The organism is Streptomyces coacervatus, assembly GCF_029223485.1.
In the GTDB taxonomy this organism is placed as follows: domain Bacteria; phylum Actinomycetota; class Actinomycetes; order Streptomycetales; family Streptomycetaceae; genus Streptomyces; species Streptomyces coacervatus.
This window is the reverse complement of sequence record NZ_JARHTP010000019.1, coordinates 56,538-112,462: the sequence shown is the minus strand read 5'-3', so window position 1 is coordinate 112,462 and position 55,925 is coordinate 56,538. Positions and strand designations below refer to the sequence as shown.

General features: G+C 70.5%; 55 protein-coding genes and 1 riboswitch (2 of these 56 cut by a window edge). Of the genes, 27 read left to right on the top strand and 28 right to left on the bottom strand.

Features of this window, described 5'->3' with window-relative positions:
* Positions 1-284 carry the final stretch of a sigma-70 family RNA polymerase sigma factor gene (locus tag P2Q00_RS37815; protein WP_275778719.1) on the top strand. 589 nt of this gene lie to the left of the window's left edge, so 284 of the gene's 873 nt are visible here — the last part of the coding sequence; its start codon lies beyond the left edge, outside the window; its stop codon occupies positions 282-284.
* Between the two features lie 11 nt (positions 285-295).
* Here P2Q00_RS37815 and P2Q00_RS37810 read toward each other — a convergent pair whose 3' ends face one another.
* Both P2Q00_RS37810 and P2Q00_RS37805 read right to left on the bottom strand, forming a co-directional pair.
* On the bottom strand, positions 296-769 hold the full coding sequence (locus P2Q00_RS37810; protein ID WP_275778717.1) for a GNAT family N-acetyltransferase: 474 nt from the start codon (positions 767-769) through the stop codon (positions 296-298).
* Between the two features lie 67 nt (positions 770-836).
* Complete coding sequence (locus P2Q00_RS37805; protein WP_275778715.1) at positions 837-1,421, bottom strand: flavin reductase family protein; 585 nt, start codon at positions 1,419-1,421, stop codon at positions 837-839.
* Positions 1,422-1,760: 339 nt separating this feature from the next.
* Here P2Q00_RS37805 and cdgB point away from each other — a divergent pair, with 339 nt between their 5' ends.
* Together cdgB and P2Q00_RS37795 are read left to right on the top strand one after the other, a co-directional pair.
* Entirely contained in the window at positions 1,761-3,419 is a 1,659-nt protein-coding gene (gene cdgB, locus P2Q00_RS37800; RefSeq protein ID WP_275778714.1) for a diguanylate cyclase CdgB, read from the top strand.
* A 133-nt stretch (positions 3,420-3,552) separates the two neighbouring features.
* Positions 3,553-4,485, top strand: coding sequence for a carbohydrate-binding protein (locus P2Q00_RS37795; protein WP_275778712.1), 933 nt, complete (start codon positions 3,553-3,555; stop codon positions 4,483-4,485).
* Between the two features lie 15 nt (positions 4,486-4,500).
* On the opposite strand, the gene P2Q00_RS37790 is transcribed toward P2Q00_RS37795, so the two are convergent.
* The 3 genes from P2Q00_RS37790 to P2Q00_RS37780 form a co-directional block, all read right to left on the bottom strand.
* Complete coding sequence (locus P2Q00_RS37790; protein WP_275778710.1) at positions 4,501-5,430, bottom strand: 1-phosphofructokinase family hexose kinase; 930 nt, start codon at positions 5,428-5,430, stop codon at positions 4,501-4,503.
* A 102-nt stretch (positions 5,431-5,532) separates the two neighbouring features.
* Positions 5,533-6,720 carry an N-acetylglucosamine-6-phosphate deacetylase gene (gene nagA / locus P2Q00_RS37785; protein ID WP_275778709.1) on the bottom strand — a complete coding sequence of 396 codons (1,188 nt, stop codon included), beginning with the start codon at positions 6,718-6,720 and terminating at the stop codon, positions 5,533-5,535.
* Positions 6,720-7,661: an ROK family protein gene (locus P2Q00_RS37780; protein WP_275778708.1), complete on the bottom strand. Its 942-nt coding sequence runs from the start codon at positions 7,659-7,661 to the stop codon at positions 6,720-6,722. Before P2Q00_RS37780 ends, nagA begins: the two co-directional genes overlap by 1 nt.
* A gap of 110 nt (positions 7,662-7,771) precedes the next feature.
* On the opposite strand from P2Q00_RS37780, the gene P2Q00_RS37775 reads away from it, so the two are divergent.
* From P2Q00_RS37775 to otsB, 3 genes are read left to right on the top strand one after another with little or no spacing between them, the layout of a single operon-like run.
* Entirely contained in the window at positions 7,772-9,037 is a 1,266-nt protein-coding gene (locus P2Q00_RS37775; RefSeq protein WP_486389046.1) for an extracellular solute-binding protein, read from the top strand.
* Positions 9,038-9,080: 43 nt separating this feature from the next.
* The gene (locus tag P2Q00_RS37770; RefSeq protein ID WP_275778706.1) at positions 9,081-9,314 is read left to right on the top strand and encodes a DUF3263 domain-containing protein; all 234 of its coding nucleotides are present in this window, start codon (positions 9,081-9,083) and stop codon (positions 9,312-9,314) included.
* Between the two features lie 59 nt (positions 9,315-9,373).
* A complete protein-coding gene (gene otsB / locus P2Q00_RS37765; RefSeq protein WP_275778704.1) occupies positions 9,374-10,255 on the top strand; it encodes a trehalose-phosphatase in 882 nt (293 codons plus the stop codon).
* Between the two features lie 95 nt (positions 10,256-10,350).
* Here otsB and P2Q00_RS37760 read toward each other — a convergent pair whose 3' ends face one another.
* The gene (locus tag P2Q00_RS37760; protein ID WP_275778702.1) at positions 10,351-11,835 is read right to left on the bottom strand and encodes an alpha,alpha-trehalose-phosphate synthase (UDP-forming); all 1,485 of its coding nucleotides are present in this window, start codon (positions 11,833-11,835) and stop codon (positions 10,351-10,353) included.
* An 87-nt stretch (positions 11,836-11,922) separates the two neighbouring features.
* Positions 11,923-12,867 carry a glucosyl-3-phosphoglycerate synthase gene (locus P2Q00_RS37755; RefSeq protein WP_275778701.1) on the bottom strand — a complete coding sequence of 315 codons (945 nt, stop codon included), beginning with the start codon at positions 12,865-12,867 and terminating at the stop codon, positions 11,923-11,925.
* A gap of 141 nt (positions 12,868-13,008) precedes the next feature.
* Positions 13,009-13,164, top strand: a riboswitch (SAM riboswitch).
* Between the two features lie 18 nt (positions 13,165-13,182).
* On the opposite strand from P2Q00_RS37755, the gene thrC reads away from it, so the two are divergent.
* The 8 genes from thrC to P2Q00_RS37715 all read left to right on the top strand — a co-directional run bounded on the left by thrC (position 13,183) and on the right by P2Q00_RS37715 (position 21,945).
* Complete coding sequence (thrC, locus tag P2Q00_RS37750; protein ID WP_275778699.1) at positions 13,183-14,493, top strand: threonine synthase; 1,311 nt, start codon at positions 13,183-13,185, stop codon at positions 14,491-14,493.
* 83 nt (positions 14,494-14,576) lie between these two features.
* Positions 14,577-14,852 (top strand): ubiquitin-like small modifier protein 1, encoded by a 276-nt coding sequence (locus P2Q00_RS37745; protein WP_275778697.1) that lies wholly within the window; start codon positions 14,577-14,579, stop codon positions 14,850-14,852.
* 452 nt (positions 14,853-15,304) lie between these two features.
* Positions 15,305-15,511: a cold-shock protein gene (locus P2Q00_RS37740; RefSeq protein WP_019057200.1), complete on the top strand. Its 207-nt coding sequence runs from the start codon at positions 15,305-15,307 to the stop codon at positions 15,509-15,511.
* A 317-nt stretch (positions 15,512-15,828) separates the two neighbouring features.
* Entirely contained in the window at positions 15,829-17,451 is a 1,623-nt protein-coding gene (gene groL / locus P2Q00_RS37735) for a chaperonin GroEL (protein ID WP_275778693.1), read from the top strand.
* A gap of 220 nt (positions 17,452-17,671) precedes the next feature.
* On the top strand, positions 17,672-18,796 hold the full coding sequence (locus P2Q00_RS37730; protein WP_275778692.1) for an NADH:flavin oxidoreductase: 1,125 nt from the start codon (positions 17,672-17,674) through the stop codon (positions 18,794-18,796).
* A gap of 119 nt (positions 18,797-18,915) precedes the next feature.
* Positions 18,916-19,518 (top strand): GNAT family N-acetyltransferase, encoded by a 603-nt coding sequence (locus tag P2Q00_RS37725; RefSeq protein ID WP_275778690.1) that lies wholly within the window; start codon positions 18,916-18,918, stop codon positions 19,516-19,518.
* Position 19,519: 1 nt separating this feature from the next.
* Entirely contained in the window at positions 19,520-20,398 is an 879-nt protein-coding gene (locus P2Q00_RS37720; RefSeq protein ID WP_275778687.1) for a metallophosphoesterase, read from the top strand.
* A 2-nt stretch (positions 20,399-20,400) separates the two neighbouring features.
* Complete coding sequence (locus P2Q00_RS37715) at positions 20,401-21,945, top strand: carboxylesterase/lipase family protein (RefSeq protein WP_275778685.1); 1,545 nt, start codon at positions 20,401-20,403, stop codon at positions 21,943-21,945.
* Between the two features lie 4 nt (positions 21,946-21,949).
* On the opposite strand, the gene P2Q00_RS37710 is transcribed toward P2Q00_RS37715, so the two are convergent.
* The 5 genes from P2Q00_RS37710 to P2Q00_RS37690 form a co-directional block, all read right to left on the bottom strand.
* Positions 21,950-22,519 (bottom strand): hypothetical protein, encoded by a 570-nt coding sequence (locus P2Q00_RS37710; RefSeq protein WP_275778684.1) that lies wholly within the window; start codon positions 22,517-22,519, stop codon positions 21,950-21,952.
* 5 nt (positions 22,520-22,524) lie between these two features.
* The gene (locus P2Q00_RS37705) at positions 22,525-23,196 is read right to left on the bottom strand and encodes a Uma2 family endonuclease (RefSeq protein ID WP_275778683.1); all 672 of its coding nucleotides are present in this window, start codon (positions 23,194-23,196) and stop codon (positions 22,525-22,527) included.
* A gap of 59 nt (positions 23,197-23,255) precedes the next feature.
* The gene (locus P2Q00_RS37700) at positions 23,256-24,140 is read right to left on the bottom strand and encodes a hypothetical protein (protein ID WP_275778681.1); all 885 of its coding nucleotides are present in this window, start codon (positions 24,138-24,140) and stop codon (positions 23,256-23,258) included.
* Between the two features lie 223 nt (positions 24,141-24,363).
* Positions 24,364-24,570, bottom strand: coding sequence for a DUF397 domain-containing protein (locus P2Q00_RS37695; RefSeq protein ID WP_275778680.1), 207 nt, complete (start codon positions 24,568-24,570; stop codon positions 24,364-24,366).
* A complete protein-coding gene (locus P2Q00_RS37690; RefSeq protein ID WP_275778679.1) occupies positions 24,554-25,393 on the bottom strand; it encodes a helix-turn-helix domain-containing protein in 840 nt (279 codons plus the stop codon). The genes P2Q00_RS37695 and P2Q00_RS37690 overlap by 17 nt, the downstream gene beginning before the upstream one ends.
* Positions 25,394-25,512: 119 nt before the next feature.
* On the opposite strand from P2Q00_RS37690, the gene P2Q00_RS37685 reads away from it, so the two are divergent.
* Positions 25,513-25,902, top strand: coding sequence for a hypothetical protein (locus P2Q00_RS37685; RefSeq protein WP_425579674.1), 390 nt, complete (start codon positions 25,513-25,515; stop codon positions 25,900-25,902).
* Positions 25,903-25,907: 5 nt separating this feature from the next.
* On the opposite strand, the gene P2Q00_RS37680 is transcribed toward P2Q00_RS37685, so the two are convergent.
* The 3 genes from P2Q00_RS37680 to P2Q00_RS37670 form a co-directional block, all read right to left on the bottom strand.
* Entirely contained in the window at positions 25,908-26,324 is a 417-nt protein-coding gene (locus P2Q00_RS37680) for a DUF3592 domain-containing protein (RefSeq protein WP_275778675.1), read from the bottom strand.
* A gap of 83 nt (positions 26,325-26,407) precedes the next feature.
* On the bottom strand, positions 26,408-27,343 hold the full coding sequence (gene murQ, locus P2Q00_RS37675; RefSeq protein ID WP_275778673.1) for an N-acetylmuramic acid 6-phosphate etherase: 936 nt from the start codon (positions 27,341-27,343) through the stop codon (positions 26,408-26,410).
* A gap of 129 nt (positions 27,344-27,472) precedes the next feature.
* The gene (locus tag P2Q00_RS37670) at positions 27,473-28,408 is read right to left on the bottom strand and encodes a MurR/RpiR family transcriptional regulator (protein WP_275778671.1); all 936 of its coding nucleotides are present in this window, start codon (positions 28,406-28,408) and stop codon (positions 27,473-27,475) included.
* Between the two features lie 56 nt (positions 28,409-28,464).
* On the opposite strand from P2Q00_RS37670, the gene P2Q00_RS37665 reads away from it, so the two are divergent.
* Both P2Q00_RS37665 and P2Q00_RS37660 read left to right on the top strand, forming a co-directional pair.
* Positions 28,465-28,875, top strand: a complete 411-nt coding sequence (locus P2Q00_RS37665; RefSeq protein WP_275778669.1) for a DUF8819 family protein — start codon at positions 28,465-28,467, stop codon at positions 28,873-28,875.
* Positions 28,872-29,150, top strand: a complete 279-nt coding sequence (locus P2Q00_RS37660; protein WP_275778668.1) for a DUF4031 domain-containing protein — start codon at positions 28,872-28,874, stop codon at positions 29,148-29,150. The genes P2Q00_RS37665 and P2Q00_RS37660 overlap by 4 nt, the downstream gene beginning before the upstream one ends.
* Here the strand turns inward: P2Q00_RS37660 and P2Q00_RS37655 are convergent.
* Positions 29,147-30,250 (bottom strand): GNAT family N-acetyltransferase, encoded by a 1,104-nt coding sequence (locus P2Q00_RS37655; RefSeq protein ID WP_275778667.1) that lies wholly within the window; start codon positions 30,248-30,250, stop codon positions 29,147-29,149. The two genes, P2Q00_RS37660 and P2Q00_RS37655, sit on opposite strands and share 4 nt — an antisense overlap.
* Before the next feature lie 10 nt (positions 30,251-30,260).
* Complete coding sequence (locus tag P2Q00_RS37650) at positions 30,261-30,935, bottom strand: HD domain-containing protein (protein WP_275778666.1); 675 nt, start codon at positions 30,933-30,935, stop codon at positions 30,261-30,263.
* Positions 30,936-30,982: 47 nt separating this feature from the next.
* On the opposite strand from P2Q00_RS37650, the gene P2Q00_RS37645 reads away from it, so the two are divergent.
* The gene (locus P2Q00_RS37645) at positions 30,983-31,651 is read left to right on the top strand and encodes a maleylpyruvate isomerase family mycothiol-dependent enzyme (RefSeq protein ID WP_275778665.1); all 669 of its coding nucleotides are present in this window, start codon (positions 30,983-30,985) and stop codon (positions 31,649-31,651) included.
* A 118-nt stretch (positions 31,652-31,769) separates the two neighbouring features.
* The gene (locus P2Q00_RS37640; RefSeq protein WP_275778664.1) at positions 31,770-32,462 is read left to right on the top strand and encodes a copper homeostasis protein CutC; all 693 of its coding nucleotides are present in this window, start codon (positions 31,770-31,772) and stop codon (positions 32,460-32,462) included.
* 60 nt (positions 32,463-32,522) lie between these two features.
* Here the strand turns inward: P2Q00_RS37640 and P2Q00_RS37635 are convergent, their stop codons facing one another.
* Positions 32,523-34,601 carry a HelD family protein gene (locus P2Q00_RS37635; protein WP_275778663.1) on the bottom strand — a complete coding sequence of 693 codons (2,079 nt, stop codon included), beginning with the start codon at positions 34,599-34,601 and terminating at the stop codon, positions 32,523-32,525.
* A 279-nt stretch (positions 34,602-34,880) separates the two neighbouring features.
* Here P2Q00_RS37635 and P2Q00_RS37630 point away from each other — a divergent pair, with 279 nt between their 5' ends.
* Entirely contained in the window at positions 34,881-35,066 is a 186-nt protein-coding gene (locus P2Q00_RS37630; RefSeq protein ID WP_275778662.1) for a hypothetical protein, read from the top strand.
* A 31-nt stretch (positions 35,067-35,097) separates the two neighbouring features.
* On the opposite strand, the gene P2Q00_RS37625 is transcribed toward P2Q00_RS37630, so the two are convergent.
* Together P2Q00_RS37625 and P2Q00_RS37620 are read right to left on the bottom strand one after the other, a co-directional pair.
* Positions 35,098-36,741 carry a DNA repair helicase XPB gene (locus P2Q00_RS37625; RefSeq protein ID WP_275778661.1) on the bottom strand — a complete coding sequence of 548 codons (1,644 nt, stop codon included), beginning with the start codon at positions 36,739-36,741 and terminating at the stop codon, positions 35,098-35,100.
* Positions 36,742-36,844: 103 nt separating this feature from the next.
* Complete coding sequence (locus tag P2Q00_RS37620) at positions 36,845-39,373, bottom strand: helicase C-terminal domain-containing protein (protein WP_275778660.1); 2,529 nt, start codon at positions 39,371-39,373, stop codon at positions 36,845-36,847.
* Positions 39,374-39,639: 266 nt separating this feature from the next.
* On the opposite strand from P2Q00_RS37620, the gene P2Q00_RS37615 reads away from it, so the two are divergent.
* From P2Q00_RS37615 to P2Q00_RS37605, 3 genes are all read left to right on the top strand, one after another.
* Positions 39,640-41,265 carry a substrate-binding domain-containing protein gene (locus tag P2Q00_RS37615; protein WP_275778658.1) on the top strand — a complete coding sequence of 542 codons (1,626 nt, stop codon included), beginning with the start codon at positions 39,640-39,642 and terminating at the stop codon, positions 41,263-41,265.
* Between the two features lie 101 nt (positions 41,266-41,366).
* Positions 41,367-42,365 (top strand): hypothetical protein, encoded by a 999-nt coding sequence (locus tag P2Q00_RS37610; protein ID WP_275778657.1) that lies wholly within the window; start codon positions 41,367-41,369, stop codon positions 42,363-42,365.
* 80 nt (positions 42,366-42,445) lie between these two features.
* Entirely contained in the window at positions 42,446-43,081 is a 636-nt protein-coding gene (locus tag P2Q00_RS37605; RefSeq protein ID WP_275778655.1) for an HAD family hydrolase, read from the top strand.
* Here the strand turns inward: P2Q00_RS37605 and P2Q00_RS37600 are convergent.
* The gene (locus P2Q00_RS37600; protein WP_275778654.1) at positions 43,060-43,308 is read right to left on the bottom strand and encodes a hypothetical protein; all 249 of its coding nucleotides are present in this window, start codon (positions 43,306-43,308) and stop codon (positions 43,060-43,062) included. The two genes, P2Q00_RS37605 and P2Q00_RS37600, sit on opposite strands and share 22 nt — an antisense overlap.
* 163 nt (positions 43,309-43,471) lie before the next feature.
* Between P2Q00_RS37600 and P2Q00_RS37595 the strand changes: the two genes are divergently transcribed.
* Positions 43,472-43,855 (top strand): cold-shock protein, encoded by a 384-nt coding sequence (locus P2Q00_RS37595; RefSeq protein ID WP_275778652.1) that lies wholly within the window; start codon positions 43,472-43,474, stop codon positions 43,853-43,855.
* Between the two features lie 32 nt (positions 43,856-43,887).
* On the opposite strand, the gene P2Q00_RS37590 is transcribed toward P2Q00_RS37595, so the two are convergent.
* From P2Q00_RS37590 to P2Q00_RS37575, 4 genes are all read right to left on the bottom strand, one after another.
* On the bottom strand, positions 43,888-44,754 hold the full coding sequence (locus tag P2Q00_RS37590; RefSeq protein ID WP_275778650.1) for a 1,4-dihydroxy-6-naphtoate synthase: 867 nt from the start codon (positions 44,752-44,754) through the stop codon (positions 43,888-43,890).
* Positions 44,744-45,412 carry a futalosine hydrolase gene (locus P2Q00_RS37585; RefSeq protein WP_275778648.1) on the bottom strand — a complete coding sequence of 223 codons (669 nt, stop codon included), beginning with the start codon at positions 45,410-45,412 and terminating at the stop codon, positions 44,744-44,746. Before P2Q00_RS37585 ends, P2Q00_RS37590 begins: the two co-directional genes overlap by 11 nt.
* Positions 45,413-45,435: 23 nt before the next feature.
* Positions 45,436-45,924 (bottom strand): DUF2771 domain-containing protein, encoded by a 489-nt coding sequence (locus P2Q00_RS37580; RefSeq protein ID WP_425579671.1) that lies wholly within the window; start codon positions 45,922-45,924, stop codon positions 45,436-45,438.
* A 61-nt stretch (positions 45,925-45,985) separates the two neighbouring features.
* The gene (locus tag P2Q00_RS37575; protein ID WP_275778646.1) at positions 45,986-47,422 is read right to left on the bottom strand and encodes an MFS transporter; all 1,437 of its coding nucleotides are present in this window, start codon (positions 47,420-47,422) and stop codon (positions 45,986-45,988) included.
* A 343-nt stretch (positions 47,423-47,765) separates the two neighbouring features.
* Between P2Q00_RS37575 and P2Q00_RS37570 the strand changes: the two genes are divergently transcribed.
* Positions 47,766-48,692 carry a DUF3027 domain-containing protein gene (locus P2Q00_RS37570; RefSeq protein WP_275778644.1) on the top strand — a complete coding sequence of 309 codons (927 nt, stop codon included), beginning with the start codon at positions 47,766-47,768 and terminating at the stop codon, positions 48,690-48,692.
* 245 nt (positions 48,693-48,937) lie between these two features.
* Positions 48,938-52,057 (top strand): sacsin N-terminal ATP-binding-like domain-containing protein, encoded by a 3,120-nt coding sequence (locus P2Q00_RS37565; protein WP_275778643.1) that lies wholly within the window; start codon positions 48,938-48,940, stop codon positions 52,055-52,057.
* Between the two features lie 70 nt (positions 52,058-52,127).
* Here P2Q00_RS37565 and P2Q00_RS37560 read toward each other — a convergent pair whose 3' ends face one another.
* Together P2Q00_RS37560 and P2Q00_RS37555 are read right to left on the bottom strand one after the other, a co-directional pair.
* Positions 52,128-52,451 carry a hypothetical protein gene (locus P2Q00_RS37560; protein WP_275778641.1) on the bottom strand — a complete coding sequence of 108 codons (324 nt, stop codon included), beginning with the start codon at positions 52,449-52,451 and terminating at the stop codon, positions 52,128-52,130.
* 31 nt (positions 52,452-52,482) lie between these two features.
* A complete protein-coding gene (locus P2Q00_RS37555) occupies positions 52,483-52,713 on the bottom strand; it encodes a DUF7683 domain-containing protein (RefSeq protein WP_275778639.1) in 231 nt (76 codons plus the stop codon).
* A gap of 181 nt (positions 52,714-52,894) precedes the next feature.
* Here P2Q00_RS37555 and P2Q00_RS37550 point away from each other — a divergent pair, with 181 nt between their 5' ends.
* A complete protein-coding gene (locus P2Q00_RS37550; protein ID WP_275778637.1) occupies positions 52,895-53,782 on the top strand; it encodes a hypothetical protein in 888 nt (295 codons plus the stop codon).
* A 19-nt stretch (positions 53,783-53,801) separates the two neighbouring features.
* Here the strand turns inward: P2Q00_RS37550 and P2Q00_RS37545 are convergent, their stop codons facing one another.
* A protein-coding gene (locus P2Q00_RS37545; RefSeq protein WP_275778636.1) for an HAD-IC family P-type ATPase crosses the window boundary here: on the bottom strand, positions 53,802-55,925 show its 3' portion. Its footprint extends 270 nt past the window's final position; only the last 2,124 of its 2,394 coding nucleotides appear in the window; its start codon lies off the right edge, out of view — the gene reads right to left on this strand; its stop codon occupies positions 53,802-53,804.

The window sequence follows — 55,925 nt, the reverse complement described above, 5'->3', positions numbered from 1 at the left end:
TCGACGCCCTGGTCGAGTTGCTGGACCCGGATGTCGTCGCCCGTACCGACGTCGGCGTGACCACGGGGGCGGCGGCGGTCGCCAAGGGCGCGTCGAGCTTCCGGCACTTCGCGGCCGTGTCGCGGCCCGCGCTGGTCGATGGTGCCACGGGGCTCGCGGTGTTCATCGACGGGCGGCTGGACCGGACGCTGGCCTTCACGTTCGTGGGGACCCGGATTGCCGTGATCGACATCGTGCTGGATCCTGCGCGGGTGGCCCGGCAGGACATCAGCCTGGTCGACTGACGAGCTGTCGATCAGGCGAGGTCCAGTACCCCGACCGTCTGGCCGCCGCTCGTCTCCCCGGTCGTACGGAAGCCGAGGCCCAGGTAGAAGCCCTCCGGGCCGTCGGGGCCGGGGTGCCAGGTGACGTACAGCTCCTTGCCGCCCCGGCGGCGGATCTCGGCGGCCACGGACTCGAGCGCGAACCGGCCGTATCCGCGCCCCTGCTCCTCCGCCGCGATGTTCAGACGCCACAGGCCGGAGCGGAAGTCGGTGCCGTCCTGGTTCCAGTCGATGTCGAGGAACGCCATCAGGAAGCCGACGGGCCGCCCCTCGTCGACGATCAGGCGCGGCCACGCGACGCCCTCGGGACGTACGTACGCCTCGGCCAGGGAGTGCGCGACCGGCTCGACCGCGTGTTCCTGGTCGGGGCGGATACGGATGCCGAGGGCGGCTTCGAGATTGCGCGAGGTGATCACTTCGAGGCGGGGCCCGGCGGTCGTCGTCATGTGCGCACCCTAGGAGGCACGTACGCGCGCGTGCACGAGAATTACCTGCTCACCCCGGCTACGGGGATCAGCCCAACTGCCGGTACCGGCCCCGGAAGTAGGTCAGCGGGCCCCCGTCCGCACTGGGCACCCCCGCCGTCAGCACCCGTCCGATCACCAGGGTGTGGTCCCCGGCCACCACCCGCTGCTCCGTGCGGCACTCCAGGGTCGCCAGGGCGCCGCCCACCAAGGGAGCCCCGGTCGCCTCTCCGCGTACGTACGGGATGTCCTCGAACAACAGCCGGTCGCTGATGCGGCCCTTCATGGCGAAGCGCCCGGCGATGTGCCGCTGGCTCTCGGAGAGGACCGAGACCGCCCACAGGGGCTGCTCGTCGAGCAGGTCGTCCATGCGGGAGCCCTCGCGCAGGCTGACCAGGACCAGGGGCGGGTCGAGGGAGACGGACATGAAGGCCGTCGCCGTCATGCCGACGTCCTCGCCGCCCGGCGCCGACGGGTCGTCGGGGTCCAGTGGCGGCTCCTGTGCGGTCACCAGGACCACGCCCGCGGCCAGTCGGGTCATGGCGGCGCGGAACTCGTCGTTGCTCACCCCCTCAGCATGCCCGGAGGCGCGCGGAGCAGTGATCGGGAATGCGGCAGGGGGAGTGTTCAGCACGCCCGAAACGCTAATGTCCGCCCTGCGCCGGCCGCATCGGACTCCGGTCCGAGACCGGGCCTAGGACCACCGACTGAGTCCGCCGACGTAGCCTTGTGCGGCATCTCCACATACCCGCAAGATGCCACAAAGTTTGTGTTCAGCGAACGCACAGGGAAACCGCAGAAACACCACTCAATTGTTCATCTTTCGCTGTGACTTGACTCACAAGGGGCACTAATTGTTGACCCTGTGTACCGAGTGGGCAGCGCGCTGTGATTCAGTGGCTGGGAAGCTGCCAATGACGATACGCCGATGAGAACCCTTGATTCGCTGCGAGGTCTCGGGGGGAGGGCGAGCATGGAGACCGAGTCGGAGCCGTACGTCCGTCTTGCGACTCTGCGGCAACTGCACCAGGTCATGGCTGACATGAACACGGCTCGAAGCCTGGCGGACACGCTGCAGACCGTCGCCGACGGCGTGGTCAACGGCCTCGGGTACGAGCTGGCGTGCGTCAACCTCGTCCGCCCCGACGGCGACCTCGTGGTCGCCGCCTTCGCGGGCAACCCGGCGGCCGAGGCGCTGATCACGGGCCGGGTCGGCTCCCGGGAGTCCTGGGAGCGCCGTCTGAGCATGGGCGAGCACTGGGGCGACCTGGTGTTCATACCGCACACCGAGGGCTGGATCCTCGACGACGACGACGTCCCGCAGTGGTACACCGATGGCCCCGCGCCCCGCTTCGAGGACGAGTGGCACCCCTCCGACCGGCTCTTCGCCCCCATGTACACGCCCGGCGGTCCGAACGGCACCTGCGGTGAGCTGATCGGCGTCCTGTCCGTGGACCGGCCGCGCAACGGCCGGCGGCCGGGCGCCTGGGGTCGCGAGGCGCTCCAGATGTATGCATTCCAGGCCGCCATCGCGATCAGCAACGCGCGTCTACGTGCGAATATGCAGCGGGCACTGGTCAGACTCGAAAGGGAGCAGCAGGCCCTCAGGGCGAGCGAGGAAAGCTTCAGGCAGGCCTTCGAGTACGCCCCGTCCGGCATGGCCATCGCCGAGATGGGCGGCGACCAGCACGGCCGGATACTCAGGACCAACGACGCCCTCTGCCGCCTGCTCGGCCGCCCCGCCTCCGCGATGCGCCGCTACGCCTTCTCCGACCTCGTCCACCCGGAGGACATCGGCACGCTGCTTCGCACGTCCGCCGAGGGCGGGCGGGCGGAACTCCGCCTCGGCCGCCGCGACGGCACGTACGTCTGGGTCTCCCTCCGTAACTCCGTCGTGGCGGACGCCGCCGACGGCCCCCGCTTCCTGCTCACCCACGTCGAGGAGATCGAGGAGCGCAAGCGCCGCGAGCTGCAGCTCGCCCACCGCGCCTCCCACGACTCGCTCACCGGCCTGCCGAACTCCGCCGAGCTGCGCTCCCGCCTCTCCTCCCGCATCTGCCAGCGCCCCAACCACCCCGGCGCCCTCGAATCCCTGGACGCGGCCTACGGCCATCCCGTCTACGACGCGGGCGGTCACGGCTTCGACTTCCGGCCGGGCGGCGACATCGAGGTGTACGACGGCTTCGACCACCATGTGCACACCGCCGCCCCCGAGAGCGAGCACGACGACGGCGCCAAGGGACTCGCGGTCCTCTTCTGCGACCTCGACGGCTTCAAGTCGATCAACGACCGGTTCGGGCACAACGCGGGTGACGCGGTTCTCATCGAGGTCGCCCGGCGGCTGTCGCGGGCCGTGCGCGACGGCGACACGGTCGCGCGGCTCGGCGGCGACGAGTTCGTGATCCTCGCCGACGGGCTCGGCCGGGCCGACGCGGCGGACCTCGCCGTACGCCTGCGCAACGAGATCATTCAGCCGATCCGGGCCGAGGGGCGGGCCGTCCGGGTGGGCGCCAGCTTCGGTATCGGGTGGGCGCACTGCGGCATGACTGCGGACGAAGTGTTGAAGTCTGCCGACGAACGGATGTACGTAGAGAAACGATCTCGTCCCAAACAGCACAGACGCGCGGGTTGATCTCCAGGTCAGTGGCCTGGTCCGCGAGCCGATGCGATCCGAGTCACCCGTTTGGGGCAGCAGGAGCGGGTAGGCTCGCCATTCTGACCCCACGTATCGCGTTCGACCCGCACCGCTGAGGAGTACCACGGAGATGACGTCCGGCAACAACGGCGCCAGCACGCCAGAGGACGACGACCCGTTCGGCTACCTCTACGCCGATGGGCAGGCCAACGGAGCGCAGCCACCGTCCGGTGGCGGCGGCTACGGCTACCCGGGCTCCGTCAACAGAGTGCGCGCGGTCGGCCAGCGACAGTACGGCCAGCCGCCGGCCCAGGCCCAGCAGACGGCCGCCTACGGCCAGGTCCCGCAGCAGCAGGGTGCGTACGGCCAGCCGAACGCCGCCTACCAGGCACCGGAGACGTTCCCGGGCGGCGCTCCGACCACCCAGCAGCCGATGCCCACCGGTGGCGGCCGGGGCCGCGGCCCCAACACCAAGGGCCTGCTGATCGGCGCCGTCGCGGTGGTCGCCGCGGTCGTGATCGGCATCGGCGTGGCGATGATGAACGGCAACTCGGACAACAAGGCGAGCGGCGGTTCCTCCAGCACGCCGTCCACTTCGCAGAGCTCTAAGCCGAGTCAGTCGGCGAGTAGCAGTGCGTCGGCCGAACTGCCGAAGTCCGACGCGAAGGACCTTCAGCCGGGCGGCGGCGCCACAACGGCGTCGGACGTCAAGGGGGCCAAGGCCGCCGGCGGTGTCTACGTATCGGGTTTCAATCAGGTTGGCGCGACAGTCACGTGGACCGTCAACGGCATCGCCAAAGCCGGCAGCTACAGGCTCTACGTGCGCTACGGCATCCCAGGGGTGGATGCCAACGCGACGCTGGTGGTCAATGGCAAGTCCAACACGCAGCCGCTGGGCATGAAGAATTTCGGCAAGCTGCCGGAAGGCCAGTGGGACAACGACTGGCAGAGCACCTGGGCCAACGTCAACCTGGTCAAGGGCACCAATACGATCGTGATCGCTTGCAACGCTGGCAATCAGTGCAACGCTAACCTCGACCAGGTGTGGCTCCAGAACGGCTGAAAAGCCGATGGGCGTTTACGCCGCGGACGCGTCCCCCGTCACCGCCACCCGCCCCACCAGCTCCTCGTACGCCGCGCGGTCGAACTCTCCCGCCACCGGCGCCAACACCGTCGCCGCCGACAACGCCACCGCCCGTGCCAGGCGTTCCGGCCACGGGAGTTGTTCTTCCCACCCCGACAGCAGGCCCGCCACCGCCGAGTCGCCCGCGCCCGTCGGGTTGCCGTGGATGCGGGCCGGTGGGGTGGCTCGCCAGCGGCCCTCGGGGGTGACCGCCAGGAGGCCTTCCGTGCCCAACGAGGCGACGACCGAGCGGGCGCCCCGGCGGCGGGCGTCCTGGGCGCCGCGCAGGGGCTCGTGGGAGCCGGTCAGTTCGGCCAGTTCCTCGGCGTTCGGCTTGACGAGGTCCGGGCGCGCGGCGACGCCGCGGCGCAGGGGTTCGCCGCTGGTGTCGAGGAGTACGGGGACCTCGGCGGCCTTCGCCAGCCGTATCAGGCCGGCGTACGCGCCCACCGGCACACCCGGCGGCAGGCTTCCGCACAGGGCCACCGCGGACGCCTGGGTGAGCAGGTCCTCGTAGGCCTCCTGGAAGGCGGACCACTCGGCGGGCGTGATGGTGGGGCCCGGTTCGTTGAGTTGTGTGGTGTCGCCGGTCTGCTCGTCCACGACGGCGATCGTGCGGCGGGTCGGAGCGGCGACCGGGACCAGGGCGTCCACCACCCCTGGTATGGCTGTGAGTTGACTCTGTACGACCGCTCCGGTCGCGCCGCCAGTGAAGCCGGTGACCGTCACCTCGTGGCCGAGGGTTGCGAGTACGCGGGCTACGTTCACGCCCTTGCCGCCCGGGCGTTCGGTGACCTCGGTGATCCGGTGCGAGGCGTGCGGCTTGAGCGCCGGTATGCGGTACGTGAGGTCGAGAGCGGTGTTCAGTGTGACCGTGAGGATCACCTGGGCCGACCTCCCCCGAAGACGAGTGCTGTACGCGCGCCGAAACGGACGGCGGTCCTCCCAGTCTCGCAGGACAACCGCCGCCCTCAACAGCCGGACACATCACCCCAGTTGGGGATCGACCACCCATTCACCGCGTCGCATCACGCCCTTGAGGGCGAATTGATGGTCAAGAAGCACCAGGTCGGCGTACTTTCCGGGCTCCAGGGAGCCGACCCTGTCGTACATGCCGAGCAGCTTGGCGGGATTGGCCGAGATTGCGGCCACGACGTCCTCCACCGGTAGCCGGTCCACCGTCACCGCCCGCTGGAACGCCCGGTCCAGCGTGAGCGTCGATCCCGCGATGGAGCCGCCCTCCACCAGACGGGCCACGCCCTCGCTGACCTCCACCTCCAGCGGGCCGAGCATGTACCTGCCGTCGCCGAAACCGGCCGCGTCCATCGCGTCCGTGATGAGGGCGACCCGGTCCGCGCGGGCGTGATGGAACGCCAGCTGGAGCGAGGCGGGGTGCAGATGGGTGCCGTCGTTGATGAGCTCGACCGTGATCCGCTCGTCCTCCAGGAGGGCGGCGATCGGACCGGGGGTGCGGTGGCCCAGGGCCGGCATCGCGTTGAAGAGGTGCGTTGCGACCGTGGCGCCCGCGTCGATCGCCTCCACCGTCTGCTCGTACGTCGCGTCGGTGTGGCCGATCGCCGCGATGACGCCTTGCTCGGCGAGCAGACGTACGGAGTCGAGGCCGCCGGGGAGTTCGGTGGCGAGGGTGACCATCTTCGCCCTGCCGCGCGCCGCGTCGATCAGCTTGCGGACCTCCGCCGGGTCCGGGTCGCGCAGGAGTTCCTCGGAGTGGGCTCCCTTGCGGCACGGCGAGATGAACGGGCCCTCGAAGTGGATGCCGGCGATGTCGCCCTGCTCGGCGAGTTCGGACAGCAGGCCTGCCCGTTGGGCCAGGAAGTCCATGTCACCGGTGACCGTGGAGGCGACGAGGGTGGTCGTGCCGTGCAGGCGGTGGGTGTGGATGCCCTTGAGCACGTCCTCGACCGTGCCCGAGGTGAAGGAGGCTCCGCCGCCACCGTGGTTGTGGATGTCTACGAACCCCGGTACCAGCCAGTGCCCGCTGAGGTCGACTACCCGGGCGTTCTCGGGCGCCGCCCCGGCGATCCGCGTGCCGTCGACGATGACGCGGCCGTCGGTCACCGTGCCGGTGGGCAGTACTACTCGTGCGCCGGTCAGCACCTGCGGGAGCGTCGTGGTTGATCGCGCAGTTCCCCGCGCCCCTGGGGGGGTTGCCATCAGGGCGTTACCTCCGTGCTGTCAGTAGTGGCTAGGAGATCCCAGGCCAGTAGCCCGGCACCGAGGCATCCGGCTGTGTCCCCCAGGGCCGCGGGGACGATCTGCGGCAGTTTCTGGAAGGTGACCCGCTTGCGGACGGCCTCCCTCAGCGGTGTGAACAAGGTTTCCCCCGCCTCTGCCAGGCCGCCGCCGATGATCACGATGCGGGGGTCCAGCAGGGTGAGGGCGGTGACCAGACCGTCGGCCAGGGCGTCCACTGCCTCCTGCCAGACCCGGACGGCGTTCGGGTCGCCGGACGTGACCGCCTTCGCGCAGTCGGCGGCATCCGCGTCCGGGTCTCCGCAGGCCGCCGCCCATGCCTCGCTCACCGCCGCCGCGGAGGCGTATCGCTCCAGGCAGCCGGCCTGCCCGCACGGACAGGGGGCGCCCCCCGGTCGTACGACGATGTGGCCGATCTCGCCCGCGAAGCCGTGCGCGCCCGCCTCCACCCGGCCCGCGATGCCGATCGCGCCCGCGATGCCGGTGCCGAGGGGGATGAAGAGGAAGCGGTCGGTGCCCTGTCCGGCGCCGATCCGGCCCTCCGCGAGGCCGCCCGTGCGGACGTCGTGGCCGAGGGCGACCGGGATGCCCAGTCGTTCGGCGAGCAGGTCGCGCAGGGGGACGTCGCGCCAGCCGAGGTTGGCCGCGTAGGAGGCGATGCCCTGGTCGGCGTCGACGATGCCGGGGACGGCGACGCCGGCGGCGGACGCGGGCTCGTCGAGGTGCTCGGCGCCGTAGGCGCTGAGTTCGGCGGCGAAGCCGAGGATGCCCTCGACGACCGCGTCCGGCCCGCGCTCGCGGCCGGTCGCCCGGCGGGCCTGGTGCAGCAGCTCGCCGTCGGGGCCGATGAGGGCGGCCTTCATCCCGGTGCCGCCCACGTCCAGGGCGATGACATGTCTCACGGGGGACAGTGTGACCCCAGGACCCGCAAGAGGTCTAGTCCACTTACGTGGTGTAGACCTATCGTGTCCACATATTGAACGGCGAGACAGCAGGGTTGGGGTCACAAGCAGTGCAGCGGGGTAGGACAGGAACGATCGCGGCGGTGTCCGCACTGGGCATGACGGCGGTCCTCGGCGGCTGCGGCCTGACCGGCGGCTCGGGGGACGTCACGCTGAAGCTCATCGCCGCGGACTACGGAGACTCGGCCGCCAACAGCTCCCAGAAGTACTGGGACCAGCTGGTCAAGGAGTACGAGAGCAAGCACTCCGGCGTGAAGATCGACGTCACCGTCTACTCCTGGAGCGACGTCGACCGCAAGGTCAAGGAGCTCGTCGACGCCGGCAAGGCGCCCGACATGGCGCAGATCGGCGCCTACTCCGACTACGCGGCCAAGGGCCTGCTCTACTCCGCCGACGACATGCTCTCCATCAGCACCCAGGCCGACTTCGGCTCGCAGCTGGCCACCGCGGGGCAGGTGAAGGGCGTGCAGTACGGGCTGCCGTTCGCGGCCTCCACTCGGCTGCTCTTCTACAACAAGACCCTCTTCAAGGACGCCGGCCTCACCCCGCCGAAGACCTGGAACGAGCTCGCCGCCGACGCCAAGGCGCTCAAGGCGCGCGGCGTGAAGTTCCCGTACGCGCTGCCGCTCGGCCCGGAGGAGGCGCAGGCCGAGACGATGCAGTGGCTGCTGAGCGGCGACGGCGGTTACACCGACGCCGTCGGCACGTACGGCATCGACTCCGCGCAGAACGTCGACACCTTCACCTGGCTCAAGAACGACCTGGTCGGCAAGGGTCTCACCGGTCCCGTCGCGCCCGGCAGCCTCAACCGTGCCGCGGCCTTCGAGGCCTTCGCGGGCGGCGATGTCGGCATGCTCAACGGGCACCCCTCGCTGATGAAGATCGCCGCGAAGAAGGGCGTGAAGTACGGCATGGTGCCGATGCCCGGCGTGAACGGCCCGAGCAAGAACGCCATGGGCGTCGCCGACTGGATGACGGCCTTCAAGAAGAACGGCCACGCCGAGCAGGTCGGCAAGTTCCTCGACTTCGTCTACGACGAGAAGAACGTGCTCGCCTTCTCCCGCGAGTACGACCTGCTGCCGGTCACCACCTCCGCCTCCGAGGTCATGAGCTCGGACAAGCAGGACGCCGCCCTCAAGCCGTTCCTGGCGCAGCTCCCGCTGTCCGAGCTCTACCCCGTCGACAAGACCTCCTGGGCGGCGGTCGCCGCGGCCGTCAAGAAGCGCATAGGCAGCGCCGTGGCCCCCGGCGGCAGCCCCGCGGCCACCCTCTCGCAGCTGGAGTCGACGGCCTCCATGGCGGAGAGCGCGCAGTAGCCGGGACATAGCCGCTGTCAGTGGCGGGGGCTACGGTGCGGTCATGAACCCGGAGCAACTCGGCGACCGCGAGCAGGCCGTCCTCGCCCTCGAACGCCGGGGCTTTCCGGGCCCCGGCGCCAAGGAGCGGGCCATACGCGAGGAGCTGGGCCTGGCCCCCGTCCGCTACTACCAGCTGCTCAACGCCCTGCTGGACGACGAGCGGGCACTCGCCCATGACCCCGTGACGGTGAACAGGCTGCGCAGGGTGCGGGAGACACGGCGGACGGAACGCTGACGGCCGTGCGCTCCCCTGAGCCATGGGTGCGCCCCGCCCCGCGCGGTTATGGTCACCGTATGGGCACCCATACGGACACGGACTCGACGCACTCCATGGACCCCCTGCCGACGCCCGCCACACAGGCAGGCCGTGACGGACTCGCCGCGATCCTCGCGAACCCCGCGAAATCGGTGATCGGTCTCGACTTCGACGGCACCCTCGCCCCGATCGTCCCGGACCCCGAGCAGGCCCGCGCCCACCCGGACGCGGTCCCCGCGCTCGCCTCCCTCGCCCCGAAGGTCGCCTCCGTCGCGGTGGTCACCGGCCGCCCGGCGGGTGTCGCCGTGCGGCACGGCGGCTTCGCGGGCGTCCCCGGCCTAGAGCACCTCGTCGTCCTGGGGCACTACGGCGCCGAGCGCTGGGACGCGGTCAGCGGCAACGTCAGCGCACCCGCCCCGCACCCCGGCGTCGCCGCAGTCCGTGCCGAACTGCCCGGTTTTCTCGACCGGTTCGGCGCCTGGCAGGGCACCTGGATCGAGGAGAAGGGCCGCGCCGTAGCGGTCCACACCCGCAGGGCGGCCGACCCCCAGGCCGCGTTCGAGGCCTTGCGCGAGCCCCTCGCCGACCTCGCCACCCGGCACGACCTGATCGTCGAGCCGGGCCGCATGGTCCTGGAACTGCGCCCGCCGGGCATGGACAAGGGCGTGGCCCTGCTGGAGTACGTCCGCGAGATCGGCGCATCGGCGGTCCTCTACGCCGGCGACGACCTCGGCGACCTGCCCGCCTTCGCCGCAGTCGACAAACTCCGCTCCGACGGCATCCCCGGCCTGCTGGTGTGCAGCGGCAGCGACGAGGTGACGGAACTGCGGGAACGGGCGGACGTGGTGGTGGACGGCCCGGAGGGGGTTGTGCGGCTGCTGCGGGGCCTGGCGGGGCACTTCAGCCCGTCCGGCGTTTGAGGCCGCCGGTCACGGAAATCCAGCCCGTCCGGCGTTTGAGGACGAGGCCCCTCAAGGGCCGACAGCGGGGGCCTGGGGGCGGCAGCCCCCAGACCTCAGCTTCGCAAAGCCTCCAGCTGATCCAGGAACCACTGCGCAGGCGGCAACGCCGTAGCCGCGGCAGCCAGCCGTTTCGTCCGCTCGGCCCGCTCCTCCACCGGCATGGTCAGAGCTTCGTGCAGCGCCCCCGCCGTGCCGACCACGTCGTACGGGTTCACGGTGATCGCGTCCTTGCCCAGCTCCTGGTACGCCCCCGCCTCCCGTGACAGCACCAGCACGCACCCGTGGTCGGAGACCACCGGCACCTCCTTCGCGACGAGGTTCATGCCGTCCCGGATGGGGTTGACGAGGGCCACGTCGGCGAGCCGGTATGCGGCCAGGGAGCGCGCGAAGTCGTCCTTGACATGCAGCACCACCGGGGTCCAACCCGGCGTCCCGTACTGGGAGTTGATCTCCTCCGCCAGCCGCTGCACCTCGGCCGTGTACTCCCGGTAGACGGCCAGGTCCTGGCGGGAGGGGTAGGCGAAGGCGACGTGCACGACGCGCTCGCGCCACTCGGGGTGGTCGTCGAGGAGCTGCCGGTACGCCAGCAGCCCGCGCACGATGTTCTTCGACAGCTCGGTCCGGTCGACCCTGACGACGGTCTTCCGCCCCTCGCCGATCTCCTCGCGCAGTGCCGCCATGCGCTCCTCGACATCGGCCTGGTGCGAACGGGCCTGCAGGAACTCGGCGTCGGCGCCGAGGCCGTGGACGCCGATGAACGTCTTGCGGGTGATCCGCCGGCCGTCGTGCAGGTGCTCGATCGCCCTGGGGGCACCCGACGGCCACGTCGACTCCCAGCGGTCGGGGTCGAGCCCCTGCACACAGTTCTGGAACGCCGTGGCCCACCGCCAGGTCAGGAACGCCACCCGGTCCGCCCCGAGCATGCCCTCCATCAGCCGCGCCTGGATGTCGTCCGGCAGTATCCGGAAGTAGTCGGGCGGCGCCCACGGCGTGTGCGAGAAGTGCCCGATCCTCAGGTCCGGCCGCAGCTCCCGCAACATCCCCGGCACCAGACACAGGTGGTAGTCCTGCACGAGGACCGCGGCCCCCTCGGCCGCCTCATGGGCCAGCGCCTCGGCGAACGCGCGGTTGTAGGTCTCGTACGACGCCCACTGGCGCCGGAACTCCGCGTCGAAGACCGGCTCCAGCGGTGTCTGGTACAGCATGTGGTGGACGAACCAGAGCACGGAGTTGGCGATGCCGTTGTACGCGTCGGCGTGCACGTCGGCCGGGATGTCCAGCATCCGCACGCCGTCCTCGCCGACCCCGCGCCGTACCGCCTCGCGGTCGCCGTCGGACAGCGCAGAGCACACCCACAGGGCGTCCGCCTCGGGCCCGATCGCGGAGAGGCCGGAGACCAGCCCGCCGCCGCCGCGCCTGGCGGCCAGCGAGCCGTCCTCCTGCACCTCGTACGAGACCGGGCCGCGGTTGGACGCGACCAGCACCCGGTGGCCGACGTGCTGACCAGCGTGATGACCTGCGCCGTGCGTGGAAGCCATAAGCCTCAACCTAGCCCGGCCCGGAAACGCTCAAACGTTTGGTTGCTCTTGGCGGGTAGACCGTATACGGCGCGTAACGCGCACCCGTCAGGCAACCTTCCGGGAGGCGTATTCCGCGATCTCCACCATCGGCGGCCGCTCCTCCGTGTCCACGGAGTAGGTGCGCGGCTCGAAGCCGTCCTCGCCCCGTTCGAACTGGGTGAGCGAGGGGCGGATCAGATGCCCGCGGGCCAGCCTCAGCTGTGCCGTGCGGTAGATCGCGGCGGACATCCGGCCCAGCGCCTGCCCGTCCTGGTGCCGGTGCTTGCGCACCCCGACGTCCACCTGGGCGAGCGCGTCGAGGCCCACCAGATGCAGGGCGTCGACCAGCATGCCCAGCTCCACGCCGTACCCGACGGGGAACGGCAGCTGCTCCAGCAGCGAGCGCCGGGCCGCGTACTCGCCGCCGAGCGGCTGCACGAAGCCGGCCAGCTGCGGCCAGTGCATGTTCAGCAGCGGGCGCGCCATCAGCTCGGTGACCCGGCCGCCCTGACCTGCGGCGCCGCCCAGCGGACGGTCGTACATGCCCTTGACCAGGTCGATCCCGGGGTCGGTGAGCAGCGGGCCGACGATCCCGGACACGAAGTCCGAGGAGAACTCCTTGAGGTCGGCGTCGATGAAGCAGACGATGTCCCCGCTGGTGACGAGGAGCGAGCGCCACAGCACCTCGCCCTTGCCGGGGACGGTCGGGATGCGCGGCAGGATGTCGTCACGGTGGACGACCCTGGCCCCGGCCGCCGCGGCGACCTCGGACGTGCGGTCGGTGGACCCGGAGTCGACGACGACGATCTCGTCGACGAGCGGGACCTGCTGCATGAGGTCATGACGGATGATCGCGACAATGTCGCCGACCGTCTCCTCCTCGTTGAGCGCGGGCAGCACGACGCTGACCGACTGTCCGGTGCGGTGCTTGGCGGCCAGGATCTTGTGCAGCGGGCGATCGGTCAAAGACCAGGAGCGGGTGCTCAGCCAGCGCTCGACTTCTTCCAGCACGTAGGCGGCTCCTCACTGTTGTCTCGCGGTTCGGACGACTCTCTCAACTGTCCTGGCCTTCGGTTACAGTCTTGAACAACGACGATGACCATCGCATGTCCGAGCTGCATGTCCGAGGTCGTCGGAGGGACAACCGAATACCGCTCATCCAGAGGGGCAGAGGGATACGGCCCGATGAAGCCCCGGCAACCCTCCAGTCGGTTCTCGTAGATCGATGTTGATCATTTCGCGAGGCTCCCGGCTAGGGAAGGTGCCAAATCCGTCTCACGGCGAGATGCGTCGTGAGGAAGATGAGGAGAAAGGGCCTCGCCTCACATGGCTGCGCAGACTGTTGCAAGCACCACGAACTCCGTGGACTCCACGAACTCCGTGAACACCGTCGATCTGGGTCCTGCCGCGGCTCTTTCCTGCCGCGAGTGCGGTCACCGGGTACCCCTTGGTCCGGTCTTCGCCTGCGAGGAGTGTTTCGGCCCGCTGGAGATCGCGTACGACTTCTCGGCCTACGACACCGAGGAGCTCCGCAAGCAGATCGAGGCGGGTCCCGCGAACATCTGGCGTTATGCGCCCCTGCTGCCGGTCCCGGCGGACGTGGCGGACAAGCCGAACATCAACCCCGGCTGGACCAAGCTGGTCAAGGCCGACAACCTGGCGCGCGAGCTCGGCGTCGACGCCGGCAAGCTGTTCGTCAAGGACGACTCGGGCAACCCGACGCACTCCTTCAAGGACCGCGTCGTCGCCCAGGCCATCGAGGCCGCCCGCGCGTTCAACTTCACCACTCTCTCCTGCTCGTCCACCGGCAACCTGGCCGGTGCGGTGGGTGCCGCGGCCGCCCGCGCCGGCTTCCGTTCCTGCGTGTTCATCCCGCACGACCTGGAGCAGGGCAAGGTCGTCATGGCCGCGGTCTACGGCGGCGAGCTCGTCGGCATCGACGGCAACTACGACGACGTGAACCGCTTCTGCTCCGAGCTGATCGGCGACCCGGCCGGCGAGGGCTGGGGCTTCGTCAACGTCAACCTGCGGCCGTACTACGCGGAGGGCTCCAAGACCCTGGCGTACGAGATCTGCGAGCAGCTGGGCTGGCAGCTCCCCGACCAGCTCGTGGTCCCGATCGCCTCCGGCTCGCAGCTCACGAAGATCGACAAGGGTCTGCAGGAGCTGATCAAGCTCGGGCTCGTCGAGGACAAGCCGTACAAGATCTTCGGTGCGCAGGCCGAGGGCTGCAGCCCTGTTTCCGTCGCGTACAAGGCGGGGCACGACGTCGTGCGGCCGCAGAAGCCGAACACGATCGCCAAGTCGCTCGCCATCGGTAACCCGGCGGATGGTCCTTACGTCCTCGACATTGCGCGTCGCACCGGGGGTGCGGTGGAGGACGTCAATGACGAGCAGGTCGTCGATGCGATTCGGCTGCTCGCCCGGACTGAGGGGATCTTCGCCGAGACGGCGGGCGGGGTGACCGTTGGTGTGACGAAGAAGCTGATCGAGAACGGTCTGCTGGACCCGAGCCTGACGACCGTCGTCCTGAACACGGGTGATGGTCTCAAGACGCTGGATGCGGTAGCGGACACGGGTCTTACGGCGACGATCCGTCCCAGCCTTGAGTCGTTCCGTGAGGCCGGACTCGGCTAGTCGTTTTTGTCTGCGGGGCGGTGGGGGCTGGTCGCGCAGTTCCCCGCGCCCCTTAAAAGCCACACCTGACCGGAGGTTTCATCGTGAGCGTCAACGTTCGTATCCCTACCATCCTGCGCACCTACACCGGCGGGCAGGCCGAGGTCGTCGCCGAAGGTGCGACCCTCGCCGAAGTCATCGCCGACCTGGAGAAGAACCACAACGGGATCGCTGCCCGGGTTCTCGACGACCAGGGCAAGCTGCGTCGGTTCGTCAATGTGTACGTGAACGACGACGACGTGCGGTTCGAGCAGGGGCTGGAGACGGCGACTCCGGACGGTGCGGGTGTCTCGATCATCCCGGCCGTTGCCGGAGGCTGACCGGAACAGGTCGGACGCCCCGATTATTACCGACGGTAACGCCGATTACCAAGAGTTCACCGAATTGCCCCCTCCGTGAGAGAAGCGGAGGGGGCAATTCTGCATGGTTGAGCACGGTACAGTTGGGGAACCTGCTCGACTCCGCTTGCCGCATGCATATGAGTTCTTGCTTCTCGGGCAGCGAGAAGTAGCCAAAGTGTGCAGGTTTTTTGCGTCTTATGCTCCTTTTATGGGGCCCGACTTGCCCTGAATTCGGGCGAATTCTTAGTAAATTCCCGACCGGTCGTGCCCGGAATTCTCGTCCGATTGACCTGTTGCAGACGGCAGTTGGACAGATACATTCAGCCGCGGTCGACGCGTTCCGGCGCACGCCCCCAACCGTGGGGGGTGAGGTCTGACCCGGATCCGCGAAGTGTGGATCTGTGCAAGGGCCAGTAATAGGGGAGTTAGGCATGGCTCAGGGCACCGTCAAGTGGTTCAACGCGGAGAAGGGGTACGGCTTCATCGCGGTCGACGGTGGTGCGGATGTTTTCGTCCACTACAGTGCGATTCAGATGGACGGCTACCGCACCCTGGAAGAGGGTCAGCGGGTCGATTTCGAGATCTCGCAGGGCCAGAAGGGGCCGCAGGCGGACATGGTCCGACTGGCGACCAGCTGAAGCACGCGCCGGGTCAACTGCAGCGACGTTCTTCTGTTCTTGATCGAAGGGCCCGTACCTCCTGGGTACGGGCCCTTCGGCATGTCCGGGGCGGGGTCAGGGGGGCGGGCCCAGCCCCCGAGAGGCGCTTGCACTCGAAGGGGGCGAGTGCTAATCATTGGCGTTAGCACTCTGAAGGTGAGAGTGACAACGAAGGACCGGGTCGGTGAGGCCCGCAGGCCGGGTGGGGAAGGAACCTGCAAGGCATGCGAGCCGTCCGTCGCGGGCGCGGGCGCGGTCCGAAGGAATCACCCCCAGTCCTGGAGGGACCACTTCACATGGCCAAGATCATCGCGTTCGACGAGGAGGCGCGGCGCGGCCTCGAGCGCGGCATGAACCAGCTCGCGGACGCCGTGAAGGTGACGCTCGGCCCCAAGGGCCGCAACGTCGTCCTCGAGAAGAAGTGGGGCGCCCCCACGATCACCAACGATGGTGTCTCCATCGCCAAGGAGATCGAGCTCGAGGACCCGTTCGAGAAGATCGGCGCCGAGCTGGTCAAGGAAGTCGCCAAGAAGACGGACGACGTCGCCGGTGACGGTACGACCACCGCGACCGTTCTCGCCCAGGCCCTCGTCAAGGAAGGCCTGCGCAACGTAGCCGCCGGCGCCAACCCGATGGCCCTCAAGCGCGGTATCGAGAAGGCCGTCGAGGCCGTCTCCGGTGCCCTGCTCGAGCAGGCGAAGGATGTCGAGACCAAGGAGCAGATCGCTTCCACGGCCTCCATCTCCGCCGCCGACACCCAGATCGGCGAGCTCATCGCCGAGGCCATGGACAAGGTCGGCAAGGAAGGCGTCATCACCGTCGAGGAGTCCCAGACCTTCGGTCTGGAGCTGGAGCTCACCGAGGGTATGCGCTTCGACAAGGGCTACATCTCGGCGTACTTCGCCACCGACATGGAGCGGATGGAGGCGTCGCTCGACGACCCGTACATCCTGATCGCCAACTCCAAGATCGGCTCCGTCAAGGACCTGCTCCCGCTCCTGGAGAAGGTCATGCAGTCGGGCAAGCCGCTGCTGATCATCGCCGAGGACGTCGAGGGCGAGGCCCTGTCGACCCTGGTCGTCAACAAGATCCGCGGCACCTTCAAGTCCGTCGCCGTCAAGGCCCCGGGCTTCGGCGACCGCCGCAAGGCGATGCTGAACGACATCGCCATCCTCACCGGTGGCGAGGTCATCTCCGAGGAGGTCGGTCTCAAGCTGGAGAACACCTCCCTGGACCTCCTGGGCAAGGCCCGCAAGGTCGTCATCACCAAGGACGAGACCACCATCGTCGACGGTGCCGGCTCCTCCGAGCAGGTGCAGGGCCGGGTCAACCAGATCCGCGCCGAGATCGAGAACAGCGACTCGGACTACGACCGCGAGAAGCTGCAGGAGCGCCTGGCGAAGCTCGCCGGCGGTGTCGCGGTCATCAAGGCCGGTGCCGCCACCGAGGTGGAGCTCAAGGAGCGCAAGCACCGCATCGAGGACGCCGTCCGCAACGCGAAGGCCGCCGTCGAGGAGGGCATCGTCGCCGGTGGTGGCGTCGCGCTCATCCAGGCGTCCAGCGTCTTCGAGAAGCTGGACCTCGAAGGTGACGAGGCGACCGGCGCCAACGCCGTGCGCATCGCCCTTGAGGCCCCGCTGAAGCAGATCGCCGTCAACGCCGGCCTCGAAGGTGGCGTCGTGGTGGAGAAGGTCCGCAACCTCACCCCGGGTCACGGCCTCAACGCCGCGACCGGCGAGTACGTCGACCTGGTCAAGGAAGGCATCATCGACCCGGCGAAGGTCACGCGCTCTGCCCTGCAGAACGCCGCCTCCATCGCCGCGCTCTTCCTCACCACCGAGGCCGTCATCGCCGACAAGCCGGAGAAGGCCGCCGCGCCTGCCGGTGGCGGTATGCCGGGCGGTGACATGGACTTCTGATCGACCGGTTCCGGTTGATCGACGTCTTTGCCGAGGGCGGCACTCCCTGTTCCGACAGGGGGTGCCGCCCTCGGGCGTGTTCGGGCGTGTCCTGGGTCACGTAAGCAGTTCGTGCGGGCCGGAATGTGGGGCAGCACATAGGCGGTTGCTTAAGGCAGTGCAACAATGCGCGTGCACATACCAGTCGGTTAACACTGCCCCTTTACGAGGAGTCCCTCACGTGACCGTCACCACGCCCGCCTCCCGCGCGGCCCAGATCCTGTCCCGCCCGATCGCGCTCGGCGGCCTCACCGTCCCGAACCGGATCGTGATGGCGCCGATGACCCGCATGTTCTCCCCGGGCGGCGTCCCCGGTGAGGACGTGCGCTCCTACTACGCGCGCCGTGCCGCCGCCGGTGTCGGGCTGATCGTCACCGAGGGGACGTACGTCGGTCACGACTCGGCCGGCAACAGCGACCGCGTACCGCGCTTCCACGGTGAGGAGCAGCTCGCGGGCTGGGCCAAGGTCGCCGAGGACGTGCACGCGGCCGGCGGCACGATCGTCCCGCAGCTGTGGCACATCGGCATGGTGCGTGAGCAGGGGCAGGCGCCGTACGCCGACGCCCCCGCCGTCGGCCCCTCCGGCCTGGTGAACGCGGGCGTCGAGCCGACGGGCAAGGCCATGACCCAGCAGGACGTGGACGACGTCGTGGGCGCGTTCGCCGAGGCCGCTGCCGCCGCCGAGCGCATCGGCTTCGACGGTGTGGAGCTGCACGGCGCCCACGGCTACCTCCTCGACCAGTTCTTCTGGGCGGGCACGAACCGTCGTACGGACGCATACGGCGGTGACGCCGTCGCCCGCGCCACGTTCGCGGCGGAGATCGTCGCGGCGGTCCGTGCGGCGGTGTCCCCCGACTTCCCGATCATCTTCCGTTACTCGCAGTGGAAGCAGCAGGACTACAAGGCGCGGCTCGCCGAGACCCCCGAGGAGCTGGAGGCGATCCTCACGCCGCTGGCCGCCGCGGGCGTCGACGCGTTCCATGCGTCCACGCGGCGGTACTGGCTGCCCGAGTTCGACGGCTCCGACCTCAACCTCGCCGGCTGGACGAAGAAGATCACCGGCAAGCCGGTCATCACCGTCGGCTCGGTGGGCCTCGACGGTGACTTCCTCAAGGGATTCCAGGGTGAAGGGGCGCCGGTCAAGGGCATCGACAACCTGCTCGACCGGCTGGAGGCCGAGGAGTTCGACATGGTCGCGGTCGGGCGGGCGCTGCTGCAGGATCCTGAGTGGGCGGCGAAGGTTCTCTCCGACCGGCTCTCGGAGCTGGCGCCCTACGATGCGGCGGCGCTTCAGTCCCTGAGCTGACCGTTTGTTTGAGCGGTGCGGGTCGGTGGGGGTGCGCGGCCCTGGGAGCTTCGCCCCCAGAGCCCCCATCGGCCCAAGGGTCTCGTCCTCAAACGCCGGACGGGCTGAGAATGGTGGGCATGACGAACGGTTCCGCCCGCACCGCCACCGCTGCCGACATCGACGCCATCGTCTCCACCTTCACCAGCGCCTTTTTCCACGACCCGGTGTGGGGGCCCGCCTTCCCGGACTCGCAGCGGCGGGCCGCGCAGGCTGCCGTCATGTGGCGGGTCTACGTCACCTCCGCCCTGCGATATCCCTGGTCGCTCGTGACGCCCGACGCCGAGGCCGCCGCGATCTGGATTCCGCCGGAGGGCGTCGAGCTGATGCCGGAGGAAGCGGACGGGCTGGAGGGGCAGTTGGCGCGGGTCTCCAGCGCTGACACGGCTCGGGCGATCATGGCGGTTGGAGATCGGTTCGAGGCGGCCCACCCCGCCGAGCCCTTCTTCTACCTCACCATCCTCGGCACGCACGCCGACCACCGCGGCAAGGGGCTGGGCATGGGGCTGCTGGCCGAGAGTCTCGCCCGTATCGATGAGGTTGGTGCTCCGGCCTATCTGGAGTCGACCAACCCCGCCAACCTCAAGCGGTACGAGAGTGTGGGCTTCGGCGTCCGCGACGAGATCGTCCTCCCCACGGGCCAGGTGGTGACGACGATGTGGCGGGCGGCTAGCGTTTCGTGACATGCGGATCCTGCATCTGTCAGACACCCACATAGAGCGCACCGACGCCCCCAACAAGCACGGCGTCAACGCGACCGACTCGCTCCGGCTGATGCTCGACGAACTGCGCCACCAGCGGGGCGTGGACGCGATCGTCGTCACCGGGGACCTCGCCGACGACGGGGCGGTGGAGGCGTACACCACCGTGCGAGGGCTGATCGGCGAGTTCGCGGGACGGATGGGCGCGCCCGTCTTCTACACCACCGGCAACCACGACGAGCGTGAGGCCTTCGCCAAGGTGCTCGGCAGCGGGCATCTCGCCGTCGACGGCAGCGACCTTGCGCACACCGCCGGCGCCGAGCGCTGTGCGGTGAGCGCGGTCGGCGGGTGGAGGTTCGTGACGCTGGACTCGCTGGTGCCGGGGGAGGTGTACGGGCATCTGGGGACCGTCCAACTGGATTGGCTGCGTGGTGTGTTGAGCGTCCCGGCGGAGCTGGGAACCGTTCTCGCCTTCCACCACCCACCCATCGCCCTGGACATCTCGGCGACCCAGCCGGTCTTCGGGCTGCGCAATCCGGGCGAGCTGGCGGAGGCGGTCCGGGGGAGTGATGTGCGGGTCGTCCTCACCGGGCACTATCACCTCCAGCTCTTCGGGCTGCTGGAGTCGGTGCCGGTGTGGGTCACGCCGGGCATCGTCAACCGCATCGACCTGACCACCGCCCCCGGGACCGAGCGCGCGGTGCGCGGGGCGTCCGCCTCGCTTGTGGAGCTGGGTGACGGGTCCACAGGCTCGACCGGGCCGATGTTCCATACCTTCCATGCCCGCGATCCGCGCGCCCACGAGACGGTGTACGAGCTCGACGAGGAGCGGACGCGGGACCTGATCGAGAGGCTGGGCTGAGGATGACGACAACCGAGGTTCGGGATTCGGCAGCCGAGGGGCTTGTCGTGCGCACCGCCGCCGGTGCGGTGCGCGGGCGGCGGGAGGACGGACTGACGGTCTTCCGCGGTATCCCGTTCGCCGAACCGCCCGTCGGGGAGGCCCGGTTCGGGGCGCCGCGTCCCGTGCGCGCCTGGGAGGGGACCCGGGAGGCGTACGCCTTCGGGCCGCCGCCCCCGCAGGAGTCCGGCATCCAGGGCCGTAAGGTCGTACTGGACGCCCCCGAGGGCGACGACTGGCTGACCGTCAACGTCTGGACGCCGGAGGCGGATCCGGCCGCTCGTCGGCCGGTGATGGTGTGGATCTACGGCGGGGCCTACAAGCTCGGTCACTCCGGCAGCCCCGGCTACGACGCCCAACACATCGCCCGCGACGGGGACTTGGTCGTCGTGACGCTCAACTATCGGGTGGGGATCGAGGGGTTCGCGCTCATCGAGGGTGCACCTGCCAATCGAGGGCTGCTCGATCAGGTGGCCGCGCTGGAGTGGGTGCGGGACAACATCGCGGCATTCGGGGGTGATCCCGGGCAGGTGACCGTGTTCGGTGAGTCCGCCGGTGCCGGGTCGGTGGCGGCGTTGCTGGCCATGCCGAGTGCGCGCGGGTTGTTCGGGAGGGCGATCGCGCAGAGCGTGCCGGGGACCTACTTCTCCGACGAGTTGGCTCGCGACATCGCGTCCGCCATCGCGGGGGAGGCGGGGCTGCGGCCGACGGTCGCTGATCTCGCCACCGTCGATCCTCGTCAACTGACCTCGGCCGGCGAGGCGTTGAGCGCCAACATGCGCTCGTACGCGGACCGGTGGGGGCAGGTGGCTCCGACGGCCACGCCCTTCTCGCCGGTGGTCGACGGGGAGGTGTTGCCGTGCACTCCCTGGGAGGCGCTGGCGGCGGGTGCGGGCACGGACGTGGAGCTGCTCGTCGGTCACAACAGGGATGAGTTCCGGCTGTTCCTCGTCCTCGGCGGGCTGCTGGGCAAGATAGGGGAGGAGCAGGCGGCCTGGGCGTTGCGGACGTTCGCGCCGGGGCCGGACGGGGAGCGGTCGTATCGGCAGGCCTTCCCGGACGCGACGCCGGGCGAGCTGTTCGAACGCGTCCAGACGGACTGGCTGTTCAACATGCCTTCGCTGCACCTGGCCGAGGCGCAGATTGCGGGTGGTGGGCGCGCTCACGTCTACGAGCTGACCTGGCCGGCTCCGGGGGCCGGTGGTGTCCTCGGTGCATGCCACGGGCTGGACATTCCGTTGGTGTTCGGCACGTTCGAGGCGGATCTCGGGAACCTGCTGTTCGCGGAGAGCGGGGTGCCGCCGGAGGCGGAGGAGCTGTCGGCCCGCTTCCGGGCGTCGTGGACCGCGTTCGCGCGGACGGGGGAGCCGGGCTGGCCGGCGTACGGGGATGCTCAGCGCCTCGTCCAGGTGCTGGATGTGAAGCCGGAGGTCAGGCGGTATCCGGAGGAGGCGTCGCGGCGGCTGTGGGAGGGGTACGAGTTCGGTGAGCTGCCATTGCTGAAGTAGCGGGCTACAGATTGCCGAGCGGCTCGATGTCGACCTTCACCGGGGTGCCCCAGACGCGCAGCACCTCATAGTCGGTGAACTCGTGCACCAGGCGGTACGCCATGGCCGGACGAGGGCCGCGGCGCTGCGCGGCGAGGTACAGCTCGGCCTCGCGCCGGTCCCGGCGCGGGGTGCCGCACAGCTGCCACGCCTGGCCGTTCCACGCTTCAGGGAGCCAGCGCTGCTGGGGCTGCGGGCGGTCGGCGCTGACGCCGTAGCGGGAGGGGGCGGTCTCGGTGGGGTGCGAGGGCACGGGGCCGCCGTTGTACTCGGCGCGGCGGGCCGCACGGCGCCTGGTCTCGCAGAGCAGGCAGAGGTCCTGGGCGTTCTCGTCGACCGGGCCGTTCGGGTGCTCGGGGCAGCGGGTGGTGGGCACGGCGCCCGTGACGCTCTCGGCCAAGAGGTCCAGGGCGCGACGGAGGTCGGCCTTGACCTCGTGGAGCTTGGCGTCCGGGGTGTCGGGCGTGAGCACTTCGCCGTGCTCGCCGAGGAGGCGGAGGGCGCGGCCGAGGGCGGTTAGCTGGGCGTGGTTCATGGGTGTCAGTCTGCGTAGTCCTTGAGCTTTTCGGTATTCAGGGTGATGTTCACGGGGGAGGGGATGTCGATGACGGCTCCCCAGGGGTAGGACGGGGTCTGCTGGTAGCGGCCGTCCTTCGGCTCGCTGTAGACGGCGATCGTGTTGTTGTCGCGGTCGATGAGGAGGTAGACGGGGATGTCGGCTTCGGCGTAGCCGACGGGCTTGTCGATGCGGTCGCGCTGGTTGGTGTCGCGGTCGTGGGAGGTGATCTCAAGAGCCATGAGAATGCCGTCGGTGTCGGACCACTCGCCGTGTCCCACAAAGTGGTCCACGAACACGAGCGCTGCGTCGGTACGGGCACGTCCCTTGCGGTAGGCCTCGGCCTTGACACCGGACTCGGGTGTGAGATCGAGGTCGGGGCGCTGAAGAAGGAACTGGCGCAGCAGCCACATGTAGATCGAGCGGTGGTTGCCGTCCGGCATTGCCTTGACCTCTAGTTTTCCGTTGATGTACTCAAGCCGGACAGTCTCCGGTGCCCGGCGCTCCAGTTCCTCGAAGTCCTCGACGCTGAGGGGGTCCTTCGTACGGATCCGGCCGTCGACGAATTCGAGCCGTACGTGCGCCGGGGCCACGGCGACCAGGTCCTCGAAGTCCTCGATGGGCATCTGCGGGCGTTCGGCGGTGCTGGGGGTCATGGAATCGCCTCCTCTCCTCCATCGTGCCCCGGAGTGGTGACGTCGGACCGTCGGAGCTGTCATGCGGGTGTCCCTTCGTGTCGTCGTTGATCCATTGCGGCACGGATTGCTGCCGCGCGGGTGTGGACTGCGGAGGCCGGAAGAGGCGTGTGGTGGCCACTGGGGGCGCGTTCGCCTCGGCATGCGCCGCAGATGCCGCCCGGCAGGGCCTCCGGGCGTCCCGGGGCGCCGCACTTCGCGCACTCCAGGACGCGGAGGGGCGGGCGGTATGGCTCTCGTACGGGTTCGGGCGGGAGTTTGCCGGTCAGGCGGGTGCGGACGAGGGCGGCCGGGTGGTGGACCGGGGTGGGCAGGCCGCTGGTCAGGGCGTGGAGTACGGCCGCGTCGGTGGCCCCTCGGGCGAACCACTCCGTCACCAGAGGGGCGAGCGCCGCGCAGTCGGCCTGGGAGAGCGTCAGGACGGGGGCCGTACGGCCGAGGGCGGCGAGGAGGATGTGGGCGCGGGAGCGGGTGGGGGGGGGGCGGGCCGGTTGCGGGGGTTCCTTCGGTACGTCGCCTCGGGTGAAGGTCGCCCACCAGTTGTCGTCGCGTGCGGTGCGGGTGAACCACGTTCGGGTGATCCAGCGCTGGCTGCCCGAGTCGGCGAGATGTTCGCGGCCTCGGCGTAAGTGCCCTGCGCGTTGCAGGTTGTTGAGGGCGGTGCGGAGCGCGCACTGTCCGTACGGCAGCGTCTTGGCCAGCGTCTTTACGGAGATGTCGGCGCCGTCGGGGAGGCGGTCGATGTACGCGGCGATGGAGGCTTCGCGGGGTGAGAGGTGGGCGAAGTCGTGGGCGGTGCGGGGGAGTTGGTCGGGCGCGGAGCGCTTGCCGTAGCCGGGATTGGCCAGGGGGTGGGGGAGCGCGTGCGCGGGCAGGGAGGCAGCACTAAGCTTGGCTTCAGCCATGGGATCGGGCCTAACGATCTCGTTGGTCAAGCCCCCGCAGGTGTTGCGAGCACCGAGCGGGGGCTGTTCGTTATGCGGGCACGCTAGACGATCGTCACTGTGCGTTGCAAGCCGAACGCGTCAAGTCAACTCGCCGGGAGGGAGGGTGGGTTGAGGCCCTCCACCCATTCCACAGAAAAAGGGCTCGGAGCTGGGGGCTTGAGCTTCGGGGGGGGCTGCTGAGTCAGCCGTGCTTGAGGTTTTCGACGAACGCGGACCAGGCCTCCGTCCGGAACACGAGCTTCGGGCCGTGGGGGGATTTGGAGTCGCGGACGGGGACGAGGGCGGGGTGGTCATCGGCTATTTCGAGGCAGTTGCCGCCGCCACCACCGCTGTAGCTCGACTTGCGCCATACGGCCGTGCTCAGGTCGTAGTCAGGGATGTTCCTCATGGCCGTAATCCTGCGCCAACGCCTCGATCAGGGCCAGGGACTTCTCCCGTGAGAGCGCGGAAGCCACGAGGAGATCAAACGTGAACCTCAGTTGGGAGACCGTGGCCGGGTCGTCCTCCAGCCGTCCGATGCGCACCCCCTCGAAGTAGACCAGTGGAGGGGCGTCCTCGAATTCCATCAGCTTCAAGGCACCCTCCATTGCCGTATGCGCTCCCGCGCTGAACGGCAGTACTTGCACGATGATCCGGCTCCGGCGGGCCAGACCGGCGATGTGGCGCAGGGCCTCGGCCATTACGGCTCGGCCACCGGTCTCCCGGCGCAACGCTGCTTCGTCAAGTACTGCCCACAACACCGGCCTTGTTGGATGGTCGAGCAGCCGGATCCGCTCCATCCGGCCTTCTACCCACTCGTCGATGGTCTCCTCCGGGGCCGTCGGGTCGTACCCGCGGTTCACGGCTCGTGCGTAAGCGGGTGTCTGCAGCAGCCCAGGGATTAGAAGCGGCGCGTACTCCCTGATGGCCGTCGCTTGAGCCTCGGCCTCCGCCACCTCCGCGAAGTGCTCCGGATACCTGGACTTGGCCGCCGCCCCGCAGTTCCGCAGGAAAAAGCCCCCGGTCTCCAGGACTTCGTCCAGCAATCGCGCGTAGCCCGGCTGCATCCGCCGAGTCCCCGCCTCCAACTGCCCGATGAACGACCCGCTTACGAACAGCCGCAGGCTCAGCTCGTCCTGGCTCAACCCGGCCTTCTCGCGCGCGTGCCGCAACTCTGCACCCAGCAGCGCCCGGGGCGATGACGACGGGTCGAGGTCCTTCGGTCCCGGCATGGGCAGCCAACTCCCTGTCTGACAGAGGAGATTGTTGGAACGTTTCGTATGGCCAGGTTAGGGGCGTTGCGGCCACGCTGTGTTGCGAACAGCAAACTCAGCGTGGAGGTATGAGCGACGTGCGGTCGACCGAAGAAATCGTGGAAACCCTGCGGGAGGCATTGACCGGTGTCGGTGTCGCCCTGCCGTCCCTCCGCGTCGATCCCGTGACCGGCGCGAGCGACGAGCCGTTCGCTCTGGTCGACCTCGGCCGCTGCAATGTGCGTACCGCCGAGAAGCTGGCGTCCGTGCTGCGGGGGGAGCGGCCGGCGGTCGGTGCATACGCAACCGATGTGCGGGACGGGCGGATCGGCGAGGTCATGGGGCATGTGGGCGGGCGGGTGCAATTGCGGCCGGTGGGTGGCGGGCGGGAGTGGGAGTGTCCGCCGGAGTCGGTGGGGGCCGCGCCGCCGGAGGAGGTGCTGCGGGCCCGGGTGCGGGGCCGGAACCGGGAGGCGCGGCTCTCGTGAGAGCGTCAGGTGACGGTGAACCAGGCGACGAGCAGGCCGGCCGCCAGGCACACGGAGCCCACGATGCAGAAGACGACAACCAGCACGCCGCCGTCGTGGCCGTCGATGAGCATCCGCTTCGGGTTGTCCGGGTCGTAGAAGACGGTCACCGCTGCGCCCGGGCGGAGGTCGCCGACCGTGTTCCTGGCGACCGAGGATTCGGCCTCCACCGTCCGGCCGTCAGCGGTCACCCACTGGACCACCGGCCGGTACATCGTGCGGTTCGAGTCGAAGTCGCGGTGGGTTTTCAGCCCGACGACCGTCGCGCGGGTCTGCGCCCCCTCCTGCCGCAGCCTGCGTGACCGGCGCCCGACCAGGACGCCGACCGTCATGAACACCGTCCCGAGCAGCAGCGGAACACCCGCGCCGATCAACCCGCCCATGAACCCTGTATCTCCTCGCCACCCGGGACCCGTCGCCGCACGCTACTTCATGACCGAGTTGCCGTACTCCATGCATCTGCCGGTCAGCGGGCCGCCGCCGCCAGTGCCGCACGCAGATGCCCGTCGGAGTCCTCCAGCAGGCGGGCCGCCGTCGCGCCGTCGACGTCGGCCAGGATGGTGAGGATCGCGTTCTTCACCTCGCCGTCGGTGGCCGCGAGGGCGCGCTCGACCTCGTCGTCCGACGCTCCCGTGGCGAGGGCGACGATACGGCGGGAACGGGCCCGTAGCTTCTCGTTGGAGGCGCGTACGTCGACCATCAGGTTCCCGTACGTCTTGCCCAGGCGGATCATCGTGATCGTCGAGAGCATGTTGAGGACCAGCTTCTGGGCCGTGCCCGACTTGAGGCGGGTGGAGCCGGTGAGCAGCTCCGGGCCCACGACGATTTCGATGCCGTGCTCGGCTGCCGCGGCGAGCGCGCTGTCGGCGTTGCAGGCGAGGCCGATGGTCAACGCGCCCAGGCTGCGGGCGTGTTGTACGGCGGCGATCGCGTACGGGGTGCGTCCGGAGGCGGAGACCCCGACCACCGTGTCGGCGGCGAGGAGGCGCAGGGCGTCGAGGTCGCGGCGGGCGAGCTCCGCGGAGTCCTCCGCGCCCTCGACCGAGGTGACCATGGCGTCGGGGCCGCCCGCGATCAGGCCCACCACCTGCTCGGGGTCGGTGTTGAAGGTCGGTGGGCATTCGGAGGCGTCCAGTACGCCGAGCCGTCCGGCGGTGCCCGCACCGGCGTAGATCAGCCGCCCGCCGCGAGCCATGCGTTCCGCCACGGCGTCGATGGCGGCCGCGATGGCGGGGAGGCGCTCGGCAACGGCTGCCGGGACGGTCGCGTCCTCGCCGTTCATGAGCCGGGCGATGTCGAGGGTGGGCAGCCGGTCGATGTCGGCAAGCTCGGGCCGGAAGGCCTCGGTGGTCAGCGATTCCAACTCGGCGCGGAGATCACGGGGGCTGGAGGTGGAAGTCATGGGGGGCGGCTCTTTCGACGTACGGTTCCGGTAGATGCTTTTTGCCTTTAAGGGGCGCGGGGAACTGCGCGACCAGCCACGACGGCCCCGCACATACCCACAAACGGTCGAAGCTGTCGAAGCTACGGTCTACCGCCGGTGCCGATGCGCCAGCGCCTCGTACGAAGCGGCCAACGCAGGCGCCGCGGTCTCGTACGTCCGCTGCGCAACCCCCACGAACAGGCAGTCCACAACCAGGAGTTGGCTGGTCCGGGACGACATCGCCGCCGGACGCAGCTCGCTCTCCCGCGCGGTGGATGTCGTCAGGATGTGGTCGGCGTACTGGGTGACGGCCCCGTCGGGCCGGCCGGTGATCGCCACGGTCGTCGCGCCGTGCTCGAAGGCGACCCGCAACGGCTCGATGACGTCCCCCGTCGACCCCGAGTGGGTGATCGCGACAGCGACATCACCCGCGCGCATCTGCACCGCGTTCGTGACGGCGAGGTGCGGATCGCTGTGCGCGTGGGCTATCAGCCCGATGCGCAGCAGCTTCTGCGCCAGGTCCTGGGCGACGAGACCGGACGCCCCGACCCCGTACACGTCTATACGCCGCGCGCCCGCCGCCGCGGCGACCGCCGCCCCCAGCTGCACCGTGTCCAGCCCTGCCGCCGTATCGGCCAGCGTCTGCTGCTCGTCGTAGGCAAGTTTTGCGACGACGTCGGCGATCGGGTCGTCGACCGCGATGTCGGTGGTGATGGCGGGTGCCCGTCCGGACTGCTGTTGTGCCGCGAGCCCGGCGAGGGCGAGGCGCAGGTCCCGGTACCCGGGGTAGCCGAGCAGCCGAGCCGTCCGTACGACCGTCGCCTCGCTGGTGCCGGTGAGTTCGGCGAGACCGGTGACCGTGAGGGCCGAGCAGCCGGCCGGGTCGCTCGCGACGGCCTCGGCGACGCGCTGCATGGAGCGGGTCATGGAGGGTGCGAGGGTGCGCACCTTCGCCGCGAGGGCGGCGGGGGCGGGAGGCGCACTCGCCTGGCCTGCGGAGCCGGAGCCGGAGCCGGAGAAAATTTCCTTCACGTTCTGGGTCACCTATGAAAGATATTTTCGCCTCGGTGTCTCGGTCAAGAGTGCGCACAATGGGTGGCATGGATCCCTCGGACACCCCCATCAGCCCTTTGGAGCAGGCGTTGCACGCCGCACGCGCCCTCGTGCTCGCCGATCTGGCCGCGGGCGAGGTTGCGGAGGCGGACATGGTGTCCATGGTCGAGGAGTCCGTCGTACAGCGGCGGTGGTGGGTGGAGCAGTGGCCGGAGGGTGTCGAGTACGTCGCCGGGCTGGTCGCTCAGGACGTCCAGGACGCCCTGCTGGAGACCTACGGCCGCTGGCCGCTGTGCCCGGTGTGCGGCGCGGGCGACCCGCACGCCCTGGAGGTCGAGCCGGAGCTCGGCCCCGATCCGCACTGGGTGTGCCACAAGGCGGGCGTGAAGGTCGCGGCGGTGGGGACGCTGGGGTCGGCGACGGGCGGGGCGTCGCCGGGCGGGGCGCCGTCCTCGTGACCGTGTACATCGACCCGCCGAACTGGCCCGGACACGGGCGCATGTGGTCGCATCTGATCTCCGACGTCTCCTACGACGAACTGCGCCTGTTCGCCGACGAGTTGGGCGTGCCACGGCGGGCCTTCGAGCGCGACCACTACGACATTCCGTCGCACCGTTACGAGGATGCGGTGCGGGCGGGGGCGGTGCGGGTCAGCAGCCGTGAGGTGGTGCGGTTGCTGGTGGAGTCGGGGTTGCGGAGGCCGAAGGGGCGCCCGGCCGCAGACACGGTTTAGGCGCGGCGGACGTAGAGCTCCAGCGTGGGCTCCATGTCGTGTTCGTCATGTGCCGTCTGTTCCTCCGCCAGGCTGGCGCGGGTGAAGCCGGCCCTTGCCACCACGGCCTGGGACGGCAGGTTCTGCTGGTCGATCGCGGCGAACAGCAGCTTTACCTCGTCCCGCGCCAGCGCCCATTCCGACAGTGCGCGCAGCGCCTCGGTCGCGTAGCCGTTGCCGCGGGCCGCTTCGGTGAGGTCGTAGCCGATCTCCACCCGGCCCTCGTCGTCGGGGACCCCGTGGAAGCCCATGCCGCCGACCGCCCGGCCGTCCTCGCGGCGTACGAGGGCGAACACGCCGAACTCCGGGCGGTGCACGCCTCCTTCGTACGCCTTCAGCAGGAAGCCCGAGGCCTCCCGGGTGCCCTCGTACGGGCCGCCGTCGATCCACTCGAAGCCGCCGTCGCCGCCCGTCACCAGGTCGCGTGCGGCGGCGGGGGTGATGCCCTGCAGGGTGAGGCGGTCGGTCGGGATGACGAGGTTGTTGTTCCAGCGCCACTCGGTGAGGCGGGCCCGGCCGGGGAGTTCGCCGCGGCCGGTGGCCCACAGGAATGTGCGCCAGTGGTCGGGGCCCGGCTGGACGTGCGGAAAGATCTGTGTGAGGACGAACTCCGGGAGCGCGGACGGGGGTTCGTACGGCAGGCCCAGGCCCTCGGCTATGTCGTGCGTGTGGGCGAGGATCTCGGCGACGCCCATCGCGGCGAAGCCCTCGCGGTTCGCGCTGCGGAACGGATACGGGTGGAAGGCACGGACCTCGCGCGGGGTGGTGCGGACGGCCGCGGCGAGCAGGGCGCCGGTCGCCCGGATCACATCCAGCAGGCCTGTGTTGTCGGTGCCCTCGTCGAGGGCGGGCTCGAAGGGGATGTAGGCGTCCTGGGCGCGTCCGGCCAGGTTGGCCGCGTACGCGAGGAGATCGTCCGCGATGTGGAGCGCCGTCCGGTGGCAGTTCCACTCCAGCCCGGCCGCCTGCACCTCCGTCCAGTCCCGGTCCACCGCCGGCCGCAGGGCCGCCACGCAGCCCGCCACGGCCTCGTCCACCTGGTCCCCGCCCAATGCATGCATGGGCCGCAGACTATGTGGCCGGGTCCGCCGGAAGCGACAGCATTTCCAGTTCGGAGCCGATGTTGTACCGAGCCGTCGCCTCCCACTTCTCCTGCCCGTACGGCGTCCTGAACAGCCTTGGCAGAGCGAGGAGTTGGCGCAGGATGCCCGCCCTGCCCGCGCGGAAGGCGTCGCTCGGGACGAAGTGGTACTCCTCGCGGACGGCCGCGGTGTAGGCGGCGTACGCGGACGGGGGCGAGGCCAGGATCGCGAGGTCGGCGTCGCACAGGACCTGGCCGTCGCGGTCGTCGTCGGCGGGGTCGTGGGTGACGGTGAGGCGGACGAGGCGGGCGACCTCGGCGGTCTTCGCGTCGGGGACGCCCGCTTCCGGGAGGGCGCGCTCGGCGAGGCGGGCCGAACGCTCCTCGTTCTCCGAACGGTCGGGGAAGTAGACCGCATCGTGGAACCAGGCCGCGAGGCGTACGACCTCGGGATCGTCCGCGTACCTCTCCAGTACGTCGATGTGGTCGAGGACCGCGGTGAGGTGCGCGAGCGTGTGGTAGCGGCGCTGCGGTTCCTGCCAGCGGGCGAGGAGGTTGTCGGCGTACGGGGCCGGGTCGGGGCCGGCGGCGGGGGACCGGGCTCCTTCCAGGGCACGGGTCCAGCGGGTGCGCAGGGCGTCGAGCGGCGGTGCGTGATCGGCCATGTGCGTATTCTCCCGCCGATCACAGGGTGGCCCCTAGCGTGGAGCCCATGACTACTGCCGAGGTACGCGACCCCGAACTGCCCGGACGGCTCCTCACCGCCGAGCGCGACGCCCTGATCCCGGTCCTTCGCGCCCGCCCGGACGCGGACTACGCGCTGCCGACCACCGCATGTCCGGGGTGGACGGTGCGGGATGTTCTCGCGCACTGTTCGTCCGCGCTGCTACGGGTGGTGGAGAGCCGTTTCGAGGAGGGAGTCTTCTCGCCCGCCGCCAACGACCGCGACATCGCCGAGCGGGCGGAGTGGACCAACCAGCAGGTCGTGGACGAGCTGGAACGCGGGATGACCGAGGCGGGCCCGGTGATCGCCAAAGCGGGCGGGGTGCTGGACCGGATCGCGCTCGGGGAATGGGTGCACGCGGGCGACGTACGCGATGTCTGGGGTGAGCCGGGCGCGTATGCGGGGGCGGGGTTGGCGGACGCCCTCGCCCTCCTCGCCCGGATCACCCGCGAGCGGGGCCGTCTGCCGTTGCACGCCGACCTCGACGACGTGGACGAGCCGGTGCTGCTGGGGGAGGCGAGCGGGGGGCGGAACCCCGCGCGCTTCATCGGTGACGCGGCCACGCTCGTACGGCTCTACGCGGGCCGTGCGGTGCCGGAGGGCACCTCGTACGAGCTGGTGGGCACGGAGGCGGCGAAGCTGAACATGTTCGGATGACGGCCTGAACATCCCTTGCGGCCCGGGGGCGATCTCGCGGCCGTCCACCCCGCCGTCGTACCCTGAGATTGGACTAGACCTGTAGCCGCTCCAGGGGAACACCGACGGAAGGGGTCCTATGAGCACGCGTGCAGTCCTGGAGGTGATCGCCCTCGGTGTCGAGGACGCGGTCGCCGCCCAGGCCGGAGGCGCGGACCGCCTAGAGCTGGTCACCGACATGGCGGCCGACGGGCTGACCCCGCCGGTCGCCACGGTCGAGGCCATCCGTGCCGCCGTCGACATCGACCTGCGCGTGATGCTGCGACTGGCGGACGGGTTCGCCGCCGGGGAGGTGGAGCGGCTGGTGCGGATTGCCCGGGACATGCGGGCGGCCGGGGCCGAGGAGTTCGTGCTCGGGTTTCTCGACGCGGACGGGGGCGTCGATCTCGGCGCCGTGGAGCGGCTCGCGGCGGAACTGGACGGCTGCCGCTGGACCTTCCACCGCGCGATCGACCACGCCGCCGACCGGGATGCGCTGCGCAAGCAGCTGGACGGGCTGCCCGGGCACGACGCCTACCTCACAGCCGGTTCGGCCGCGGGTGTCGACGAGGGGCTCCCCACGCTGCTCGCCGAGGCGGCGCGGTGCGGGGAGCCCGGGTACGAACCGCAGATCATGGTCGGCGGAGGGCTGCGGCTGGAGCATGTGCCGAAGCTCAAGGCCGCCGGGATCGACGCGTTTCACATCGGCGGGGCTGCGCGGCCGGGGGGCTGGGAGGCGCCGGTCTCGGCGGCGGCCGTGGGGCAGTGGCGGGCGGTGCTGGACGGCGAGTGAGGCCGAGCGGAGCGAGCCCCTCGGGCCGCCGGCTGCTGCCCCGCTGAACTCCCCGCCCGATCAGGCCAGCTGCGGCGGCAGCGGCGCCGCATGCGTCACGATCAGCCCGGACACCGCTCGGGTCAGTGCCACGTACAGGCGGCGCAGGCCGGTCCGTTCGTCCGGCTCGCCGTCCACCACCGCCTGCGGCTCGTCCAGTACGACGTAGTCGTACTCCAGCCCCTTCGCGAGGGAGGCCGGGACCAGGGTGAGGCGGGTCTCGGCCGTCGTCTCCTCGCCGGGTGCGAGGTACGAGATCCCGGCCGCAGTCAGCCACTCCGCCAGCTCCGGGATACGGGCGTCCGCCGCGATCAGGCCCGTCGAGCCCTCGTTGCGGAGCAACTCCTCGCAGGCGGTGACCACTTGACTGGTGTCGCTGATCTCGCGCAGGGCGAAGAAGCCGGGGTTCTCGCGGACCGACGCAACCGGGGTGAGGCCGGGGGCGATGTGCGGGAGCAGCCGGGAGGCGTACGTGATGACGTCCGTCGGGACGCGGAAACCGGCGGTCAGCTCCTCGATGACGCCGTCCGTCTTGCCGAGGTGGGACAGGGCCTCGTCCCAACTCCGCGTCGCCCAGGGCGTGGTGCCCTGCGCCAGGTCGCCGAGGACGGTCGCGCTGCCGGTGGTGCAGCGGCGGCCGACCGCGCGGTACTGCATGGGGGAGAGGTCCTGCGCCTCGTCCAGGACGACATGGCCGAGGGAGTGCGTACGCTCGACGAGGTCCGAAGCCTCGTCGATCAACACGGCATCCGCGCCCGACCACTTGGCGGCTTTGACGCTGCGCACCGGCTTCGCCCACAGGATCGTCTTCTGCTCGTCCTCGTCGAGGACGCCTTCCGCATGTACGGCGAGGAAGTCCGCGTCCGTCAGCAGCCGCAGGACGAGCTTCGCCGGGTCGACCGGCGGCCAGACCGCCTTCACGGCCGCCTTCACCGCGGCGTTGCGGGCCACCGCGTCCTGAACCCGGTCGTCCGGTGCCTCGCCCGAGCGCTCCATCTGCACCAGTACGGCGTGCGCGATGCGCTGCGGGAGGGCCTCGCGGGCGGCGCCGTAGCGGATGCCGCGGTCGAGCAACTCGCGGACGATGTCCTCCAGTTCGTACGCCGGTACCCGCCACCGCCGCGACCCGCGCACGACCACGATCGGCTCGGTCGGCATGGTGACGTGCGAGTGGACGGCCTTCCTGAGGACCTCCGCCATCCGCGCGTCGCCCTTGATGATCGCGGCGGCCGCGTCGTCCGTGCCGCGCACCTCGATGTTCCGGGCGACGAGGTCGTCGACGGTGGCCTGCTGGACCGTCAACTCGCCGAGCGCGGGCAGGACTTGCTCGATGTAGTGCAGGAAGGACTTGTTGGGCCCGATGACGAGTGTGCCGGTCCGGGCGAGCCGCTCGCGATGGGCGTAGAGGAGATAAGCGACCCGGTGCAGACCGACCGCCGTCTTCCCGGTCCCCGGTCCCCCCTGCACACACACGGTCCCGCCCAGCCCACTCCGTACGATCTCGTCCTGCTCGGGCTGGATGGTGGCGACGATGTCCCGCATCGGGCCGACGCGCGGGCGCTCGATCTCCTGCTGGAGCAGCTTGCTGGTGCGGGCCGCCTCGGCGGGGTCGGAGAGGTGCTCGTCCTCGTACGCCGTGATGTTGCCGCGGGTGTACCCGAAGCGGCGGCGCAGCCCGATGTCCAGCGGGTCCTTCTTGGACGCGCGGTAGAACGGCTGCGAGACCGGCGCCCGCCAGTCGATGACCATCGGGTCGCCGTCGTGGTCGTGCACGTGCCGGCGCCCGATGTAGAACTGCTCGCCTTCAGCGCCCTCGGCCTGGTCGGCGCCGGGGGAGTGCAGATAGTCGAGGCGGCCGAAGAAGAGCGGAGTGTCGCTGAGGTCGGCCAGCGCCTTGATGCGCTCGTCGATCTGGCGGGCCAGGACCTCGGCGTTGACCCAGTTCGCAGTGACGTCTCGGATGTCGAGCGACTCGACGTCCTCGCGCATGGCGCGCAGGGCGGCACGGGATTCGGCGAGGTGCGAACGCTCACGGGAAAGCGGGTCGAGCGGGTCGAGCGGGTCGAGTGGGTCGAGCGGGTCGTCGGCGGGCGTGGACAAGGGGGTGCCTCCGAAGGTGCTGCGGGCTGAGGTGCGGCGATGTGCCGACCGGTTTCCGTCCGGTCGGCGGCGCTCCGGCGAGGGAGGCGGGCAAGAGCGGAGATTTTAGGCGAGCGGGGGAGGCGGAGGCCAACGGTTTTTCTCCCCCTGGAGGTCCCCTAGGGGATGTCCCTGTCGTACCTGGGAGGGAGGGCCGCGCCCTCAGTCGTACGCGGCGACAACGCAGGTTCGGCCCGCAGGCCGATGCTCTCCTTATGCCTGGCGATCCACCATGGATACATGAGCGCAGCAACCATCACCCCAGCCCCCGGCCGGCCGGGCCCGCCTGGCGCCACCCCTGTCCTCGGCAGTCACCGCCACCGCCTCGGCGACGCCCTGCGCGCCGTGAAGGTGTTCGCGGGCGCCGCCTTCGACGTCGTCATACTCGGCGAGTACGGCGAGGAAGCGGGCGTACGCCGAAAGTGACGTGCCGCAGGCCGTCCGCTCAGCCGTCCGCTCAGCCCTCCGCGAGCATCTCGTCCGCGTCCACGATCCGGTACGCATATCCCTGCTCCGCCAGGAACCGCTGGCGATGCGCGGCGAAGTCCTGGTCGATCGTGTCCCGTGCCACCACCGAATAGAAGTGGGCCTGATGCCCGTCGGCCTTGGGCCGCAGCACCCGCCCCAGCCGCTGGGCCTCCTCCTGCCGTGAGCCGAAGGTGCCCGACACCTGGACGGCGACCGTCGCCTCCGGCAGGTCGATGGAGAAGTTCGCGACCTTGGACACGACCAGCACGCTGATCTCGCCCTCCCGGAAGGCGTCGAAGAGCTTCTCGCGCTGGGCGTTGGAGGTCTCGCCCTTGATGACGGGCGCGTTCAAGTGCTCGCCCAGCTCGTCGAGTTGGTCGATGTACTGCCCGATGACGAGGATCTGCTGCCCGGCGAACCGCCGCACGATCGCCTCGGTCACCTTCCGCTTGGTCTCCGTCGTTGCGCAGTAGCGGTATTTCTCCTCCTGCTCTGCGGTGGCGTAGGCGAGCCGCTCGGAGTCGGTGAGGTTGACCCGGACCTCCACGCAGTCGGCGGGCGCGATGTACCCCTGCGCCTCGATCTCCTTCCACGGCGCGTCGAACCGCTTGGGCCCGATGAGCGAGAAGACGTCGGACTCCCGCCCGTCCTCCCGCACCAGGGTCGCGGTCAGCCCCAGCCGCCGCCGGGCCTGCAGATCCGCGGTGAACTTGAAGACCGGCGCGGGCAGCAGATGCACCTCGTCGTAGACGATGAGCCCCCAGTCCCGCGAGTCGAAGAGCTCAAGGTGGGGATAGATCCCCTTCCGCCTGGTCGTCAGCACCTGGTACGTGGCGATGGTGACGGGCCGGATCTCCTTCCGCGTCCCGCTGTACTCACCGATCTCGTCCTCGGTGAGGCTCGTGCGCTTCACCAGCTCGTGCTTCCACTGCCGCGCCGAGACGGTGTTCGTGACGAGGATCAGGGTCGTCGACTTCGCCTGCGCCATGGACCCCGCGCCGACGAGCGTCTTCCCGGCCCCGCAGGGCAGGACCACGACCCCGCTCCCGCCGTGCCAGAAGTTCTCCACGGCCTGCTTCTGATACGGCCGCAGGGCCCAGCCGTCCTCGTTCAGCTCGATCGGGTGCGCCTCGCCGTCGACGTACCCCGCAAGGTCCTCGGCGGGCCAGCCGAGCTTCAGCAGCGTCTGCTTGATCTGCCCGCGCTCGGACGGATGCACCGCGACGGTGTCCGGGTCGATCCGCGCCCCGACCAGCGGCGCGACCCGCTTCGACCGCAGGATCTCCTCCAGCACCGGCCGGTCGGTGGTGGTGAGGATCAGCCCGTGCGTGGGGTGCTTGCTGAGGGTCAGCCGCCCGTACCGGTCCATGGTGTCGGCGACATCGACGAGCAGCGCATGCGGCACGGGGTACCGGCTGTACTTCACCAGCGCGTCCACGACCTGCTCGGCGTCGTGCCCGGCGGCCCGCGCGTTCCACAGCCCCAGCGGCGTCACCCGGTACGTGTGAATGTGCTCGGGCGCCCGCTCCAGCTCCGCGAAGGCCGCGATGGCGCGACGGCACTCGTCGGCCTGCTCGTGGTCGACTTCGAGGAGCAGGGTCTTGTCGGACTGGACGATGAGTGGACCATTCACGCGCGGCACCCTTTCCGTAGGCCGGACGGCTCGGCCAAACGTCCAGTGTGCCGTATACACGGACGATCACGGCCGGTCGTGAATCAGTCGTGACCGGTCCTGATCAATCTTCCGCGAGTTCCGCCACCCCTGTGACCCGATGCAGTGGATACGTCCGCACCTCGTCGGCCGTATGGTCGTACGCCGTCACGAAGCCGCCCTCGACGCGGATCGGGGCGATGACGCGCTGGCTGGCGGCGCCCTCGGCGTTGACGTAGCCGATCCAGAGGGCCTCGCCGGTGAGGACGGCGGCCTGCATGGTGGCGAGGGTCTCGGCGGAGTTGGTGCGGGGGAGGGCGCCGCTCGGGGAGGCCGACGGGGGCTGTTTGCGCGGGGTCGTGGAGGCCAGGTCGCCCGCCCGGATCGCGCGGATGGCGGCCGCCAGGAGCGTGCTGTCCGGGGTCGGCGGGCCGTCCGGGACCGGCGCGGGGGCGGTGCGCGGCGGGGTGCGGTGGGCGTCGGTGCGGGTGATCAGGACGTCGCCCTCCGCCGACTCGGCGGCCGGTGCGAAGCCCATCGCGCGCAGGCCGTCGAGGAGGGTCGCCGGGTCGGCCTGGGTGGCGAGGACGGTCGGGGCGAGGCGGCGCAGGCGCAGGGCCGCGGCACGCTTGTCGGCCATGATCTCGTTCAGCAGCGCGTCGTCGTCGCAGCGGACATAGGACGAGGCCGCGCCCACGCGGAGGTGGCCGTGTTTGCGGGCCACGTCGTCGATCAGATACGCCAGCGGCTGCGGGACGGGCGTGCGGGAGTGGGCCGTCAGGAAGGCGTGCAGGTCGGAGGCGGTGCGGCCGGCGTCCAGGGCGCGTCGTACCGAACCCGGTGTGAAGCGGTACACCGTCGCCCCGCCCTTCGACTCCACGTCCGCCAGCACGTCCAGCGTGTCGGCCAGCGGGCGCTTCAACGGGCCGGGGGCGACCGCCGTCAGGTCCGCCTGGAGCAGGACGTGGTCCAGGGGTTCGGGGAGGAGCGGGGTGAGGAGCCGGGCGGCCGCGGCGGTGGCGGTTGCCTGTTCGGTGGGGGAGAGGGGGTCCAGGGTCACGGGAGTGTGGTGGACCGGGAGCTTGTCACCGGGGCCCTGCTGAGTGGGCTCGGCGTCCTTCGGCGCAGGTGCGGGGGCGGGCGGGGGCGTGCCCAGCAGGGCCCTGCCGTGCGCCGACAGCGCGCCCCGCCCCGTCACGCCCAGCATCTCCGCCTCCGTCAGCGCCCAGGTGGCGAGCCGTCCGCGCAGGTCCTCGTGGGGCTGGGGGCCGCGCAGGGGCCGCTCCCAGCGCAGCCGGGCCAGCACGGACTCGGCGGACGGCGACGCCCCCTGCCCCAGCCCGGCCAGCAGCGTCAGCACCCGGTGCCGTACCTCCGGCGCGGCGCTGCGGTCGAGCCCCGGGCCGAGCGCCGACAACGTACGGTCCTTCGCGTCCCGTCCCCCGACGACGCCCGCAGTCCGCGTCGCCGTCAGCCACGTCTGGGCCAGCTGCGCCCAGCGCTCGGCGGCCGGCAGCTCCAGCCACTCGTCGTAGGCCGGGGTCGCCGCATACCGCTCGTCGGCCTCCCCGTCGGACGCCAGCAGCCCGGCCGCATACGCGAGCTCGACCCAGAAGGCGGCAATGGGTTCGGACACGTCGAGCGCGACGGCAGTGCGCTTGAGGTCGCGGACGCTGAGACCGCCCGCCCGCAGCACCGTGGGCCCGCCCTCGTCCCAGTCCTTCAGCAGCTCCTCCACCGTCGACAGCGCGGTGTACGCCTGCCCGGCCGCCGTCGCGTCCACAACCTGTGGACGGTGCGTGGCCGTCGCCTCCAGGGCGGGCGGCAGCGGCTCGGTGGCGCGATGCGCACGCCCGCCGCGCAGGTGCAGGGCCACTTCACGGGGCAGTACGACCGTCCCGGGCGCCGTCGGCAGCAGCAGCCCCCGGTCCAGGAGCCAGCGCAGGCGCGCGGCCGGATCGGCGGTGACCTGGCCGTACGGAGGCCCCCAGACGAGGCGGTCCAGCACCTCCAGCGACTCGGGGGACGCCTCGGCCAGCAGCGCCGTCATACGTGCGCGGTCGCTGAACAGGGCGGTGAGCGAGGCCACGGCGGAGACGGAGTCGTGCGTCGAGGGCAGCCCGACCGTGGTGACGATCTCCTGGATCCGGCCCGGCGAGATACCCGCCGTCACCTCCTGTGCCGTCGGCCCGAGCCCCGTCGGCGACGGGTGCTGCGGCGACGGCGCGAGCAGCTCACGGGCCGTCCGCACCAGACGCAGCCGGTCGTCGCCGCCCCACACCAGGGCCTGCTCACGCAGCGTTCCCAGGGCCCGGGGGAGCGTCGCGGCGACCGCCGGGTCCCCCGCGTCCCCGCGCATCAGCCCGAGCAGTTCGTCGTACGACGCCGGGTCCGCCGCCACGGCCAGCGCTTCCGCGGTCTGCAGCGCGAAACGGTCCAGCCGCTCCAGGGCGCGGACGACCGAGGCGCGGGTGCCGGCGCGGGTGGCGAGCTGGGTGAGGTCCGTGGGGACGGGGGTGATGAGGTCGGGGCGGGCGCGCAGCAGCTCCGCCAGGGAAGCGTCGTCCCTGAGCCGGAGTGCCTCTGCGAGAGAACGCGGGGCCGGGGTGCTCATCTGACTCACGGTAGCGGGTGGGCTCGCGTCCCTGGGGGCTCCGCCCCCAGACCCCCGTCGGCCCGAAGGGCCTCGTCCTCAAACGCCGGACGGGCTGAGTTTGGCTAACGGAGCGTTTCTCAGCTGACCTCTGGATGAACTTCGTCCGGAGGTATGCGACAACCCTGGCCGCACTCGGCACGCACTCGTCACCCTTGGCTCCCTGTCAACTACGCCGTTCAACAAGGCCGTTCAACAAGGAAATTGAACAACGGGGGGAGCCGGTGGTGGGGATCTTCGGCGTGGAGTTCGACTTCAACAACATCGTCGCGATGGTCAGCGTCGCGATCCCGGTGCTGGCGTTCGTGTGGGAGTTCGTCGTCATACGGCGCAAGCGGCTCGGCTACCGCCTCCAGATGGACACGCTCGCCACCGACACCGCGCACGCCCCGAGCGCCGACGTCCTGGCCCGTATGCACGACGACGGCAGGCCGCTGACGGAGCCGTCGTTCGTCCTGGTGCGGATCGAGAACGCCGGCTGGCGGGAGATCGTCGCCGGGGACTATCTGACCCCGCCCGACGACCGGACCGGCATCCGGGTCCTGTTCCGGGACCGCAGGGTCGTCGGCATGGCGGTGACCGAACTCAGCCAGCCCGCACTGCGCCACTTCTTCGTCAGCACCCGCCAGGGCGTCACCCAGGAGACCGACGGCTTCGGCATCGACGAGCAGGACGGATCCGGCCTCATCAGGCTGCCCAAGGTGACGCTGAACCCCGGCGCCCACTACAAGGTTCTGGCCGTCCTGGAGCGCCGGTCCGGGAGTCCGGGCGCCGCCTTCCCCGATCCGGAGTTCCAGGCCGAGGTGACCGGCGGCAACAGCCGCTCCTTCGCCTGGCTCCGCTGGCTCGCCCGGCTCAAGCTGGCCCACACCGAGAGCCACACCTTCGCCTCCAGACCGGCGAAGGTCGGCCTGGTCCTGCTGGCGACGGCCGTCCTCCTCCAGTCGGGCCTGACCCTGTTCTGGCCCACCAGACCCGCCCCGCTGGACTGCGTCGGCGGCACCCTGCACGTGGAGGGCTCCACGGCCTTCGCGCCCGCGGTGCAGGCGGCCGCCAAGGAGTACGCGAAGCTCTGCGAGGCCAAGGGCGCGAAGATCGCCGCCGACGACGGCGCGTTCCAGGGCAGCGGGGAAGGCATCGCCGCGCTGGAGCGGACCGGCGCGGCCGCCGGTCTCAAGGGCACCGAGGGTCTCGCCGACCGCATCGCCTTCACCGACGGACCGGCGGACGAAGGCCACCCCGAGATCCTGCCCCGGCCCGTCTCCTACGCCCTGTTCACCCTCGTCGTGAACAAGGACGCGAAGGTCCGCAACCTCTCCCTCGCGCAGATCCGCGCCATCTACACCAAGAAGATCACCAACTGGTCGGAGGTGGGCGGTGCGAACATCCCCGTCCACCTCGTCGACCGCCACCGTGACTCCGGCACCCGTAACGCGCTCGAAAAGCGCGTCCTCAAGGGCAGGTCGGTCCCGGAGGCGGACGTCAACGACTGCGCCCAACTCGCCCACGACAAGCCGGGCGTCTGCGAGGTCGACAGCACCGACACCCTGCTGGACCGGACCGCCACGCTGCCCGGCGCCCTCGGCTACAGCGAGGCGAGCAGCGTGACCTCCGCCGACCTCGTCAAGCTCCGTATCGACGACATGCCGCCCACCCTCGACGGCGTCGAGAACGGCACCTACCCGTACTGGCAGACCGAGTACGCCTACACCTACGGGGAACCGCCGGCCGACTCCATCGCCGCGGCCTTCCTGCGCTACCTCACCGACCAGGGCGGCAAGGACATCCTGCGCGAGTACGGCAACCGCCCCTGCTCGGAGACCGCATACCCGCTGGTGTGCAGGCCGACCTGACCCGCGGCCTGCGCTACCGTCGTCACCACGGGAATCCGAGGGAATCCGAGGGAAACTGGGGAGTCCGGGGAATCCAACACACCCGCCCCAAAGGGGACTTCGTGGGTATCGAGAGCGACAAGGTCGTCTACGAGTATCTGAGCCGCGTCGGCGACGTGGCGCAGCAGCGGCAGCTGCCGTCGGCCGCACGCATGCGCCTGGTGTCGGAGTTGCGCAACGAGATCGACCGGCGCCGGGCGAAGACGACCGTCGACAGCCCCGCCGCGGTCCGCCGCATCCTCTCCCGGCTCGGCACCCCCGACGAGGTCGTCGCGGCCGCCGGAGGTGCCCCCTCCGGGGGAGGCACCGCCGCCGCACCGCAGTCGCCGCCCGCCCATGTGCCCGTACAGCGGGACGACGAGCCGGAGGACGGCAAGCGGCTGCCGAAGAGCCTGCGCCGGGTGGTACCACGCCCCCGCCCCGCCCAGCCCGAGAAGCCCGCCCCCTCCGACATCCCCTCCCCACCCCACATGGCCAGTGCCGAGGAACTCGGCAACAGCGCGACCCAGCCCGACTGGTGGCGGGTCGACAGCACCCCCTTCGGCGAGAGTGTCCCGGGATTCACCGGCGGCGTGGAGATCCCGGACCTGCTCAGGCCGCCCCGCCCGAAGGAACCGGAGAAGGAGCCTCCACCCGCCACCGAGCAGGCCGTGGAGGCCGAGGAGGAGGCGGTCCCCGCGGCCGTCCCCGCCGCCCGTCGCCGCCGCCTCTCCGTCCCCACCGGCAGCTGGAGCAACCCGCTCCTCCTGATCGCCGCCGGCCTGCTCGTCGTCGGCGCGATCCTCGGGAACTGGTTCGCCCTGCTTCTCGGCTGGCTCATCGCCTACGCCTCCCGCCGCCTCACCCAGACCGAGTCGAAGTGGGCGGTCCTGGGCATGCCGGGCCTCGCGATCACAGGCGGCCTCGTCTGGCTCTGGGGCAGAAACGACGGCCGCTGGGGCACCCCCATACCCCAGGGCCACATGAGCGACGCGATCGCCCAGACCTGGCCATGGGTGGTACGGGCCGCGGCGCTGGCTTCGGCACTCTTCATCACTTGGCGCTCACAGAAGCGCCCCTAAAGGGGCGCGGGGAACGGCGCGACAAGCCCCCACAAACCCGCAGCCGCCACACAACACTTTGGACCGAGCCACTGGGCACAATGGCCCATATGGCCTACACAACCGCGCCCACCGTCGGCTTCGACCTAGACATGACCCTCATCGACTCCCGCCCCGGCATCCACGCCTGCTACCTGGCACTCGCCGAGCGCACGGGCACGTACATCGACGCCGACCTCGCGATCACCCGGCTGGGGCCACCCCTCACCGACGAGCTGATCAACTGGTTCCCGCAGGAGCAACTGGCGGAGATGGCCGATCTGTACCGGTCGATGTACCCGACGATCGCCATCGCCGCGACGCCCGCGATGCCCGGCGCCCGTGAGGCCATCGACGCCGTGCAGGCGGCCGGCGGACGCGCGATCGTCGTGACCGCCAAGTACGAACCGAACGCCAAGCTGCACCTGGAACACCTCGGCATCCACCCCGACGAGGTCGTCGGCGACCTGTGGGCCGAGCAGAAGGCGGAGGCGTTGCGCGAGCACGGGGCCGGGATCTACGTCGGCGACCACACCGGCGACGTACGCGGTGCGCGCAAGGCCGACGCACTGTCGGTCGCCGTGGCGACGGGCCCGTGCAGCGCCGAAGAGCTGAGCACGGCCGGCGCGGACGTAGTGCTCGGAGACCTCACCGAGTTCCCAGGGTGGCTTGCGGACTACCGCCCGGCGCGGGCCTGACGGCGGCCCGCCGCAATCGACTGCAGCACTCCGGCTCCCGCGATGAGGAAGCCGACCCCCATGAGCATGCACAGTCCGAACATGTACGTCGGAAATGGCTTCGCGTGGAGGAACAGCGGAGCCACTGTGACGAGTGTGGCCAGGGCACCGAGGAAGAACACGATGGCACCGGCACGGATCAGTCGGTCACCGGGCCCGGCGGAATTCGTTTGGGTTTTGTCACGCACCGGACCAGGGTAGTTCCCTGCGCGAAGGAACAACCCGGCGACGTCTTGTCACCGGCCTGAAGACCATTAGCCTTGGTACCGGCGGGTCCCGACGACCCGCCCAAGTGCTATCAAGAGCCGTTTCCGAAGCAGTTTTCCGACGAGTACGAGGACGAGGACAGACGTGCCTACCGGCAAGGTCAAGTGGTTCAACAGCGAGAAGGGCTTCGGCTTTCTCTCCCGTGACGACGGCGGCGACGTCTTCGTCCATTCCTCGGTCCTCCCCGCCGGAGTCGAGAGCCTCAAGCCGGGACAGCGAGTGGAGTTCGGCGTGGTCGCAGGCCAGCGCGGCGACCAGGCCCTTTCGGTCACCGTCCTGGACCCGACCCCCTCGGTCGCGGCCGCCACCCGCAAGAAGCCGGACGAACTGGCCTCCATCGTCCAGGACCTGACGACCCTCCTGGAGAACATCACGCCGATGCTGGAGAAGGGCCGCTACCCCGACAAGGCCTCCGGCAAGAAGATCGCGGGCCTGCTGCGCGCGGTCGCCGACCAGCTGGACGTGTAACCCCGTACCACCCCGACCAACCTCCGTAACTTCTACGGGAATTCGAGCACATCCGGGCCGAGGGGCGGCACCAGCCCCTCGGCCGCCGCACGAGTGAGCAGCCCCCGCACCGCCGCATAGCCGTCCACCCCGAGGTCGTGGGTGAACTCGTTGACGTACAGGCCGATGTGCTGGTCCGCGACGGACGGGTCCATCTCCTGGGCGTGCTCCATGACGTACGGGCGGGAGACCTCGGGCTCGTCCCAGGCGGCGCGTACGGAGGTGCGGATGGATTCGGCCAGGCCCGTCAGGGCCTCGGCGCCCAGCGACCGCTTGGCGATGATCGCGCCCAGCGGGATGGGCAGGCCCGTCGTGTCCTCCCAGTGCTCGCCCATGTCCGCGAGCTTGTGCAGCCCGTAGTTCTGGTACGTGAAGCGGGCCTCGTGGATGACGAGCCCCGCGTCGACCTTCCCGTCCCGCACGGCAGGCATGATCTCGTGGAACGGCATCACGACGATCTCGCCTACGCCACCCGGGATGGTGTCCGCCGCCCACAGCCGGAACAGCAGATACGCCGTCGACTTCTCGCTCGGCACCGCGACCCTACGGCCCGTGAGGTCGACCCCGGCCTCCCGGGTCAGCACCAGCGGCCCGCAGCCGCGCCCCAGCGCACCCCCGCACGGCAGCAGCGCGTACTCGTCGAGGACGTACGGCAGCACGGCGTACGACACCTTCAGCACGTCGAACTCGCCGCGCTCGGCCATGCCGTTGGTGATGTCGATGTCCGCGAAGGTCACGTCGAGCGCCGGCGCACCGGGGACGCGGCCGTGGGCGAGGGCGTCGAAGACGAAGGTGTCGTTCGGGCAGGGGGAGTACGCGATCTGCAGAGGCTGCACGGGCTGTACGAGGTCACTGGTCATACGGGTTCCAACTCTCCAGGACGGGCGCAAGCTTCCCGAAGGCCTCGGTCAGGGCCGTGAGGGCGTCGCCGATGCGCCAGGCGGCGCGGTCGCGCGGGCCGACCGGGTTGGAGACCGCGCGTATCTCCAGCACGGGGACGCGATGGGCGGCCGCCGCCTCGGCCACCCCGAAGCCCTCCATGGCCTCGGCGAGGGCGCGGGGATGACGGGCGCGCAGGGCGGCGGCGCGCTCGGCGGTGCCGGTCACGGTGGAGACGGTCAGTACGGCTCCGGTGCGGGCCCCGGTCGCGGCCGCGAGGTCTCGTACGAGTGCTTCCGGCGGACGGTGGGTGACGGCCCCGAAGCCGAGCTCGGTGACCGGAACGAACCCCTCGGCCGTCTCGGCGCCCAGATCGGCCGCGGTGATCTCGTCGGCGACGACGAGAGAGCCGACGGGTGCCTCGGGCTGGAAGCCGCCGGCGATCCCGGCGGAGACGACGAGATGGTAGGGGGTGCCGCCGAGAGCGGCGGTGGTGAGGGCGGTCGCGGTGGAGGCGGCGGCGAGGGCCGGGCCCACACCGGCGGCGATCACGACGTGGCCGTCACCCGTGAACGCCCGGGCCACCGCGTCCCGTTCGGCGGGAACCGCGGTGGCCACGAGGACACGTACGGAAGGCACGGCAGACGGCGTCGGTGACGGGGTCAGTCGTTCTTCTTGAGCTTGAAGGACCACAGGCCGGTGACCGTGGTGCCGCTCTTCTTGCCGTCGCCCGCCTTGATGGTGACCAGGGTGGAGTTGCCCTGGGCGCCGTACTGGGCGTTGAAGAAGACGCTGCCCGGGACGGTGCGGTACGTCTTGTCGCTGTCCTCGGTCAGGGGCTGACCGTTCATCAGGATCGTCCACCGCTTGTCGGCGATCTTGGGGTCGACACCGAAGCGGACGGTCTCGTCGGGGTCGACGCTGATGGACTTGATGTCCTTGTCCTTCAGGCACTTCGCCAGGTCCGCGGTCTGCAGGGACTTGCCCTCACCGCCGCAGGTGGCCTCCGAGCTGACGGAGGCGCGGCCGACCGTGATCGTGGACAGCGGCGTCGGCTTGTCGCATGCCGACAGGACGAGCAGTCCGGCGGAAACGGCGCCGGCAGCGGCGACGGCGCGGCGGCGTCGCACAGCGGATTGCATGGAGGTCATGGGCGAAGGCTATAGGGCGCGTCCGACGCTCTCTTTACGTGGGGTGCGGCGTGCCCGTGTGTTACGCCACGCGAGGCTTCGGCGCGCCCCCGTGCCGTGCCGAGCCGAGCAGGCCGCGGACGGTGGTGACCCAGCCCAGGGCGATGACCGCGGCGGCCAGGGACAGTCCCGCCGCACCGTTGAGCGGCATCACGATGCCGATCGCGCCGCCCAGCACCCAGGCCATCTGCAGCATGGTCTCGGAGCGCGCGAACGCGGACGGGCGTACCGTCTCGGGCACGTCCCGCTGGATCAGTGCGTCCAGGGCCAGCTTGGCCAGCGCCTGCGAGAACCCGGCGAACGCGGCCAGGCACGCCACGAGAAACGCGCCGAAGAACATCGCCGCCGTGATCGCCGCGCCGAGCACGATCGGCAGCACCGCCACGATGATGAGCTCCGGAGACCGCTGCCGCAGCCACGCCCCGACCGCTGTACCGAGCGCGTTGCCCACGCCCGCCGAGACGGCCACTATCCCCAGCGACACGGCCGCGCTGGAGCCGGTCAGCGGATGCTCGCGCAGCAGGAAGGCGAGGAAGAAGGTCAGGAACCCGGACAGCCAGCGCAGGGCGGCGTTGGCGCCGAGCGCGTGGGTGACCGCGATACCGACCGTCCTGAGGCCGGGCCGCTTGACCGGCTTGAGGTGCGGCCCGTGCAGATGCTCGGCGTCCGCCGCCAGCAGCGCCGTGTCCTCGCCCTTGGCCGAGTCGACCTTCGGCGGCAGGGTGAAGGACAGGAACATGCCCCAGAGGTAGATCACGAACGCGCCGTAGAGCGGCCAGCGCGGCCCGATCGCATGCAGCCCGGCCCCGACGGGCGCCGCGACACCGGTGGCGAGGAGCCCGCCGAGCGTGACCCGAGAGTTGGCCTTCACCAGGGAGAACTTGGGCGGCAGCAGCCGGGGCACCACGGCACTTCTGACCACGCCGTACGCCTTCGACGCGACCAGCACGCCCAGCGCGGCCGGATACAGCTGGAGGCTGCCGGTGGTGACGGCGCCGGCGATGATCAGCGCGAGCAGCGCCCGGGCGAGCATCGAGCCCGCCATCGCGGCACGGCGGCCGTGCGGGAGCCGGTCCAGGAGCGGCCCGATGACCGGCGCGAGGACGGTGAAGGGCGCCATGGTGATCGCGAGATAGAGCGCGACGCGCCCCCGCGCCTCGTCCGTCGGCACCGAGAAGAAGACGGTCGAGGCGAGAGCGACGGTGATCATGACATCACCGGCGCCGTTGACCGCGTGCAGTTCGATCAGCTTGCCGAGGCCGGACTCGCCGGCGCCGTGCGCATGCGTGGCCTTGCGGATCCCGCGGGCGGTTCCGGTCACCGGGAAGTGCAGCGCACGGCCGACCGCACGGACGGACCCGCCGAACCGGCCCGAACCGCCAACACGACTGCTGCCCTTGATCCTGCCCTTGATCCCACCGGCCCCGGTGGCTCCCGGGGGCGTCCTTGCGGCTGCCACTCCGTCATAGTGCCCCGAGAAACCTGTGTGTAGTGGGGTTACCGCGCGTATGGGCGCGTAGTCCCATGTATTTCCCGTGGAATTCCCAGGCGCTTGCCAGGTCGGCAGGGGGAAACCTCCCGTCGGTGTAGGCCGAGCGGTCGCGAGAAGGTAGCGTGCGTAGCGCGTCGTGGCGAACGTTCTCGGCCGCGCGCCTCTCGGACATCCCGCAGAATGGATGTATGAGGTGCGCCCGAGTGCGATCGGGCGCGGACGTCGACGCGGTCCCCAGGTCCGCTCCGTCCGCACCCACCGCCTTCAGGCCGGCGCACCCGAGTGACGGCGTAGGAGAGAAGCGATACCTGTGAGCGCAGCGACCACGCGAAGCCGCACCCCCGACCGTCTGTGCGCCGAGGCCGTCGACCTCGCCCGCGCCGCAGCCGAGGAGGCTGCCGCGCCAGGGGTGGTCGGCGAGCACGTGGGGCTGGAGTCCGAGGGCGACCGTGTTGTCACGCACTTCTTCGAGTGCAAGGAGCTCGGTTACCGGGGCTGGCGCTGGGCCGTGACGGTCGCCCGCGCCTCCCGCGCCAAGTTCGTCACGCTGGACGAGGTCGTCCTCCTCCCCGGCTCGGACGCGCTGCTCGCCCCGGAGTGGGTGCCGTGGAGCGAGCGTCTGCGCCCCGGCGACATGGGCCCGGGCGACCTGTTGCCGACCGACGCCGAGGACCTCCGCCTGGAGCCCGGCTACTCCGGCGAGGACGAGCCGTCAGCGGACTCGCCCGTCTCCGAGGAGATGGCGGAGCTGGTGGAGGCGGAGGACGCGGAGGTCACCGCGGGCGCTCCCGCGAACCTCCCCGTCGCCCCGACCCGCGGCTCGATCGCGTCCGTCGCCGAGGAACTCGGCATGCGCCGGGCCCGCGTCCTGTCCCGCTACGGCCTGCATGTCGCCGCGGACCGCTGGGAGGAGTCGTACGGCTCCAAGACCCCGATGGCCCAGGCGGCCCCCGCATCATGCGTGAGCTGCGGCTTCCTCCAGCCGATCGGCGGCTCCCTGGGCCAGGCCTTCGGCGTCTGCGCCAACGAGTTCTCTCCGGCCGACGGCCGTGTCGTCTCCCTTTCCTACGGCTGCGGAGGCCACTCCGAGGCAGCAGTCATGCCCGCGCCGCCGCAGCCGCCCCCGCCGGTGATCGACGAGACCCGGGTGGACCCGTTCCCGCTGCGGCCGGCGGCGGATTCGGGGTCGGTGTCGGTTGTCTCCGACGGGGATGCGGCGGAGTTGGGGCACTCGTAAGTCTGCGGGTGCGTGGGGGTACGCGTCCCTGGGGGCTCCGCCCCCAGACCCCCGTCGGCCCTTAAGGGGCCTTGTCCTCAAACGCCGGACGGGCTGGGATGGCAAACCCAGCCCCTCCGGCGTTTGAGGAGCGGGGGTCCGGGGGCGGAGCCCCCGGGGACGGGACGGGTAGGGGCGGCGGGGGCGAAGAACATCTCGCGGTACCTTCGACCTCACGCCGATGAGGGCCGACGAGGAGAGCCAACGTGAGCAAGTTCGTGCGCCCTGCACCCGAGGGCGCGGACCCCTTCGGGACCGCCCGCCTGCGGCGAGGCGTACTCGACGCCTGGGCCACCAGCCCCGCCCGTTTCCGCGAGGACGCCAACGCCGAGGAGGACCTGGTCCTCGGCGGCTACCGCGACCGCCTCGTCGTCGAGCTCGCCCAGAACGCCGCCGACGCGGCAGCCCGCGCAGGCGTCCCCGGCCGCCTCCGCCTCACCCTCCGCGACGGCGTCCTGGCCGCCGCCAACACCGGCGCCCCCCTCGACGCGGCCGGCGTCGAGTCCCTCGCCACCCTCCGCGCCTCCGCCAAGCGGGACACCCACGAAGGCGCCGTCGGACGCTTCGGCGTCGGTTTCGCCGCAGTCATCGCCGTCACCGACGAGCCGGCGGTCGTCGGCCGCCACGGCGGCGTCCGCTGGTCCCTCGCCGAGTCCCGCGAGCTGGCCGCGGACACGGCACGGCACAGCCCCGGCCTCGGGGACGAAATCCGGCGGCGCGACGGGCATGTCCCGCTCCTCCGCCTCCCCTTCGCCGCCGAGGGCACGGCCCCCGACCCCTACGACACGGTCGTCATCCTCCCGCTCCGCGACCCGGCCGCCACCGACCTCGCCGAGCGCCTGCTGCACGCCGTGGACGACGCCCTCCTCCTCGCCCTCCCCGGCCTGGAGGAAGTGGTCGTGGAGACGGACGACACCGTCCGCACCCTCCGCCGCACCACCGACGGCCCCTTCACCGTCGTAGAGGACTCCGAACACGGCATCACCCGCTGGCGCACCGCCTCCGCCCACGGCCCCCTCACCCCCGACCTCCTCGCCGACCGCCCGGTGGAGGAACGTCTGCGCCCCCACTGGTCCGTCACCTGGGCCGTCCCGGCCGACACCGACGGCACCCCCGCCCACCCCCGCAGCGCCCCCGTCGTCCACGCCCCCACCCCCAGCGACGAGCCCCTCGGCGTCCCCGCCCTCCTCATCGCCTCCTTCCCCCTGGACACCACCCGCCGCCACGCGGCCCCGGGCCCGCTGACCGACTACCTGGTCCAGCGCGCGGCCGACGCCTACACCGAACTCCTCGCCGACTGGCGCCCGGTGGGCGAAGGCATCATCGGCCTCGTCCCGGGCCCGCTGGGCAAGGGCGAGCTGGACGGCGCCCTGCGCGCCGCCATCCTGGAGCGCCTGCCCCGGACCGCTTTCCTCCCCCCGGCCCTGGAACCCTCCGGCGACACGGACCTGCCCGAATCCCTGCGCCCCCGGGACGCGGAGGTCGTGGAGGGCGCGGGCACCGACACCGTGCGGGTCCTCGCGGAGGTGCTGCCCACCCTCCTCCCCGCCGGTCTCGAACGCCGCGTGGAACTACGGACGTTGGGCGTCGCCCGCGTACCGCTCACCGACGCGATCGACCGCCTGGCCGGGCTGGAGAAGGACCCCGACTGGTGGCGGCGCCTCTACGACAGCCTCGCGGGCGTCGACCCCGACCGCCTCTCCGGCCTCCCCGTCCCCCTCGCCGACGGCCGTACGACGATCGGCCCCCGACAGGTACTCCTGCCCACCCCCGACGACGCCCGCATCGACCCGGAGGTACTCGCCCGCCTGGGCCTGAAGGTCGCCCACCCGGACGCGGCCCACCCCCTCCTGGAGAAGCTCGGCGCGCTGCCCGCGACCCCGCGCGCGGTCCTCACGACCCCCCAGGTCCGCGCCGCCGTGGCGGCCTCCCTCGACGATGAGGGCGGGCTGGACTGGGAGCAGAACGCCCCCGACGCGGAGGAGCTGGCCGACACGGTCCTCGCCCTCGTACGGGACGCGGCGCTGGAACCGGGCGACGAACCGTGGCTCGGCGCCCTCGCCCTCCCCGACGAGGACGGCGAACCGGCCCCCGCCGGTGAACTCGTCTTCCCCGGCAGCCCCTTCCACCAGGTCATCAGGGAGGACGAACTCGCCACCGTGGACGCCGAGTTGGCCGAGCGATGGGGCGAACAGCCGCTCGCCGCCTGCGGAGTCCTCGCCAACTTCGCGCTGGTACGGGCGACGGATGTGGTGTTGGACCCCGACGAACTGGAGCCCCGCGAGGGCGACTTCGCCGAGCCCGACGACGCGGGCCTACTCGACGCCGTGGACGTCTGGAGCGAGGACGTCCTCGACCGCTTCCCGGACACCCCCGTACCCCCGGTCGCCACGGAACTGATCGCCGTACGCGACCTGGACCTGGTGGACGACGACAAGTGGCCGCAAGCCCTCGCCCTCCTCGCCCAGCCGCCCCTACGCGATGCGCTGACGCAGCCCGTCCGGATTTTGCTGCCGGACGGCACCCACGAGGTCGTACGCCCGTACACGGCCTGGTGGCTGCGCGGCCACCCGGTCCTCGACGGCCGCCGCCCCGCGGGCCTCCTGGCGTCCGGCGGCGACCCCCTCCTCCGAGGCCTCTACGACGAGGCCGACGCCACCGGCTTCGACGACGAGCAGGTCCTGCGGGCACTGGGCGTACGCACGTCGGTGCCGGCACTGCTCGACGAGCCCGGCGGCGCGGCCGAACTGCTGGACCGCCTCGCAGACCCGGACCGCGAAGTCACGGGCGCCCAACTGCACGCCCTCTACGGCGCGTTGGCCGACCTGGACCCCGACCAGGTGACCCTCCCGGACGAACTCCGTGCCGTCGTGGACGGCCGTGTCGAGGTCGTGGACGCAGCGGAAGCGGTGGTCGTCGACTCCCCGGACCTGCTCCCCTTCACCGAGGGCGTCCCCCTGCTCCCGGTACGCCCGGCACGGGCCGCCGAACTGGCGGAACTGTTCCAGGTCCGGCGCCTCAGCGAGTCGGTGACGGGCGAGGTGGACTCGGAGGGCACCGAGCACGACGTACCGGACTCGGTACGGATCCTCCTCGGGCCGCGGACCCCGTCGACGTACATCGAACACGAGGAACTCTTCGTCGACGGCACGGAACTGGACTGGCGCCTGCCCGGCGACGGCGTACTCCACGCAGCCACCCTGGAGGGCGTCGCCGCGGGCCTCGCCTGGGCGGCGGGCCAGTGGCCACGACGCTTCGAGGTGGCGGCGCTGCTGGAGGATCCTTCGCGGACGGAGGAACTGGCGCGGGACCGCTGGTTCGACTGAACACGAAACGGCCGTTTCACCGGAGGAGAATCCGGTGAAACGGCCGGCTCTCTCGTCCGGCCGGTTCCGGCTAGTCGGCCTCCCGCTCGGTCAGAAACTCGATCAGCAGGGCAAACAGGTGGTCGACCGCTGGCTGTTGCTGATTCTCCGTCAGCGATTTCCAGTGGTGGATGCCGGTTCCGGGGAAGGCGTCCTCGAGGACGAGCAGCATCCACATGAAGCTGCTCTCCTCACCCTTGCGGGCGAGAAGCCACTCGCGGAACCCGTCCAGCAACCTCCCTGACGTACCCAGGTCGATCCCCAGGACGAGCATGGCCGTCGGGTAGTACGTGCCGTCCAGGCCGTACATCCCCGGCCTGTCGCGGATGTTCTCGATGAGGCCCTTGTCGTTCACGCGTCTCCTGCCTGCGTCGTTGCAGGACCGATCAGCCCGCTTCCACCTCAAGGAAGTACTCGAATTGGTCCAAGTCGAGGGCCATGCCGGTCAGATGACGGAAGCCGTCCACGTGCTCCCGCTGCAGCGGATACACATCGATGAGCCGAGCCGCGGGAAGCGCCAGCAGCGCTGCGAAGGCGTCGGCCCCCACGGACGAGACGTCGGTGACCGATTCAGGTGTGTCCTCGTCCTTGGCGTAGCGGGCGACGAGGAGTCTCATGGCGTCACCTTTCGGGAAGCGGCTGCATGGGCGATGTCCATGATCTCAAATCCGTGCTTCGCAAGAACTTCGTAATACCCGAATAAAAATCCGCTTCAGTTGTACAACCTTGCACAACCGCCACGGATCTGATCACGTGAGCCAACAGGCTCCCCGATCACTTTCTCCAGTTGGGGAACACATGCGCATACGTGCCACCGTGGCCGCCGTCTCCGGCGCCCTGGCCATCTCCGCCTTCGCCGTGCCGGCCTCGCAGGCCGCCGACTCCGCCACGTCGTACAAGGCGGAGGCCGCGAAGATCTTTGCCGCGCAGTCCGGCAAGACCGCGTTCAGCAGCACCACCGCCGCGACCGACCTCGGCGTCACCTTCTCCAACCTCAAGATCGCCAAGGCGGTCAAGGTCGGTACCACGAACCACGTCTCCACCACGGTCACCTACACGCTGACCCACGGAGCGAACTACGACATCAACTCCAGCGACTTCGACAGCGGTCCAGTCATCTACAAGGGCAGCTCGGTCGCCGGCGCCGAGAACCTGCTCGGCGGTGAGTTGCCCGCCACCTGCACGGCCACCTCGGACACCACCGCCACCTGCAAGGGAAACATCGACATCTTCCCGATCAACGAGGGCGGCACCGCCGGCGACCTGCTCAACTCGGACGCGGGCAAGTGGTCGGCCGGCGCGATCGCCCTGCAGTACAGCACCGGGGACTACTCCTTGCAGGGCGACCTCGGCACCACCCTCGTCCAGCGCAACTCCAAGCTGACCGTCAACGCCACGCCGGAGCCCGTGAAGAAGGGCAAGACCATCACGGTCGTCGGCAAGCTCTCCCGTGCCAACTGGGAGGACAACAAGTACCACGGCTACACCAACCAGCCGGTCAAGCTGCAGTTCCGCAAGAAGGGCTCCAGCACCTACACCACGCTGAAGACCATCAAGACGAACTCCACGGGTGACCTGAAGACGACGACCACGGCCACCGTCGACGGTTACTACCGCTACAGCTTCGCGGGCACGACCACCACCCCGGCCGTCAGCGCCACCGGCGACTTCGTCGACGTGCAGTAAGCACCCGCACCCGCACCCGCTAGGCGGGAAAGCGGCGGTCGACCACCCTCCACAGCACCTCCAGGGCGACCGCCGCCACCGCCGCGATACCCACCGCCACCCACGGCATCGTCACGCCGACCAGCTTCAGTGCGAAGAAGTGCTGCAGCCATGGCACGGTCAGTACGAAGAGGAACGCCACGCCCATCGAGGCGACCAGGGCGATCCGCCACCAGGTGTACGGGCGGGCGATGATCGCCAGCACCCACATCGAGATCAGGAACAGCGTCAGTGTCGCGGCGCTCGTCTCGGCGTCCAACTGGCCGGGACCTGTGTAGTAGTGACGGGCGATCAGGTAGGTCACGAAGGTCGCGACACCGGCCACCACCCCGCCCGGGATCGAGTACCGCATCACCCGCCGTACGAAGTGCGGCCTCGCCCGTTCCTTGTTGGGTGCCAGGGCGAGGAAGAAGGCCGGGATGCCGATCGTCAGGGTCGAGAGCAGGGTCAAGTGCCTTGGCAGGAACGGGTATTCGACCTGCCAGCAGACCACCAGGATCGCCAGGAGGACGGAGTACACCGTCTTCACCAGGAACAGCGTCGCGACCCGTGTGATGTTGCCGATCACCCGCCGGCCCTCCGCCACCACCGACGGCAGCGTCGCGAAGCTGTTGTTCAGCAGCACGATCTGGGCGACCGCCCGGGTGGCCTCGGACCCCGACCCCATCGAAACACCGATGTCCGCGTCCTTCAGGGCCAGTACGTCGTTCACGCCGTCGCCGGTCATCGCGACCGTGTGCCCGCGGGACTGCAGCGCGCCGACCATGTCCCGCTTCTGCTGCGGGGTGACCCGCCCGAACACCGTGCCCTTGTCGAGGGAATTCGCCATCTCCTCCTGCTCCGGGGGGAGATGGCGTGCGTCCACGGTCGTGCCGGTCAGCCCCAGCTTCGCGGCCACCGCGCCCACCGACACCGCGTTGTCGCCGGAGATGACCTTGGCGCGGACGTCCTGGTCGGCGAAGTAGCGCAGGGTGTCGGCCGCGTCGGGGCGCAGCCGCTGTTCGAGTACGACGAGGGCGGCGGGCCTGGCCCCCTTCGCGGGCTCGGGATCGTCGAGGTCGCGGCCGGCCCGGGCGAGCAGCAGCACCCGTAGGCCCTGCTCGTTGAGCCGTTCCGTCTCCGCGAGGGCCGGGTCGCCCGGGGCCAGCAGGACGTCCGGCGCGCCCAGCAGCCACGTACCGGACTCGCCGTTGCCCTCGCTGAGCGTGGCGCCGCTGTACTTGCGGGCGGAGGAAAAGGGCAGGGACTCGGTGCAGCGCCAGTCCTCGACGTCCGGGTAGGCGTCGATGATCGCCTGGAGGGAGGCGTTCGGGCGCGGATCGGATTCGCCGAGGGCGCCGAGGACCTTGCGTACGTACGACTCGTCGGCGCCCTGCAGCGGCCTGAGCTCGGTGACGTCCATGCCGCCCTCGGTGAGGGTGCCGGTCTTGTCGAGGCAGACGGTGTCGATGCGGGCGAGGCCCTCGATGGCGGGGAGTTCCTGGACCAGGCACTGTTTTCGGCCAAGGCGGATGACGCCTATGGCGAAGGCGACCGACGTCAGCAGCACCAGCCCCTCCGGGACCATCGGCACGATCCCGCCGACGGTCCGCGCGACCGAGTCCTTGAAGCCGTGCTCCTTGACGACGAGTTGGCTGATGACCAGGCCGATCGCGGTCGGGATCATCATCCATGTCACGTACTTGAGGATCGTGGAGATGCCGGTGCGGAGTTCGGAGTGGACGAGGGTGAAGCGGGAGGCCTCCTCGGCGAGCTGGGCGGCGTACGCCTCGCGGCCGACCTTGGTCGCCTTGAAGGCGCCGCCGCCGGCGACCACGAAGCTGCCCGACATGACCTGATCGCCCGGCTTCTTGACCACCGGGTCGGCCTCACCGGTGAGCAGAGACTCGTCGATCTCCAGCCCGTCGGCCTCGATGCACACCCCGTCGACGACGGCCTTGTCCCCGGGCCCGATCTCGATCAGGTCGTCCAGCACGATCTCCGAGGTGCTGATCGCGGCGGTCACCCCGCCCCGCCGCACCGTGGGCCGCGCCTCCCCGATCACCGCCAGTGAGTCCAGGGTCTTCTTCGCGCGCCACTCCTGGATGATGCCGATGCCGGTGTT

Coding starts and splice junctions, on each gene's coding strand:
- P2Q00_RS37715 (WP_275778685.1), top strand. CDS start 20,401: ATGACGACAACCGAGGTTCGGGATTCGGCAGCCGAGGGGCTTGTCGTG.
- P2Q00_RS37700 (WP_275778681.1), bottom strand. CDS start 24,140: ATGGCTGAAGCCAAGCTTAGTGCTGCCTCCCTGCCCGCGCACGCGCTC.
- P2Q00_RS37810 (WP_275778717.1), bottom strand. CDS start 769: ATGACGACGACCGCCGGGCCCCGCCTCGAAGTGATCACCTCGCGCAAT.
- P2Q00_RS37710 (WP_275778684.1), bottom strand. CDS start 22,519: ATGAACCACGCCCAGCTAACCGCCCTCGGCCGCGCCCTCCGCCTCCTC.
- P2Q00_RS37640 (WP_275778664.1), top strand. CDS start 31,770: ATGAGCACGCGTGCAGTCCTGGAGGTGATCGCCCTCGGTGTCGAGGAC.
- otsB (WP_275778704.1), top strand. CDS start 9,374: ATGGGCACCCATACGGACACGGACTCGACGCACTCCATGGACCCCCTG.
- P2Q00_RS37580 (WP_425579671.1), bottom strand. CDS start 45,924: ATGACCTCCATGCAATCCGCTGTGCGACGCCGCCGCGCCGTCGCCGCT.
- P2Q00_RS37795 (WP_275778712.1), top strand. CDS start 3,553: ATGACGTCCGGCAACAACGGCGCCAGCACGCCAGAGGACGACGACCCG.
- P2Q00_RS37645 (WP_275778665.1), top strand. CDS start 30,983: ATGACTACTGCCGAGGTACGCGACCCCGAACTGCCCGGACGGCTCCTC.
- thrC (WP_275778699.1), top strand. CDS start 13,183: ATGGCTGCGCAGACTGTTGCAAGCACCACGAACTCCGTGGACTCCACG.
- P2Q00_RS37630 (WP_275778662.1), top strand. CDS start 34,881: ATGAGCGCAGCAACCATCACCCCAGCCCCCGGCCGGCCGGGCCCGCCT.
- P2Q00_RS37590 (WP_275778650.1), bottom strand. CDS start 44,754: ATGACCAGTGACCTCGTACAGCCCGTGCAGCCTCTGCAGATCGCGTAC.
- P2Q00_RS37655 (WP_275778667.1), bottom strand. CDS start 30,250: ATGCATGCATTGGGCGGGGACCAGGTGGACGAGGCCGTGGCGGGCTGC.
- groL (WP_275778693.1), top strand. CDS start 15,829: ATGGCCAAGATCATCGCGTTCGACGAGGAGGCGCGGCGCGGCCTCGAG.
- P2Q00_RS37690 (WP_275778679.1), bottom strand. CDS start 25,393: ATGCCGGGACCGAAGGACCTCGACCCGTCGTCATCGCCCCGGGCGCTG.
- P2Q00_RS37550 (WP_275778637.1), top strand. CDS start 52,895: ATGCGCATACGTGCCACCGTGGCCGCCGTCTCCGGCGCCCTGGCCATC.
- P2Q00_RS37620 (WP_275778660.1), bottom strand. CDS start 39,373: ATGAGCACCCCGGCCCCGCGTTCTCTCGCAGAGGCACTCCGGCTCAGG.
- P2Q00_RS37695 (WP_275778680.1), bottom strand. CDS start 24,570: ATGAGGAACATCCCTGACTACGACCTGAGCACGGCCGTATGGCGCAAG.
- P2Q00_RS37555 (WP_275778639.1), bottom strand. CDS start 52,713: ATGAGACTCCTCGTCGCCCGCTACGCCAAGGACGAGGACACACCTGAA.
- P2Q00_RS37725 (WP_275778690.1), top strand. CDS start 18,916: ATGACGAACGGTTCCGCCCGCACCGCCACCGCTGCCGACATCGACGCC.
- P2Q00_RS37650 (WP_275778666.1), bottom strand. CDS start 30,935: ATGGCCGATCACGCACCGCCGCTCGACGCCCTGCGCACCCGCTGGACC.
- nagA (WP_275778709.1), bottom strand. CDS start 6,720: ATGGCAACCCCCCCAGGGGCGCGGGGAACTGCGCGATCAACCACGACG.
- P2Q00_RS37720 (WP_275778687.1), top strand. CDS start 19,520: ATGCGGATCCTGCATCTGTCAGACACCCACATAGAGCGCACCGACGCC.
- P2Q00_RS37680 (WP_275778675.1), bottom strand. CDS start 26,324: ATGGGCGGGTTGATCGGCGCGGGTGTTCCGCTGCTGCTCGGGACGGTG.
- P2Q00_RS37705 (WP_275778683.1), bottom strand. CDS start 23,196: ATGACCCCCAGCACCGCCGAACGCCCGCAGATGCCCATCGAGGACTTC.
- P2Q00_RS37605 (WP_275778655.1), top strand. CDS start 42,446: ATGGCCCATATGGCCTACACAACCGCGCCCACCGTCGGCTTCGACCTA.
- P2Q00_RS37760 (WP_275778702.1), bottom strand. CDS start 11,835: ATGGCTTCCACGCACGGCGCAGGTCATCACGCTGGTCAGCACGTCGGC.
- P2Q00_RS37665 (WP_275778669.1), top strand. CDS start 28,465: ATGGATCCCTCGGACACCCCCATCAGCCCTTTGGAGCAGGCGTTGCAC.
- P2Q00_RS37770 (WP_275778706.1), top strand. CDS start 9,081: ATGAACCCGGAGCAACTCGGCGACCGCGAGCAGGCCGTCCTCGCCCTC.
- cdgB (WP_275778714.1), top strand. CDS start 1,761: ATGGAGACCGAGTCGGAGCCGTACGTCCGTCTTGCGACTCTGCGGCAA.
- P2Q00_RS37740 (WP_019057200.1), top strand. CDS start 15,305: ATGGCTCAGGGCACCGTCAAGTGGTTCAACGCGGAGAAGGGGTACGGC.
- murQ (WP_275778673.1), bottom strand. CDS start 27,343: ATGACTTCCACCTCCAGCCCCCGTGATCTCCGCGCCGAGTTGGAATCG.